Annotated in this window: 49 protein-coding genes and 1 pseudogene (1 of these 50 cut by a window edge); 26 read left to right on the top strand and 24 right to left on the bottom strand. The window is 55.6% G+C overall.

Going from position 1 to position 53,178, the window contains the following annotated elements; all coding sequences use genetic code 11:
- Positions 1-598, top strand: the 3' portion of a protein-coding gene (locus tag G6L28_RS16210) for a cation diffusion facilitator family transporter (protein ID WP_174064863.1). Its footprint begins 326 nt before the window's first position; 598 of the gene's 924 nt are visible here — the last part of the coding sequence; its start codon lies off the left edge, out of view; the stop codon is at positions 596-598.
- A 5-nt stretch (positions 599-603) separates the two neighbouring features.
- Here G6L28_RS16210 and G6L28_RS16215 read toward each other — a convergent pair whose 3' ends face one another.
- From G6L28_RS16215 to G6L28_RS16225, 3 genes are read right to left on the bottom strand one after another with little or no spacing between them, the layout of a single operon-like run.
- The gene (locus G6L28_RS16215; RefSeq protein WP_210265777.1) at positions 604-1,686 is read right to left on the bottom strand and encodes a flavin-containing monooxygenase; all 1,083 of its coding nucleotides are present in this window, start codon (positions 1,684-1,686) and stop codon (positions 604-606) included.
- Positions 1,687-1,698: 12 nt separating this feature from the next.
- On the bottom strand, positions 1,699-1,863 hold the full coding sequence (locus G6L28_RS16220; RefSeq protein ID WP_174064865.1) for a hypothetical protein: 165 nt from the start codon (positions 1,861-1,863) through the stop codon (positions 1,699-1,701).
- A 2-nt stretch (positions 1,864-1,865) separates the two neighbouring features.
- Positions 1,866-2,957: a L,D-transpeptidase family protein gene (locus G6L28_RS16225; RefSeq protein WP_202033680.1), complete on the bottom strand. Its 1,092-nt coding sequence runs from the start codon at positions 2,955-2,957 to the stop codon at positions 1,866-1,868.
- Positions 2,958-3,227: 270 nt separating this feature from the next.
- Here G6L28_RS16225 and G6L28_RS16230 point away from each other — a divergent pair, with 270 nt between their 5' ends.
- Positions 3,228-3,512 (top strand): hypothetical protein, encoded by a 285-nt coding sequence (locus G6L28_RS16230; RefSeq protein ID WP_174064866.1) that lies wholly within the window; start codon positions 3,228-3,230, stop codon positions 3,510-3,512.
- 67 nt (positions 3,513-3,579) lie between these two features.
- The gene (locus G6L28_RS16235) at positions 3,580-3,996 is read left to right on the top strand and encodes a MerR family transcriptional regulator (protein ID WP_113493521.1); all 417 of its coding nucleotides are present in this window, start codon (positions 3,580-3,582) and stop codon (positions 3,994-3,996) included.
- Between the two features lie 61 nt (positions 3,997-4,057).
- On the opposite strand, the gene G6L28_RS16240 is transcribed toward G6L28_RS16235, so the two are convergent.
- Positions 4,058-5,383: an Nramp family divalent metal transporter gene (locus tag G6L28_RS16240; protein WP_174064867.1), complete on the bottom strand. Its 1,326-nt coding sequence runs from the start codon at positions 5,381-5,383 to the stop codon at positions 4,058-4,060.
- A 428-nt stretch (positions 5,384-5,811) separates the two neighbouring features.
- Here G6L28_RS16240 and G6L28_RS16245 point away from each other — a divergent pair, with 428 nt between their 5' ends.
- On the top strand, positions 5,812-7,566 hold the full coding sequence (locus tag G6L28_RS16245; protein WP_174064868.1) for a peptidoglycan D,D-transpeptidase FtsI family protein: 1,755 nt from the start codon (positions 5,812-5,814) through the stop codon (positions 7,564-7,566).
- 256 nt (positions 7,567-7,822) lie between these two features.
- Here the strand turns inward: G6L28_RS16245 and G6L28_RS16250 are convergent, their stop codons facing one another.
- Together G6L28_RS16250 and G6L28_RS16255 are read right to left on the bottom strand one after the other, a co-directional pair.
- Positions 7,823-8,443, bottom strand: a complete 621-nt coding sequence (locus tag G6L28_RS16250) for a copper chaperone PCu(A)C (protein ID WP_234902608.1) — start codon at positions 8,441-8,443, stop codon at positions 7,823-7,825.
- 21 nt (positions 8,444-8,464) lie between these two features.
- Entirely contained in the window at positions 8,465-11,038 is a 2,574-nt protein-coding gene (locus tag G6L28_RS16255; protein WP_174064869.1) for a heavy metal translocating P-type ATPase, read from the bottom strand.
- A gap of 543 nt (positions 11,039-11,581) precedes the next feature.
- Here G6L28_RS16255 and G6L28_RS16260 point away from each other — a divergent pair.
- From G6L28_RS16260 to G6L28_RS16275, 4 genes are all read left to right on the top strand, one after another.
- The gene (locus tag G6L28_RS16260; RefSeq protein WP_174064870.1) at positions 11,582-13,195 is read left to right on the top strand and encodes a phosphoethanolamine transferase; all 1,614 of its coding nucleotides are present in this window, start codon (positions 11,582-11,584) and stop codon (positions 13,193-13,195) included.
- A gap of 1,467 nt (positions 13,196-14,662) precedes the next feature.
- Positions 14,663-16,075, top strand: coding sequence for a cytochrome ubiquinol oxidase subunit I (locus G6L28_RS16265; RefSeq protein WP_174064871.1), 1,413 nt, complete (start codon positions 14,663-14,665; stop codon positions 16,073-16,075).
- Positions 16,065-17,069, top strand: coding sequence for a cytochrome d ubiquinol oxidase subunit II (gene cydB, locus G6L28_RS16270; RefSeq protein WP_174064872.1), 1,005 nt, complete (start codon positions 16,065-16,067; stop codon positions 17,067-17,069). The genes G6L28_RS16265 and cydB overlap by 11 nt, the downstream gene beginning before the upstream one ends.
- A complete protein-coding gene (locus G6L28_RS16275) occupies positions 17,069-17,191 on the top strand; it encodes a DUF2474 family protein (protein WP_174064873.1) in 123 nt (40 codons plus the stop codon). Before cydB ends, G6L28_RS16275 begins: the two co-directional genes overlap by 1 nt.
- A gap of 1,040 nt (positions 17,192-18,231) precedes the next feature.
- Here the strand turns inward: G6L28_RS16275 and lspA are convergent.
- The 9 genes and pseudogenes from lspA to G6L28_RS16320 form a co-directional block, all read right to left on the bottom strand.
- Positions 18,232-18,726, bottom strand: a complete 495-nt coding sequence (lspA, locus tag G6L28_RS16280) for a signal peptidase II (RefSeq protein ID WP_174064874.1) — start codon at positions 18,724-18,726, stop codon at positions 18,232-18,234.
- Between the two features lie 3 nt (positions 18,727-18,729).
- Positions 18,730-19,446 carry a L,D-transpeptidase gene (locus G6L28_RS16285; protein WP_174064875.1) on the bottom strand — a complete coding sequence of 239 codons (717 nt, stop codon included), beginning with the start codon at positions 19,444-19,446 and terminating at the stop codon, positions 18,730-18,732.
- 362 nt (positions 19,447-19,808) lie between these two features.
- Positions 19,809-20,091 (bottom strand): annotated as a pseudogene (locus tag G6L28_RS22900) (RHE_PE00001 family protein); the annotation flags it as partial.
- Between the two features lie 430 nt (positions 20,092-20,521).
- Positions 20,522-20,659 carry a hypothetical protein gene (locus G6L28_RS16295; RefSeq protein WP_174064877.1) on the bottom strand — a complete coding sequence of 46 codons (138 nt, stop codon included), beginning with the start codon at positions 20,657-20,659 and terminating at the stop codon, positions 20,522-20,524.
- A gap of 10 nt (positions 20,660-20,669) precedes the next feature.
- Entirely contained in the window at positions 20,670-21,248 is a 579-nt protein-coding gene (locus G6L28_RS16300) for a hypothetical protein (RefSeq protein ID WP_174064878.1), read from the bottom strand.
- A gap of 22 nt (positions 21,249-21,270) precedes the next feature.
- On the bottom strand, positions 21,271-21,651 hold the full coding sequence (locus tag G6L28_RS16305; protein WP_174064879.1) for a hypothetical protein: 381 nt from the start codon (positions 21,649-21,651) through the stop codon (positions 21,271-21,273).
- A complete protein-coding gene (locus tag G6L28_RS16310) occupies positions 21,652-22,356 on the bottom strand; it encodes a thermonuclease family protein (protein ID WP_174064880.1) in 705 nt (234 codons plus the stop codon).
- Positions 22,353-22,892 carry a thermonuclease family protein gene (locus G6L28_RS16315; RefSeq protein WP_174064881.1) on the bottom strand — a complete coding sequence of 180 codons (540 nt, stop codon included), beginning with the start codon at positions 22,890-22,892 and terminating at the stop codon, positions 22,353-22,355. Before G6L28_RS16315 ends, G6L28_RS16310 begins: the two co-directional genes overlap by 4 nt.
- Positions 22,889-23,497 carry a hypothetical protein gene (locus tag G6L28_RS16320; protein WP_174064882.1) on the bottom strand — a complete coding sequence of 203 codons (609 nt, stop codon included), beginning with the start codon at positions 23,495-23,497 and terminating at the stop codon, positions 22,889-22,891. Before G6L28_RS16320 ends, G6L28_RS16315 begins: the two co-directional genes overlap by 4 nt.
- A gap of 157 nt (positions 23,498-23,654) precedes the next feature.
- Between G6L28_RS16320 and G6L28_RS16325 the strand changes: the two genes are divergently transcribed.
- From G6L28_RS16325 to G6L28_RS16380, 13 genes are read left to right on the top strand one after another with little or no spacing between them, the layout of a single operon-like run.
- Positions 23,655-24,623: a lytic transglycosylase domain-containing protein gene (locus G6L28_RS16325; protein WP_174064883.1), complete on the top strand. Its 969-nt coding sequence runs from the start codon at positions 23,655-23,657 to the stop codon at positions 24,621-24,623.
- Between the two features lie 12 nt (positions 24,624-24,635).
- Positions 24,636-24,986, top strand: a complete 351-nt coding sequence (locus G6L28_RS16330; protein WP_174064884.1) for a TrbC/VirB2 family protein — start codon at positions 24,636-24,638, stop codon at positions 24,984-24,986.
- 1 nt (position 24,987) lies between these two features.
- The gene (locus G6L28_RS16335) at positions 24,988-25,287 is read left to right on the top strand and encodes a type IV secretion system protein VirB3 (RefSeq protein ID WP_080517092.1); all 300 of its coding nucleotides are present in this window, start codon (positions 24,988-24,990) and stop codon (positions 25,285-25,287) included.
- 2 nt (positions 25,288-25,289) lie between these two features.
- Positions 25,290-27,749, top strand: a complete 2,460-nt coding sequence (locus tag G6L28_RS16340) for a VirB4 family type IV secretion/conjugal transfer ATPase (RefSeq protein ID WP_174064885.1) — start codon at positions 25,290-25,292, stop codon at positions 27,747-27,749.
- Entirely contained in the window at positions 27,746-28,834 is a 1,089-nt protein-coding gene (locus G6L28_RS16345) for a lytic transglycosylase domain-containing protein (RefSeq protein ID WP_174064886.1), read from the top strand. The genes G6L28_RS16340 and G6L28_RS16345 overlap by 4 nt, the downstream gene beginning before the upstream one ends.
- 12 nt (positions 28,835-28,846) lie before the next feature.
- Positions 28,847-29,545 (top strand): type IV secretion system protein, encoded by a 699-nt coding sequence (locus G6L28_RS16350; RefSeq protein ID WP_132665710.1) that lies wholly within the window; start codon positions 28,847-28,849, stop codon positions 29,543-29,545.
- Positions 29,538-29,765, top strand: a complete 228-nt coding sequence (locus tag G6L28_RS23145) for a hypothetical protein (protein ID WP_229002349.1) — start codon at positions 29,538-29,540, stop codon at positions 29,763-29,765. Before G6L28_RS16350 ends, G6L28_RS23145 begins: the two co-directional genes overlap by 8 nt.
- Positions 29,766-29,777: 12 nt before the next feature.
- Positions 29,778-30,806, top strand: a complete 1,029-nt coding sequence (locus tag G6L28_RS16355; protein WP_174010459.1) for a type IV secretion system protein — start codon at positions 29,778-29,780, stop codon at positions 30,804-30,806.
- 35 nt (positions 30,807-30,841) lie between these two features.
- Positions 30,842-31,534 (top strand): virB8 family protein, encoded by a 693-nt coding sequence (locus G6L28_RS16360; RefSeq protein WP_132665713.1) that lies wholly within the window; start codon positions 30,842-30,844, stop codon positions 31,532-31,534.
- The gene (locus G6L28_RS16365; RefSeq protein WP_174064887.1) at positions 31,531-32,340 is read left to right on the top strand and encodes a TrbG/VirB9 family P-type conjugative transfer protein; all 810 of its coding nucleotides are present in this window, start codon (positions 31,531-31,533) and stop codon (positions 32,338-32,340) included. Before G6L28_RS16360 ends, G6L28_RS16365 begins: the two co-directional genes overlap by 4 nt.
- Complete coding sequence (gene virB10 / locus G6L28_RS16370) at positions 32,340-33,557, top strand: type IV secretion system protein VirB10 (RefSeq protein ID WP_174064888.1); 1,218 nt, start codon at positions 32,340-32,342, stop codon at positions 33,555-33,557. Before G6L28_RS16365 ends, virB10 begins: the two co-directional genes overlap by 1 nt.
- Positions 33,538-34,560, top strand: coding sequence for a P-type DNA transfer ATPase VirB11 (gene virB11, locus G6L28_RS16375; RefSeq protein WP_174064889.1), 1,023 nt, complete (start codon positions 33,538-33,540; stop codon positions 34,558-34,560). Before virB10 ends, virB11 begins: the two co-directional genes overlap by 20 nt.
- The gene (locus G6L28_RS16380) at positions 34,557-36,659 is read left to right on the top strand and encodes a type IV secretory system conjugative DNA transfer family protein (protein ID WP_174064890.1); all 2,103 of its coding nucleotides are present in this window, start codon (positions 34,557-34,559) and stop codon (positions 36,657-36,659) included. Before virB11 ends, G6L28_RS16380 begins: the two co-directional genes overlap by 4 nt.
- Positions 36,660-36,719: 60 nt before the next feature.
- On the opposite strand, the gene G6L28_RS16385 is transcribed toward G6L28_RS16380, so the two are convergent.
- The 3 genes from G6L28_RS16385 to G6L28_RS16395 are packed head-to-tail and all read right to left on the bottom strand — an operon-like array spanning position 36,720 to position 39,850.
- The gene (locus tag G6L28_RS16385; protein WP_174064891.1) at positions 36,720-36,920 is read right to left on the bottom strand and encodes a hypothetical protein; all 201 of its coding nucleotides are present in this window, start codon (positions 36,918-36,920) and stop codon (positions 36,720-36,722) included.
- 6 nt (positions 36,921-36,926) lie between these two features.
- Positions 36,927-39,446 carry a relaxase/mobilization nuclease domain-containing protein gene (locus G6L28_RS16390; RefSeq protein ID WP_174064892.1) on the bottom strand — a complete coding sequence of 840 codons (2,520 nt, stop codon included), beginning with the start codon at positions 39,444-39,446 and terminating at the stop codon, positions 36,927-36,929.
- Between the two features lie 2 nt (positions 39,447-39,448).
- Complete coding sequence (locus G6L28_RS16395; protein ID WP_174064893.1) at positions 39,449-39,850, bottom strand: plasmid mobilization protein; 402 nt, start codon at positions 39,848-39,850, stop codon at positions 39,449-39,451.
- Positions 39,851-40,575: 725 nt separating this feature from the next.
- Here G6L28_RS16395 and G6L28_RS16400 point away from each other — a divergent pair.
- The 5 genes from G6L28_RS16400 (at position 40,576) to G6L28_RS16420 (ending at position 43,916) form a co-directional block, all read left to right on the top strand.
- Positions 40,576-41,277: a ParA family protein gene (locus tag G6L28_RS16400; RefSeq protein WP_174064894.1), complete on the top strand. Its 702-nt coding sequence runs from the start codon at positions 40,576-40,578 to the stop codon at positions 41,275-41,277.
- Positions 41,278-41,281: 4 nt separating this feature from the next.
- Positions 41,282-41,752: a hypothetical protein gene (locus G6L28_RS22905; protein WP_234902610.1), complete on the top strand. Its 471-nt coding sequence runs from the start codon at positions 41,282-41,284 to the stop codon at positions 41,750-41,752.
- Positions 41,749-42,132: a hypothetical protein gene (locus tag G6L28_RS16410; RefSeq protein WP_174064895.1), complete on the top strand. Its 384-nt coding sequence runs from the start codon at positions 41,749-41,751 to the stop codon at positions 42,130-42,132. Before G6L28_RS22905 ends, G6L28_RS16410 begins: the two co-directional genes overlap by 4 nt.
- 236 nt (positions 42,133-42,368) lie before the next feature.
- Positions 42,369-42,836 (top strand): helix-turn-helix transcriptional regulator, encoded by a 468-nt coding sequence (locus tag G6L28_RS16415; protein WP_174064908.1) that lies wholly within the window; start codon positions 42,369-42,371, stop codon positions 42,834-42,836.
- Between the two features lie 45 nt (positions 42,837-42,881).
- On the top strand, positions 42,882-43,916 hold the full coding sequence (locus tag G6L28_RS16420) for a hypothetical protein (protein ID WP_174064896.1): 1,035 nt from the start codon (positions 42,882-42,884) through the stop codon (positions 43,914-43,916).
- A gap of 275 nt (positions 43,917-44,191) precedes the next feature.
- Here G6L28_RS16420 and G6L28_RS16425 read toward each other — a convergent pair whose 3' ends face one another.
- The 6 genes from G6L28_RS16425 to G6L28_RS16450 all read right to left on the bottom strand — a co-directional run bounded on the left by G6L28_RS16425 (position 44,192) and on the right by G6L28_RS16450 (position 52,939).
- Positions 44,192-44,869, bottom strand: coding sequence for a hypothetical protein (locus G6L28_RS16425; protein ID WP_174064897.1), 678 nt, complete (start codon positions 44,867-44,869; stop codon positions 44,192-44,194).
- Between the two features lie 608 nt (positions 44,870-45,477).
- Positions 45,478-47,910 carry an AAA family ATPase gene (locus G6L28_RS16430; RefSeq protein WP_174064898.1) on the bottom strand — a complete coding sequence of 811 codons (2,433 nt, stop codon included), beginning with the start codon at positions 47,908-47,910 and terminating at the stop codon, positions 45,478-45,480.
- Positions 47,907-48,530: a hypothetical protein gene (locus tag G6L28_RS16435; RefSeq protein WP_071207542.1), complete on the bottom strand. Its 624-nt coding sequence runs from the start codon at positions 48,528-48,530 to the stop codon at positions 47,907-47,909. The genes G6L28_RS16430 and G6L28_RS16435 overlap by 4 nt, the downstream gene beginning before the upstream one ends.
- Positions 48,527-50,263, bottom strand: a complete 1,737-nt coding sequence (locus G6L28_RS16440) for a hypothetical protein (RefSeq protein ID WP_174064899.1) — start codon at positions 50,261-50,263, stop codon at positions 48,527-48,529. The genes G6L28_RS16435 and G6L28_RS16440 overlap by 4 nt, the downstream gene beginning before the upstream one ends.
- A gap of 197 nt (positions 50,264-50,460) precedes the next feature.
- On the bottom strand, positions 50,461-51,681 hold the full coding sequence (locus tag G6L28_RS16445) for a hypothetical protein (protein WP_174064900.1): 1,221 nt from the start codon (positions 51,679-51,681) through the stop codon (positions 50,461-50,463).
- Between the two features lie 154 nt (positions 51,682-51,835).
- The gene (locus G6L28_RS16450) at positions 51,836-52,939 is read right to left on the bottom strand and encodes an RHE_PE00001 family protein (protein ID WP_174064901.1); all 1,104 of its coding nucleotides are present in this window, start codon (positions 52,937-52,939) and stop codon (positions 51,836-51,838) included.
- Positions 52,940-53,178 lie beyond the last annotated feature (239 nt).

The following is a 53,178-nucleotide window of genomic DNA, read 5'->3' on the forward strand; positions in this document are numbered from 1 at the left end:
CATTACACCGGAACCGATCGAGGGATGGACTGTCGTCATCATCGCAAGCATCGCACTCGTGATTGACGTCGTCACGGCCATGCTTACCTACGCCCTTTCGAAGACCAGCATGAACATCCGCGCAGCGTTCCTGCACAATGTCTCGGACGCGCTCGGATCGGTGGGTGTCATCATCGCTGGCACGCTTGTTCTCATCTATGGGTGGACATGGATCGACCCTGCAATCACCCTCATGATCGCAGGCTACATTCTATGGCAGGCCTTCACCGAAATCGGCACATCGATACGCGTCCTGATGTTGGCCACACCGGAGGGGGTCGATGTGAAGAAGGTCGTCGCGGACATGCGCTCCGTCGACGGGGTGAAGGACGTGCACCACGTCCACATCTGGCCTGTCGACGAAGGACACAACTCTCTCGAAGCCCATCTCGTAATCAACGATCTGTCTCTCGCAGAAATCGGCGGGGTCAAGCGCGCCGTGCGCAAGATGCTGTTGGACAAGCACGGGATCGGTCACTGCACCCTGGAGATAGAGACCGTCGAGGATCATCGTGAAGCGGCGGTGACTGTCATCGGACACGTGGTCGACGAAACCTAGCCCTTTTACGTCCTGCCAGCACGCAATCGGCAAAGATGATCGACGACGAATGCTGCATCGTCTGCAACGCCAGCGATAAGGCCGGACGCACGGTTTCGCTGCCACGGTCGTCCGACGTAGTAGAGGCCTGCGACGGGGGAAATACCTTCGCGATGAATCGCTTCATGTCGGCTACCGACCGCCCCTTCGATATCGATCCAACGAAAATCCTCGTCGTATCCTGTCGCCCATATGATCGAACCGATGTACTCGCTCGTCCCGTCTTCGAATCTAGCCCGCCTACCTTCGAGTGCGACCAACCTGGACTTGAGGCTAACGCCGCTCCGGACGAGAGAAGCATCATCGTTGCTGCGCGTGGGAAATGGATCTGCCTTTCGCATGCGTCTTCCGATCAGCCCGTGCGCGGATGCCCGCAGAAGACCGAGCCGCTCAAACCACCACCATATACTGCGTCCGAGAATATTCTCTGGTAGCAGCTTGCGCTTTCTTCCGCGTGCCAACAGTGCCCGATGCGAAGCCGCCAGTCCGATCGCCGCATCCCTCCCGCTTGCGCCGTCTCCAACGACCAGAACAGGCCCATTCGTGATCGAGCCCGCATTTCGAAAATTCGCGACGTGCATCTGTTGAATGTCGGATGGCATCGAATAGGATATTTCGGGTGTTCGGGGCGTGGAAAACGCACCTGTGGCGACGATCACCGCCTGACTGATCAAGCGGCCGCCGCCTTCCAGATGAGCGAGGAATAACCCGTCCACCTTTTCGAGCCTGACGACCTTCGTCGACCTGATAATCGGGTAGCTGTTGCTCGCGGCATACCGCTCAAGATAATCCGAAAATTCATCCTTGGTGGCGTAGCCGTCGGGATCACCGATCAGCGGGATACCAGGGAGACTGCTGATGCGTCGCGGCGTAAAAAGCGTGAGGGTGTCGTATCGGTTCCTCCAGCTATCGCCGATCACTTGTCCAGCATCGACCATCAGGAAGCTCAGCCCTGCCATCCTCAGAGCATTGGCGGCGGCAAGCCCGGCTTGCCCCGCGCCGATGATCAAAATATCGGCTCGCAGCCCCTTGCTGCTATCCATGGACATCGCAACGCCCGGTCATGGTCGGGCGGAGGTTGCGGTGCCTGCGCCCTCCGGCCTCGCCTCCCGACCTATGTGGAGGAAGCTGTAGGAGAAAACCGCAACGACGAACGTCGCCAGGATCGCAAGCATGATCCAGTTGTTGCGTTTCACCCTGAGCGTCCGATCATCGGGCTTGGCCATGTTCAATCTCCACCCTTCTCCACCACGGCCTCGGAGCGCTTCCGCATTTCCTTGAAGGGATCGGCAAGCGCTGCGTCTGGCCTGCTGACCGGGTACTTTATCGCCGAGATACGGGCCGCAAGCTTTTCAGCACCGTCCTTCTTGAGAAGCGCGCGGAAGCTTGGATGCATGCCGCCGTCGACATACGCGGATACCGCGGATCCTCGCTCCGCCATTGCGGCATCAACCTTCCTCTTCTCAGCAGCCATTTGCGCTACGAGCTGAGGGTCCAGCGGACTCGAGACAGCGGGGCATGCGGCCAGAGGGTCACGAGGCTCTCCCTCGGCGAACTCGGTGTTGAACATGTAGCGGCGGCCGCACACGGAAACCTTGGGCTGCTGCTTCGTCAGCTCGAAGGCATCATAGCCCTCCTTGAGCGTCCGCCAGAACGGCAGGTTCTCGTCGTCCCTGTGCAGCGCCATGTTTTCAGCAGTCATGCGATACGGATAGGCCTGGACCTGGAAGCGATCCTGTCCGGACGAGAGGGCCTTGGAGACGACTGCGTAGATTTCGCCGACGCCCTGATCGGTCAAGGCGTAGCAACCGGACGAAGAGCATGCTCCATGGACCATGAGTGCCTCCCCGGTATAGCCGAGTGCGGACTCGAGCCGATTAGGATAGCCGAGATTGAAGGACACATAGTACTGTGACTTGGGGTTCAGCATACCTCTGGACACGTGGTAGAAGCCTTCCGGTGCCTGACGGTCGCCGTTGGCCGTCTTAGGCCCCAGCTTTCCAGACCATCTGCACATGGGATAGGTCTTGAGCAGAGCATAGCGACCGGTCCCGTTGATCTTCCAGACCTCGAGTTCGCTTTCTTGCTTGAATATCCTGACGAGCACGGGGCTTTCGGGCTTCATACCCTTCTTCGACATCTCCGTCAGGAGCTTCCCGGAAATCTGAGGCGCCGCCTGAGAGAGGTCGTCGAGAGCCATGTCGGAGACGACGCAACCCGACAGGGCCGCGCCGACAACGGCTATCACAGCCACTCGGCGGAGAACGGAACGGATGAGACATGTTCCAGGTGCCCGGATCGTCTTGGATATCGAAGTCATGCGGCGTTTCTAATGCTCTGGCTCATGGGACTGCGTCCGACAGATCTGTAAAGAACGACATCTACGTGAAATCTGCCCAGATGATCGAGTGAAAATTCTCGATCACCATCCATCTTGACGATTCGGCGTGATTATAGGACCTCTAGCTGCTTGAGGTTCAATAGGGGTGGCTCTCGAAAATTCATCGTTTTGACGGCCACGACCTGCACGACAACTTGATTTTCCATCCAGTGCGCCGGGTTCTATTTTTGCCCGATGAGATACCGGATCATGAAATTCGCCAGCGCCGCATCCTGGATTGCGGTCTTCTCGGTGGCAGGCTACACGGTTGTGAAGCTCACGCTTGCAGTTGTCTGCTGGGTGACGGGCCACGACCTCTTGGAAGCGATCGTTGGTTCGGTCGCGTCGATCGCACTTGGTGCGGCGATCGGGGTCGAATCGTTCCTCTGGCTGAGAGACTGGCTGCGGGGAAGGTCGGTTCTCAATCGACATCATGATTGTAGCCACCTACCGACGGTAACGGTGGACCATGCTGTGCAGGACACGAAGGTCTAACTTGAATTACCGTGGGGAAACCTCATTTTGCAATATCGCGGCCCTGTTCGTGCCGCACGGAGGATCGATGCTCACTATTGGAGACCTGTCAAAGACGACTGGTGTAAAAGTGCCAACTATCAGATATTACGAGCAGATGGGGCTTCTGTCCCCGCCGGAGCGCTCGGAAGGCAATCAACGCCGCTATTCCAGAACCGAGCAGGAACGCCTCTCGTTCATTCGGCACGCGCGCGATCTCGGTCTGACCATAGAAGCGATCCGTGAACTGATCGATCTCAGCCAGCATCCGGAGAAACCATGCGAAGAGGCTGACAGGATCGCGGCAAAACAGCTCATCGCCGTCCGACAGAAGATCGAACGGCTGAGGAAGCTAGAGGCAGAACTCGAGCGAATCTCGACACACTGCCACTCCAACCAGGTGCGCGACTGCTACGTGATCCGGGCGCTGGCCAATCATGACATGTGCACCACGGATCACGATTGAGAACCGTAACGATGATGGATAGGGGCTACTTGCTCACGGTGAGGTCATCGCGCAGCAGCCACTACGCGACGAAGTCGTAGAGCAGCTTGATGTTCAGCAAGGCGATCGCGACGGCGATAAGCCAGGCGAACGACGAGAGCCAAAGCGGTGCCTTGAGTTCTCCCATCTTGGCGCGATCGGAAGTGAACATCACAAGCGGAAACACTGCAAAGGAAAGCTGGAGACTGAGAACAACCTGGGTGAGGATCAGTAGCTGTGCGGTACCGCTGTCTCCGAATGCGATGGTGACACCCGCGGCGGGAATGATCGCTATTCCCCGTGTGATCAGGCGGCGAAGCCACGGCGCAAGCTGTATCTTGAGGAAACCCTCCATCACGATCTGGCCAGCGAGGGTGGCGGTCACGGTCGAATTGATGCCGCAGCACAGAAGCGCGATGCCGAACAGCGTCGGCGCGATGGCAAGGCCCAGCAGCGGAGCCAGCAGATTATGGGCTTCGCCCAGTTCCGCAACGGACGTCTGTCCGGTCTTGTGGAAAGTCGCCGCGGCAAGGATGAGGATGGAGGCGTTGACGAGCAGAGCGAACATCAATGCGACGGTGGAGTCGATCGTCGCGAATTTCAGAGCTTCGCGCTTCTCGGGCAGCGTGTGGCCGTAGTTGCGGGTCTGCACGATCCCGGAATGGAGATAGAGGTTGTGCGGCATGACCGTCGCGCCGAGGATGCCAAGCGCAAGATAAAGCATGTCGGGGTTGGTGACGATCTCGGTGGTGGGCGCAAAGCCGAGAATGACCTGGCCCCAGTCCGGATCGGCAAGCACGATCTGGATCGTGAAGCAGACAGCGATCACGCCGAGCAGCGTTATGACGAGCGCCTCGACCCAACGGAAGCCGAGCTTCTGTAGGTACAGGATCAGGAAAACGTCTAGTGCGGTAATGATGACCCCGAGTTCCAGCGGGATGCCGAAGATGAGGTTGAGGCCGATCGCGGTGCCGATCACCTCGGCGATGTCTGTCGCGATGATGGCGATCTCGGCCAGCAGCCATAGAACCATGGCCACCGGCTTGGGGAAAGCGTCCCGGCACGCCTGCGCCAGATCCCGCCCGGAGGCAATGGCAAGCCGCGCGCAAAGCGACTGCAGAACGATCGCCATGATGTTCGAGACGAGCGCCACAGTGAGCAGCGCGTATCCGAACCTCGATCCGCCAGCCAGCGAGGTCGCCCAGTTGCCGGGGTCCATGTATCCGACTGCAACAAGATAGCCGGGGCCGAAAAAAGCCATCGCCCTGCGGAAGGTGCCTGATCCCGCAGCAACTCCGATGGAACGGTGAACGTCAGACAGAGATGCCTCACCCACGGTTCGCCGCCAGCCTTTGATCGGTTTGTCCATAGCCCCGCCTCGCCTTCGTAGCCTTTGCTATATTGCAATTGCAAATCATTCGCATTAATCGAAGGCGTTGGCAAGGTGGGATCCTACGGTGCCTTGAGCCTTTGTATTTTGCTTTAATTCGCCGAAACTGACCCTTTCCCCTAGTCGAAAAGAAGGCCAGGATTTGGGAGTTCCTCAGACAACATATTGTTGCGATCATCAGTCTCTCGCGCGTCGCGACAGGCTGCTTATCTACATCCAGGATGAGTGAGGATAACGAAGCGTTAATCAGTCGTATGCAATTTTAAGTGTATATTAATGCAAACTTCATTGCGGTTGGTTCGTGACAATTCCTCGGTTGGCTTTGGTCCCGCCAGGTGCAAACGTCACATCGGCTGACGTTCTGGGCTTCTCACGGTCAGAAGTGCTTTCGGAGATTACGGTTAGATATGATCGGCTTTATCGTCCGGCTTAATCGCCGCGCCCACTTCAGTTTGGGATCCAAGACAAAGACCAACACCTTTGTCGGCACATCGGAACGCCGCAAGCGTGATAGTCGTCAGCGCCTGACCTTCCTGATTGCGGGGTTTGCAGTCATGTACGTCGTTATCGGCGCACGGCTCGTCCAATATGGCATGACCGATCCTGTGGTGACGGCATCCATTCACCCTAGCGCCAATGCAGTGGCAACACGTCCCGACATTCTCGATCGTAACGGCGAGCTCCTCGCGACTGACATCAATACGGTATCTCTCTACGCGGAACCGCGGCGGATCGTCGACGCTGATGAGGTTGTGGAGAAACTTGCAACCGTTTTGCCGAACCTCGATTGGAGCGACACGCACAGGAAGCTCCGATCCGGCTCCGGCTTTCAGTGGTTGCGTCGCCAGCTCACGCCACGGCAGCAATCTGATATTCTTGCGCTTGGCATTCCCGGCATAGGTTTCCGTCCAGAGAAGCGGCGTTTCTATCCGGGCGCAGCCACCGCCTCCCATATTGTCGGACATGTCAATGTCGACAACCTCGGCCTTGCGGGTATGGAGCGGTACATCGATCAGCAGGGGTATGCCGACCTTCGAGCGACGGGTCTGACGAACGATACGCGACTCGAGCCCGTGAGGCTTTCGATCGACGTCCGCGTCCAGCATATCGTTCGCGAAATCGCGGCTCGGGCGATGACGAACTATCAAGCAGAAGCGGCAGGTGCCGTCATCCTCGACGTGGAAACTGGAGAGGTCATCGCTATGGCCTCGGTCCCCGACTACGATCCGAACCAGCCTTCGCGCACCCTCCCCGATGGCTCGGTCGACAAGGAATACGAGAAAGGCTGGTTCAATCGGATCAGCAACGCTACATTCGAGATGGGCTCAACATTTAAAAGCTTCACGCTCGCCATGGGACTGGACGCGGAGAAGATCACCTTGAATTCCGTCGTTGATGCGTCCCGCCCCATCCGTATGGGCGGATTCACGATCAAGGACTTCAAGGGAAAGAACCGACCGCTATCGATCCCGGAGGTGTTTCAGTATTCATCAAACATCGGAACGGCGGCTGTTGCCGACAGGGTCGGGATAGAGGGGCATCAGGAGTTCCTGACGAGACTGGGGCTGCTTTCCAAGATGGAAACGGAGATGCCTGGCGTAGCGACACCTACCCAGCCGCGGACGTGGAAGAAGATCAACTCCGTCACGATCTCGTTCGGCCACGGCGTAGCCACCACCCCGCTCCAGACCGCCGTTGCTGCCGCAGCTCTGATCAACGGCGGCAACCTCATGAACCCCACCTTCCTTCCACGTTCGAAAGACGACGCAGCGCTGGTTTCCCGCGCCGTCATCAAAGAGAAGACGAGTGCGGACATGCGGTTCCTCTACAACTGGAACGGCCTCAAGGGTTCTGGCCGAGGCGCCCAGGTCGAAGGTTTCCATGTGGGTGGCAAGACCGGGACTGCTGACAAGGTCATAAATGGCAGATATGCCAACGACATCAACTTCAACGCATTTGTCGCGGGCTTTCCGATGGACAAGCCGCGATACGTCGTGCTGACAATCATCGATGCGCCGAAAACAGGTGTGAACGGAGGAAGGACTGCGGCTTCCACCGCAGCGCCGATGACCAAAGAGATTATCGAGAGAACAGCGGCCTTGCTTGATGTGAAGCCCCGGTTCGGAGGTGAAACCAGCCCTCAGATGCTGGTCAACTACTGATTGATAATGGGACCATCGTCCATGAATGGTTCGGTGACAAGCGGGAGCTATATCATCACCGCCATCGGACAAACGCTAGTTTGCTCAGACGCGCCGTGAAGTGAAAAATCAGGCTATGGCTCCGGACTTGAGTGTGCCGCTGCCACCTGTCCGCGGATCGGTTACACGATGAACGCCATCTTGAAAATGACGAAGGCGCCCGTCCTGTTCCGAGCAGACACTTTCAGACACGGTCGACCTCCGCTGTCGCGCGAATTCAAGGCTTGGTGTGGGCACCATGGTCTTGGGAAGCCGACGGGGCCTGCGCCTTTGACTGAACCACGAACTCGACCTCGACGGGACCGGCCTTCTCGAACTGCAGAGTAGCCTTGAACTTCTCCCCTTCGCCTGGGCGCTGCCTGGGGTTCACAAGCATGATGTGTGCCCCGCCCGGTTCCAGTTTCACGGTCTCCCCGACCGGGATCTCGATGCCCTGCTTCGCGGGTCGCATGCGCGCGACCCCATCGACCAGTGTCGACTCGTGCAGCTCCAGACGTTCGGCGGCGGGCGTGCTACCGCCAACAAGCCGATCGGCTTCCGTTCCGGTATTCACGATCACAAGATATGCGCCAAGTACGGGAGCCACCGGAGGGGCCTTGGCCGACCAAGGGTGTTTCAGTTCGAGGCCGCCCGCCTTGAAGTCATGTGCGCCGGATGAGACGGGAATACCTGTCGTGGCGACGATGGCCGCGATCGCCGCAGAAGTGATGATCCTGAGCTTCATAAGTCGTCTCCATTCCTCGCGGACTGCCCGCGTCCTTGAACCAGTTCGTGTGGATTGCTCCTCACGCCGATCATGGCCGAGGGTTCGGCTATGATCGAGATATCCCGGCAACATATAGTCTTAGAACCCGCTTCCTCAACGAATTGGGCGAAACAGGCGCAGCGCGTTCATGGTAACAAGCACAGTCGCTCCAGTGTCGGCAAGGATTGCTGGCCACAGCCCGGTCACACCAATGATGGTCGTGACCAAAAAGACTGCCTTGAGACCGAGCGCCAGGGTGATGTTCTGGAAGATGTTACGCATGGTGCGCTTCGAGAGATCGACCATGAGGGCGACATCTCCGACCCTGCCATGCAGGACGGCAGCATCCGCGGTCTCCAAGGCAACATCGGTACCGCCGCCCATGGCAATCCCGACATCCGCCGCAGCCAGCGCAGGAGCATCATTGATGCCGTCGCCGACTTTTCCAACCACGAACCCTTCCGTCTTCAACTCGCCAACGATCCGCTGCTTGTCCTCGGGCATCAACTCGGCACGGACCTCAATTCCGAGCTGAGCGCCGATGGCCGTCGCAGTCCGCTTGTTGTCGCCAGTCAGCATCACGGTCTTGATGCCGGCGTCGGTCAGGGCCTTGAGGCCTGCCACGGCGTCGGCCCTCGGCTCGTCGCGCATGGCGATGGCGCCAGCGAGAACTGTACCGATCACGAGCACGGAGACGGTCTTCCCTTCGTCGTTGAGAGAGGTAATCGTCTTCGAGTGCGCCATCGGGATCGTCGCCCGTTCCGCAGCGGCCTTGGGCGAGCCCAGGAACACCTCCACCCCGTCGATCATCGCGGTCACACCCTTGCCGCCGAGCGCTTTTGCGTCTGTCGCAGCCGAAGCATCGATACCGTCCTCGTTTGCCTTTTCCAGAATTGCCAGGGCGAGCGGATGGCTCGATCCCATTTCGAGCGCGGCTGCATACCGTAGGATTTCATCGACCTTGCGACCAAACGGCACGATATCCGTCACCTTTGGCTTGCCTTCGGTGAGTGTACCCGTCTTGTCGAATGCTATTACTGTAAGTTTGCCAAGCCCTTCCAGAACTGCACCGCCCTTGAGAAGCAGACCGCGGCGCGCACCTGACGACAGCGACGCCGCGATGGCGGCTGGTGTCGAGATGACGAGCGCGCAGGGGCACCCGATGAGAAGCACGGCAAGACCCTTGTAGATCCATTCGCTCCAGTCACCGCCGCCAAGCAGTGGAGGAATGACCGCGACCAGAGCAGCTACGACAACCACACCTGGCGTGTAATAGCGGGAGAAACGATCGATGAAGCGTTCTGTCGGCGCCTTGGACTCCTGAGCCTCTTCGACGAGTCGCACAACACGCGCAATTGTGTTGTCTGCAGCCGCGGCTGTCACTCTGACGCGTAGTGCTGCATCACCATTGACGGTACCTGCAAAGACGTTGTCGTCGATGACCTTGCGAACCGGAACGCTTTCACCTGTAACAGGAGCCTCGTCGATCGAGCTCTCGCCAGCAACGATCACACCGTCGGCCGAGATGCGGTCGCCCGGCCGGACGAGGATGATCGAGCCTACTGCAAGCGTCTCGGCAGGAACCTCGCGGGTCTTCCCACCTTCCTCCAGGAGAGCGGTCTTGGGGACCAGCGCCGTCAGCGACTTGATGCTGTCGCGTGCCTTGCCTGCGGCCACGCCTTCGAGGAGTTCGCCGATCAGGAACAGGAAGACGACCGCAGCAGCCTCCTCGGTGGCGTCGATGATCAGTGCTCCTACGGCGGCGATCGTCATCAGCATCTCGATGGAGAACGGTGTTCCCGCCCGTGCCGCCATGAAAGCGCGGCGGGCGATAGGAACGAGACCAACCATCATAGCTACAATGAACGCGTATCTTTCTATGGAAGGAAACAGATGGCCTACACCGTATGCAAGCACGAGCGCGGCACCCGCCATTATGGTGAGACGACCCTTCTTGCTCTTCCACCACGGCCCTTCTGACGGACCATGGTCGTGGCCGTGAAGGCCTTCCACGTCGACCTCCCCGGTCTTTGAGCCATGATCGTGGCCCTCATGCAAGCTGCTCTGGCTCAACGACGTCGCCTTCTTGACGATGGGAACAATCGAATAGCCAAGACCCGAGACCTGTTTCTCGATAGCCTTCAAATCTGCGGACTGACCATGCTTGACTGTCATCGTCCCGGAAGTGACGGAGACGGACACGTCCTCGACGTCATCTATCCTCCTGACTGCAGTGTCGATCTTTGCGGCGCACGAGGCACAGTCCATACCGCCGACGCGGAAGCGCGCCTGAAGTGGTCCGGGCGTGCCGACCTCTGGCTGCGGGACCGGATCGGATTGTTGGACGTGTTTATGTCCAGCTTGATCATGGGAGTGGCCGGAATGGTCGTGACCTGAATGATCGTGGTCGTGCGAGCAGTTTGGGCCGTGGATATGGACGGGTTCGGCAGCACCTTCCTTCGCCTTTGCCTGAATGGCTGTCGCATCGTATCCGAGCCCGGACAGTTGCTTCGCAATCGCGTCAAGATCGCTCGTCTCGTCGTGCTTGACCGTCATCGTTCCGGCAGTGACCGAGACGGACACATCTGTTACACCCGGCATGCGCCTGACGGCAGTATCTATCTTCGATGCGCAGGACGCGCAGTCCATGCCCCCAACGCGAAATCTCGTCTGCAGCGAATCGCTCATCTAGGAATCCTCACTATCACTGGGAGTGAGTTCTACGACCTCTAGCTACTAGAGGTGCAAGAGGAAAGTTTATGATGAGTTGCTTGAAAATTGGAAATAGCTCTTAGCTGTGTCCGCAGGGCCCGTGAACTGGGCGTTCTGATCCAATAGATTTCTACAAGGGATACAGAACTAAACTAAAATATTGATTTATAAGGTTTATTACAGTTTTTGAAATTTGCCTTTATAGGTTGCACGAGTGCCTACGGTCCTCTCCAAACGGAAAGATTTCATGGAATATTTGGACACGTATCATTCGTATTGGTCAGGCAAAACTCGCCGCCGAATACGACAATCGCGCCGGCAAGATCGTGCGCTGTTGGTTTCAGAGAACTCGACGTAAAAATCGCGACAGTCGAAACCACGTGGCATCTGCTACATAACCCAAAAAAAAGCTTGTATCTCTAGTCACTATACATAGTATCAGGATCGCCGGTTCCAATGAAACGGCATGATCATATGAGAAAAACATCCACTAACCGCTCCGGGAGACATCGAAGGATAATGCACAGCCTTCGGCCCGCGATCGGCAGCATCACGATCAGTATGTTGACGGCTACCTATCTGCTAACGTGCCTCAACGTCACTTTTTGGACTAAGGCGAGTATCTACTTCGAGAGTGATGTCTGGGCCTTAGTCTCGCTGTACATCGCGCTGTTTGCCTTGTTCACCATTGGCACGGTCTTGATATCGGTCAAATATCTCATCAAACCAATTATAATCTTTTACATCGGCGTAGCAACTGGCGCGGCTTGGTTCACCGACAAATACGGTGTGTTCGTGGATACGGACATGGTAAGGAACGTTTTTGAGACGACCGTCGCAGAATCGAAAGATCTGGTAACCTTCGGGCTCCTCACACATTTTGCGATATATTTCGTACTGCCGTCCGCCCTGTTAATGTGGGTTCGTATAGTTCACCGTCCAATCGGTTCTAAGCTGCTCCGTAATGGCCTGACGATCTTTGCCTGCTTTGTGGTTTTCGCAGGGGTCGGGGCGACGTTCTACAAGCCCTATTCTACGATCGTCAGAACCAAGAGGGATTTGGTCAAGACACTAAATCCAATAACTCCGCTCGTCGGTGCCGTAAAATACGTCTTCAACGCGAGCCAGGAAGTTGCGATCGTAGCTAAGCCTCTAGGAGAAGACGCAGAAATCGGTTTACGAGCGGATGGCTCCATGAAGCCACGAATTGTCATCCTTGTCGTCGGTGAAACGGCGCGAGGGGCGAGCTTTTCGCTTGGCTCGTACAACCGCCAAACGAACCCGGAACTCGCTCTGCAGAACGTTATCTACTGGCCTAATGTCTCCAGCTGCGGTACTGCAACAGACGTTTCCCTTCCCTGCATGTTCTCGAACCTCAAGCGGTCAGGCTATAGTCATAGGCTAGGACTAGAGAATGAAAACGTACTCGACGTGCTCTCCCGCGCCGGTGTCGATGTAACATGGATGGAAAACAACACGGGAAGCAAAGGGGTCTCCGATCGCATTCGCAACATACGGCTCACTGGATCCGTAGATCCGCGTTTCTGCAAGGACGGCGACTGCAAAGACGAGATATTTCTGGACAAGATCGATGACTGGCTGGACAGCGTGACGAAGGACAGCGTGCTGGTACTACATCAACTTGGCAACCATGGCCCGGCTTACTATGAGCGGTATCCAGAGGCCTTTCGACGTTTTGTCCCAGATTGTCAGACGGCGGAACTTACAAAATGCGCCGATTCCGAAGTTGTGAATGCGTATGACAACGCAATTCTCTACACCGATTTCGTTCTGGCTAAAATCTTGGAACGCCTTAAGGCGCGAAGCGCGAAGCTTTCAACTGCCTTTCTGTATGTTTCGGACCATGGCGAGTCACTGGGTGAAAACCGGCTTTTCCTTCATGGAACGCCATATTTTATGGCACCGGATGAGCAGACGCGCATACCGATGGTCACTTGGTTCGACAAGCAATTCGCGTCCTCCATGGGACTTAGCCTCGATTGCTTGAAGAGCTCGGCGTTAAAACCGCTTTCGCACGATAATTTGTTTTCTAGCCTCCTTGCAATGATGAACGTTACGACGAGGGTCTACGAGCCTGAACTGGACATGTTTCTAAGCTGCCGAACCCCGTGAACATGCTTCCTGCGAGAAATGCTTTCATCGTGCCAGAAAGTGACAGGGCAAGTCATTGACCCTCCAGTTGCTAGAGAAGTTACATCGAAACAGGGCGATAAAATTGCAAGGGCGATAAAATTGCATATGTATCTAAAAGTAAGCAACCTTCTGCAATATGACCACATCCAGCGAATTCGCGGCGTAGGGTATCCCCTCGTCGCGATGTCAGACACTGCAGCTCCGTCTGGTCTGGTGGTGTCGAATGCATTGCGGGAGATCAGCACTTGCGTCAGTTCCCGCTCGGCCTCGATCGCCCGGTGATGTTTCACGAAAGCCGATTCCGAAACGATGTGGATCAAAGACCAGATAACTGTCAGCGCAGCGTGGCTGACAGAATAATGACAAAGCCAAGTACGCTCCGCAGATTTGAATTCTGTGGTAAACTTCCAGCCAGATACAACGCTATTGTCGGAACTCTGCTGACTCCCGCGGTGATCATTAGGGACATGTCTATGCCTTTGATCGACAAGCCCTGTAAGACTGCTGACCTGAGATTATAAATGCGCTTCTTTCCAACAGGCGCCCGGTGAACAAAGCGAATCTTGGCAGAACCTTCCCCTATCCACGCCGTGAAATATGTCGTTGTCATAGAGGCTCTCGATTCAAGTGGAGATGGGAATGCTTAGGGGTGGATGGCTAAACTATCCGGAACTTGAGCAGCGTTTGTTACATCATTACAATAGAAACAAACTACGCAAAATTTCGGGGTCTGAGGTCAATTCTGCTTCTTAAGCAATCGCCAACCGCGCAAGGCCCAGTTCTGCGAAAAATCCAACGTAACGGAAACGTAGCGTTTGTTTGCTGTCCAAATTTTCAGCGGCCGTTGGTCATTGCGCTCTGAAAGGTAGTGCGCTCAGAACGCCATGAATGCTGTAGGTCGCAACTAGGTTCTGATGAGAGCAGATTCCCACGCGAACGGCTCTGAGCCTTTGTCTCGCGGATCGTCGAAGTTGCGCCCGCACAACAATTTTCACTCTTCACGAAAGCTGCGGCTCCCTGGAAAGCCGCCCGAAAAACCTATTGGATCAATTTTCCCAGAGCTGCGAAACAGCGTTCTGATTTCGCCAAACTATTCAATCTTTCATTTTCGCCCTAGAGACAAGCCTAGAGTGCATATCAAAAATCTGGGACACCTATCGAACCAAGAACATGCCAACGTGCCTGTTTTCCCCGCAACTTTTCGAAAGCAACTAAATCTAAGATATGCCGATTGGAGCAACGGCTTCCGTGGAATTTGATGCCGCCGACCATCGCTGAAGCAACCAGACCTGTGGCCATCACCGTACACTAACTTTGAACTACAGGACGTGATATAGCGTCACAATGCCGCGTGTGATGTTTTGGCACGCGGTAATTTGGCACGCAGCCGTCCAGCACAAACAGGAATAGAACGACAAGCAATCTCGTGCCTTGATGGAGGTCAAATTGTTTGATGGTTTCAGTGCGGAGCTTCTGGCGCGCATACAGTTTGCGTTTACAGTATCCTTCCACTTTATCTTCCCGGCCTTCTCAATCGGCACCGCCAGCTATCTTGCTGTGCTGAATGCGCTGTGGCTGTGGAAACGTGATCCGGTCTATCTGAAACTTTTCGAATACTGGAAACCCATCTTTGCCATCACTTTCGGCATGGGTGTCGTGTCCGGTATCGTCATGAGCTACCAGTTCGGAACCAACTGGGCGGTGTTTTCCGATAAGGTCGGGCCGGTTATTGGCCCGCTTATGGGTTATGAGGTGCTGACGGCCTTTTTCCTGGAGGCAGGCTTTCTCGGAATTGCTTTATTCGGGCGCAAGCGCGTGGGTGATGGCTTGCACATGTTTGCCGTCGCCATGGTCGCCGTCGGCACCCTGATTTCCGCCACTTGGATATTGTCGGCCAACAGCTGGATGCAGACGCCACAGGGTTTCACCATTGGTGAGAACGGACAGTTTCTGCCCGCAGACTGGTGGAAGATCATCTTCAACCCGTCATTTCCTTATCGCCTCGTTCATACCGTGCTTGCCGCATTCCTCACCACGGCCTTCGGTGTCGGTGCCGTCGGCGCCTATCACCTGTTGAGAGACCGCAGCAATCGGCAGGCGCGGGTAATGTTTTCCATGGCGATGTGGATGGCGGCGCTCGTCACCCCGATCCAGATCTTCGTTGGCGATCTGCACGGCATCAACACGCTGGAGCATCAGCCCGCGAAGATTGCGGCGATGGAGGGGCACTACGAAACGCATCGCGGCGCACCGCTCATTCTGTTTGGTATCCCGGACGATGAGGCGGAGGAAACGAAATATGCGGTCGAAATTCCCAAACTCGGTTCCTTGATCCTTACCCACTCGCTGGATGGAGAAATCAAGGGCCTGAAGGAATGGAACAGGAGTGATCGTCCGAAAGCGTTGATCCCGTTCATCACCTTCCGGGTCATGGTGGGCCTTGGTGTTCTCATGCTGCTGGTTGGTATGTGGTCGCTGTGGGCGCGGTGGAGAGGCTGTCTCTATGATAACCGACTGCTGCACCGGGCAGCCCTTCTCATGGGGCCATCGGGGTTCGTTGCGGTTCTGGCCGGTTGGTACACGACTGAGGTGGGGCGTCAGCCCTATACGGTTTATGGCCTGTTGCGCACATCCGACAGCCTCTCGCCCATCGCAGCACCTGCCGTTGGCGCGTCACTTCTCGCCTTCATCATCGTATATTTCGTCGTGTTCGGGGCTGGTGTCTTTTATTTGCTGCGGCTGATGCGCCGCACGCCTGTTCTCGATGAGGATCACGAGCTGGATCATGCCCCAACGCGAACGGCCGGCATTACGCCCGGCCTCACGCAAGACCTTTCCGGAGTTCGTCATGATGTTTGATCTTGCATTTATCTGGGCGGCCCTGATCGCGTTTGCCGTGCTTGCCTATGTCATCCTCGATGGTTTCGATCTCGGTATTGGCATCCTTTTCCCGTTCTTTCCAAAGAGACATGACCGTGATGTCATGACGAATTCCATCGCTCCGGTTTGGGATGGTAACGAGACCTGGCTGGTGTTGGGCGGCGGAGGGCTGATGGCCGTCTTTCCCGTCGCCTATGCCACGGTGCTGCCCGCACTCTATATGCCGATCATCCTGATGCTGCTGGGATTGATCTTTCGCGGCGTTGCATTCGAGTTTCGCTGGAGAACGACACGCGGCAGCATCTGGTGGGACTGGGGCTTTTGCATCGGCTCCACAATTGCGGCCATGATGCAGGGCATTGCACTTGGCGCATTGGTGCAGGGGATCAGGATTTCCAACCGCGCTTATGCCGGTGGATGGTGGGATTGGCTGACGCCGTTCAGTATCACAACGGGTGTCGCCGTCGTCGTGGGCTATGCGCTGCTGGGTGCGACGTGGCTCAACCTGAAGACAACAGGTCCGTTGCAGGCACATGCACGAAAGATTGCCATGGTTTCCGCTGCTGCGACGCTGGCCCTCATCGGCGTCGTCAGCCTATGGACGCCCTTTATCAACCGGGTTTATTTCGAGCGCTGGTTCGGCTGGCCAACAGCCTTTTTCTCTGCCTTCGTGCCGTTGCTTTTGGTTCTTTGCGCGGCGGCTCTTTGGCAGGGATTGACTCGAGACAAGCATCTTCAGCCATTTCTGGCCGCGCTTGGTATTTTCGTGATCTGCTTTGCCGGTCTCGGCGTCAGCTTCTATCCCTATATCGTGCCGGGGGCGCTGACGATCTGGGAGGCTGCGGCGCCGGATAGTTCGCTGGCATTCCTGCTGGTCGGCGCAAGCGTGCTCATTCCCATCATCCTTGCCTATACCGGCTACGCCTACTGGGTGTTTCGCGGCAAGATTGATCCAGAAGAGGGATATCACTGATGCCGACATCTCTTTCCAGACGGCTGTTGTGGTTCATTGGCATCTGGCTTGCCAGCGTGCTTGGCCTCACTGTGGTAGCCTATGCAATCCGCTTGATGATCATGGGTGGAGTCCTTCCTTAAAGCCTCGTCAGGATCAGGTATCGGTTACACATTTCCATCAACATTCTAAACTGAAGGTGGTTCTCTGCGGGAGTTCATCAGTGCTAAATCATACTAACCTACACGTCCGGTGAAATGGCCTAAATTCCAGAAGAATAAATTTGTAGGTTAAAGCAAGGCTTGCTGCCAGATCATTACGGAAGGCTTTCTAAACAGGTCGACGCGCCGCTCTTCATTTCCACTCAGGTCGTAATGCTTTGCAACGTTCGCCTTGCCATGTTCACATCGGAAAAAACCAAATGGGAAGGTTGACAGCACCGCTAGGTTTGGTGGCATTCGCATGGCTTATCGCCATTATCATCACGCTTTGAGTATCAAGCTTTTCATTGATTTCGTAATCTGAGCCCGCAAAGTGGCTTTGTTACGCTCATTCAGGCATCACGCATCACGGAAGAATGAACATCGCAATGACAAAATGGAGCTATAAGCGGTTGTCGGAACCGAGGAATTCGAAATAGACCTTTATGCGCCAAGTCAGTTTAATAAGGCCGGTTATCGTTTCGGCGGTATCGTTGATCGCTGTGACAAGTGCTGCGGCAGCTCAGACAGATCATCTCGCGACATACGACAACGTTGTCATAGAACACGCAGAGTTGGTGCGGTCTGCGGAAGGGTCAGACAGAGTTTACCTTACGATATATAACGGATCGCAATCGGCGGTCGCTCTAACGAACGTAGAGATATCAGGGTATGGAACACCGATCTTGGTCAGCTCATTGAGAAATGACCAAACTCAACGCGATAAGATTACGTTGAGGGAGGCATTCATCACTATTCCGCATCAAGCTGAACTCGACATGTCGTCGCGGACTCTGTTCCTTACTTTCTCCAAGTCTGCTCAACCCCTTACCAACGCCGAGATAACCGTAACTTTTTTTGATGGTCTCTCGCAAGTTGTCCCACTTCGCATTCTTTCTTCTGATGAGCAGATCAGAAACCATCATCACGGTGCGCCCGAACGGGAATAGATGTGTGAAATAGCCATCCCGAAAAAGTCCTTCTCAGGCCGCGCTGCTGTCCCGCGACCTGTGACTATCCAAGACTACGATGGCAGCTCCGCAGACTATCGCAACATCTGCCATGTTGAACGCAGGCCAAGACCAGCCATAAGCGTGGAAATCGAGATAGTCCGTGACCGCGCGGTTCTTCATACGGTCAATGACATTGCCGACCGCACCACCTGCTATCATTGCTAATCCAAACCGCTCAACCGCTTTTGACGCTTTTAAGGCCCAGACAATAAGCCCGATAACAATCAGGAACTGCAACGCTGCGAGAATGTAAGGCCCAGCGTCGGTATTCTGCGCAAATATCCCGAAACTTACACCTGGATTGTATCCAAGCACGAGGTTAAAGAATGGCGTCACCTCAATCACCTTCGGCGGGTTCATCACACAAGCGACAATGATATATTTTACTACCAGATCGAATATACAGAAAACGGCGACGACTGTAGAAACGGTGAGGAGCCTAGAGCGGAAAGTGGTCGCATCCATCGCTTAACTCTGCTGGACGACGATACGGGCCTTATAAGGCGCTCTGGCGTAGAGATCGATTACATCCTGGTTGATCAACCTAATACAGCCGGAAGAAGCGGCCTTGCCGATGGAGCGCCAGTCTTTAGAGCCGTGCAGCCGGTAAAGCGTATCCTTGCCATTTTGAAAAATATAGAGTGCGCGGGCGCCCAAAGCATTATTGGGACCCGGCTCCTGTCCGCCATTCTCTACAGAATATTTTGCTAGCTCCGGCTGACGTTCGATCATCTCCGCAGGCGGCTTCCAGCGAGGCCACTTCTGCCGCCACTGAATAATGCCCTCACCTTCCCACGCAAAACCTGCTCGACCGATCCCGACACCGTATCGCATCGCCGTTCCACCCGGTTCCGTAACATATAGAAAGCGCTTTGGCACGTTGACGACGACAACCCCAGGAGCCTGTCCAGTCGTATTCTCAACTCTCTGCCGGTAAAAGACCGGGTCAATCTCTTTGAAGGGAATGGATGGAAGCTGGTGGCCCTCATCAACGACAGGCGCGTAACGCAGCATCATTTCCTCCTCTGACGGAGGACCAACAGGGCGGCGTGGTGGCGGTGCAGGGGTGCCAATCGGGGATGCTTCACTGCTGGTTGTCGTCTTGCATCCAGATAACGTCAAAACCGCAGAAACAGCACCTAAACACAGCATACCTCGCCGCGTCGTCACCAAAGAACCTGTCATGTCATTCCTCTCGAACTCAATTGCTTTTGTCTGTCTTGCTGCAGCGAAACGGTGACGCTGCGGCCCTGCAGCGGTGATACAAGCTAAAGCTACTTGAGGTTCAAGTCTCCAGATCAAAAAAAACGCTGGTGACGAACCTGTGATGACTTGTATGTCGATTACCGGGTAAGATTGCCACAGTAGATCATTTCGCCATGACTGGGTTTAAATCAAAAAATCTGTCTAAATACAGCTCGTTACATGGGCTTAGACCGAGCGGCCCGAATTGGAAGAATGGATCAATCCTGCTGAAATTCGACAACCCTCCTCGGAGAAGAGTTGCGGACCTGCGTGAGCAAGCGTGAAACGGGGGGGTGACGATTGGACAGCGCCCAGCCAGGCGGCTGCGCGAAAAGTCTCCGGCTGGTGCGCAACACATCGCGGGCGATGTTGAGCTCGTGGCTCTGGGTGCGGATATCTTTGGTGGCGTCGTGGAGGACGAGGTCTTCGAGATGGACTAGCTCGCCATCGATCCACAGCGAGGCGCAGGCGTCGGTGAATTGGGAGCGTTTGACAAAGCCTTCTCCGACCGGCGATCGGGCGATGCGCTCGTCGACGCGTTAGTGCGACGCCGGCGTCGAAAGCTGGCCGCATCAGGGCTGTCATTCTTAGTTTCGCGAGATTGTTTTGAAATCGTGGTAAATTATTTCTTACAGCAACTCTATATTAAAGTTGAGATTCCTCACATGGTATGATTGACCGTTGACGTTATAGCCATCGATAAGATCATGGTATTGGCTGTAATGCGGTCATAAATCCGCTTCAGGCAACAGCAAAAATTACTCTACCCTGAATGGAATGGAACGCCTAGGGATGCGCGTCGCGATGGTCGGGTCAATTTCAAAAATCAAAATTGCGATCTCTGCCGACGCCCCGTCGCTTGGGGTCATTGGTCCAGCTACCTATGCCGCAAGCTATGGTTATCTATGGGATGATCCACTTGCTCGTTTATGCGCCGTGAAAACACACGGGTATGCGGCCAAGGCCTCTCCAGGGTCGGAGCTACAAGATCGCGCGGGAGAAGAGACGGATCAGCTTATATGGCTGCAACAATCTCTTCCTGCGTGGGTGCGCGAACTTGCGGGTTTGGCTGCGGCATCAAAACGTAAGTCGCTCCGGAGCCGGCAGCAATGCCGACGCCGGTAGCGATTACGAGTAGGATATTCTGATTCAAGGAGTCGTCCTCATAGATTGAGGTTGAACCAATGGCGTTCCTTCACGCCTTTGTCGTTCGGGATATCGAAGAAATAGGGGGCAGCTCTCATTGGCCTTGGCTGCGTGATGACAACCTGGCAGCTGTTGCCAAAGCCGTTGTCATTGTTTGAATTGAGTTCGCGGATTGTGATGCCAGCCTGCTGGTTTGCGCGTTCGTTCCCATAGAGCGTCCGGAACGCGCCACGGTTGCTGCACTGGTTGACCGTCTTTGTGCATACATTCGCCTCGCCACCGCCAAAGAGGGAGTCGTTGTCGCGGCCAGACGAGGCCCGTCCGGCCTGGAAACCGGCAGGGCAATCCTCAAAAGGTTCATGGCCGGGTTTCCCGGCTTTAGCTTCTTCGCAGATCGGCCACGAAAAGCCGGGCTTTTTCATCGCCGAAATCAATTTCTGCATGGGCGGCACGCAGTACCCAACCCCCTGCCATGAAGGGTTTTTGGACGCTGCGCAAAGGAGGATCTGGCACCCCCAGGACGCATCTTGCGCCCTTGCGGCAGGTGTCATGGCAAAAGCCGCAACACCTGCGGCGACAAAATACAGAGCTTTCATTAGCTTTCCCTCTCTCATTCGTTCACTGCGGAATTGGCCGGTGTGAGATCTTGGCTTCTATCGCGTGGGGGTCTGTTCGGTCGGAGGCCGCATGTATGACGGCGGCGATCAACGAGAATGCTGCAAACCAGAGGATACCGACGCGGTAGAGGAGGGCGCGGTTTGGGATATCCCGGCAAACCGCCGCAAATGCAAAAAAGCCGACAAGATAGCTGTCGAAAGCGAGATGACGCTCGGCCTGGAATAAGGCTGAGACCACGAGGAGGACTAGAGCGCAGGGGGCGTGGATCCACCACAAACGTTCGCAGGGCACGATCAGGGCGAGCGAAAGTGGAATGGCAACCAAAAGCGCCGCCATCGGGTCGACCGCGAACGATGTCGCGATATGTGCGATATCCGGCAACTATCGATCTGTCCTCTTAGGTTTGTTGCGTGCGTCATCAAACGGCGGCGAGATTTCGCTTTTTCGTTCTGCCAAAAGGTTGAAATCCGCCAGAGGCCGCCGCTCAAGGGTCTTATCAACCGCTTTGCGCCGCCATTCGTTCATGTCGAGCACGTAGGTGCCCCACATTCCATAACGGGCGGCCATGGCATCGTGCTGATAGGAAAGGTACTGTTGGTTGGCGTAGGGGGAATCCAATCGCGCCCAACCTACGCGCAGCATTTCCGTCGCCACGTCTCGACCCTTGACCGTGCATTGAGCCAGAGAAATGCCATCATTCCCATAGCCAAGCGTCGTGCAGACCGTCACCTTGTTGCCAATGGTTCGCTTAAGCCACGCTTTCGCAAGCGGGCCACAAGGAACCGGCATAGGCGCTTGGTTCTTCGTTCGATCCACCCACTTGGGGTTAAGAGCCCATTGCGGGAGCTCGCATGCATCGATATTTGCGAGGCGGACCTTATAGCCACGTCCGAGAGAGCCATACCAAAGAGTTCGACCGTCCAGAACGGTTACAACGCCTTTGAAGATCGGCAACCTGACTGGCGCGGAATCGACGGGTGGTGCAACGCGCCCCGAGTAGCGCGGGGGATAATATTGTAGATCGGCCGCCAATGTAGGCGTGGCAATCGCAGCGATGATGACGCTAAATAACGGAATATGTTTCATTGCTCCGCCTTCCTGGCGCGCTGATTGGCTTCTCGGCTCAGGGTGATCGACGGGTGCTGGACGTCTTTGAACTGCCAGAGCCCAGCCTTTTTCTGTTGTGCCATCTGTTCGGCCACAGAGTAGGGGACATGATATGGGAGCCCGTCGCTCTTCAGGGCAGCGAAAGCGTACCCACTGCTGACGAGAACCTGCCCAAGATCGAGCCGCTGGCTCCCTACCGTCGCGTAACAAATGACATACGAAATGTCGTTTGCCTTAGCGACTGGTGCGCAAATCGGCTGCGTGTCCTTGATATACGCGGCAAGAACAGCGAGGGACGCCTCGCCGCAATCGCGAGTATTACCGTGCGCATCGGTATAATTGGTACCGCGCAAACATGACTGTATGCCATAGAGACGGAACCGCTCACCATTGGATACCCATGTGTCCCCGGTCTCGAGCGTTATTCCGTCTGGCCTTAAATCGAAATAGCCCTTCGGGGCTGCGAGAGCCCAGGTAGGCATCAGTGCCGCCATGAGAAGGGCTATCCGCTTCATTGCGACTTTACCCGCGGATCGGCCCACATGCCGAAGTCGCCCTTTTTGCCGAGATTCTCGGCTTCCTGAAGATCAGGCCGCTCCACTGATCCATCAGGCTTTTTGGCGAGACGAAGAGCGCCTAGAGAAAGAAGCTGCTCCTCGAAATTATCGACCGAGTCCATGGCACCAGGGTAATTGTAGTACCCGTAGCACGTCGCATTCTGCATCGGCGCCCCCTGCTCGCTCACGAAAGCGCGGCAGAAAACGACTTTTGGGCTCTGCAACATGACCTGAAGCTGTTTAAGCGCATAGTCATCGCAGGTTCCGGCATAGTCTTCCGTCCGGTTGACCAGATCCCCCTTACACGCCTGGAGACCGTACAGATGTACGGTTGTCTTATCATCAATTTTGAAGTCGGTTCCGGAGACAGCCTTGAATCCTGAGGCCGTTGCGTAGCCCTTCCGGTCAACAACCTTTCCGTTGCCGTCATAGTACTCGATCACCAAAGCCGTTTTACCGGGGGCGGCGAGCGACTTGACGTAATCCTTGTTAATTGCCGACACGGCGAAAGCTTGTGTTGCCATTGCGCAACTTGCGAGTGTGGTAATGATGGTCCGTATCATTTTCTAGCCCTAACCATCTTGGTACAACGGATTCCCTTGAGAAAGGGGGTTTAACACTGGCACAAAAACTTGTAAGTCTGAGCCAAATCGGTATCATACAAGCATCAACTTAATCGGTTTTCTTCCTAATCACAACACCGTTTGGCAGGCGGAGACGATGGAAAAAAGGGCTCGCATGGCAGGCTTTTTAGGCACCACCGTCCTGTTGGGGACAGCTCTCGTCGCGCTGTGGTCGGCCAACTGTGCATATGCCCAAGATGCTGTAAAAAATACTAGAATAGCTGGCACATACAATGGAAGCGAAGCGTCTGGACCACCGTCACTTGCGACCAATTTCGCTGAAAGATGGGCTGGCGAGGCTGTTCCAGCGAAAGAATTTGTCTTGGGCGCTGATGGCGTAGTGAAAGACGCGAACAAGCAAAACAGCGCGACCGAAACTGCGACTTCACCGGATACTAAGATTGGCGCAATAAACACCCCCTATGTGGACGTGACACGATCAATTGGCGACTCTCAGACTGCTCAACGGGCGACAGGTTCACTTAGCCAAATTGGCGCAGAAAACGCGGTAGTATTGCCTGTAGTGAATGGCAAAGAGTGCGGCGCATCTCCGATGACCCCTGACGAGATCAGAGCCTTGGTTGTAGAAACTGCACGCCGCCATCAGGTTGATGAAGGGTTTGCTGTGGCCATCACATGGGCCGAAAGCCGGTTTGACGTGGTACGCAACTCTCCCAGAGGTGCACGCGGCCCTATGCAGCTAATTCCTGACACCGCTACGAGGTTCGGTGTCGTTGATATCTGCGATCCGGCGCAGAACATCGAAGGCGGTATCAAGTACCTCCGCTTCCTGCTCGATGAGTTTCAAAATCCTCTGCTCGTAGCCGCCGCATACAACAGCGGCGAGAACCGGATCTATGAATATGGCGGCGTACCGCCCTTTCAGGAGACGGTCGGGTACGTAGCAAAGGTCCTCAATTTTCAGCTTGGCCTTCCGATGCCTACGGGCAAGCGGAAGGCCGGATACGTCGTCCGCGAGGCAGCGGCGACGAATACGGCCAACGGTAGCGGGGTAATTGCCGTTGAGAAGACCGGCAAGTTTGTTGGCGGCGTGATGCACTTCTAAGGAGAGAGTCAGATGAAAAGTGTGAAGTTGGGTCAATCCCAGGCGATTAAGGTGATCGCGCTTCTTGGCGTGGTCGCGGCGGTACAGATCGTCGGCGCAGAGTTGGCGTTTGCGCAAGGGGCAGGCGGAGGCGGTAGCGGTGCTTTCGGCCCTATCCAGACCGCCGTGCAGATGATCGTGGATTTCATCACTGGCCCATTTGGCCGGTTGTTGGCGATCATCGCCGTTATCGCCCTGGGCTTCATGGCATTTGCCGGTCGTTTGTCTTGGTTTACTGCCGGCGCGGTCGTTATTGGCATCGGGCTCGTCTTCGGCGCCCCGGCCATTGTTGATCAGATGATTTCTTCGGTGGGCGGGCAGTAAGTTGAGCGAGTTCTCGGATGAGAAGCCGGCGCTTACGCCTTTGGTGATCGGTCTGACCCGATCACCTACCCTATGGGGCGTGCCATACATGGCGGTGGTGCTGATCATCGGCCTCACCATCATCGGCTGGCTTGCGTCAAACCATCTCGCGGCACTTCTGCTCGCGCCTGTTGGCTACCTCGTCCTTTTCTCGCTTTGCACATGGGACGCGAAAATTCTCGACGTGCTTCAGGTTTCGTCACGCAAGACCCCACGCACTCCCAATAAGCGCTTTTGGGGCACCAACTCGTACGGACCATAATCATGCTGAAAGTCGTCAAAGAAGAGCTTAGATTTGGGAAGGTCGCCGGAAACGACCGGCCTATGTCCGTTCATATTCCCTACATGCGGCATGTCTCGGACACGGTGATAGGTCTCGAGAATGGATCGCTCGCAAGCGTCATCAAGCTCGACGGCTTGTTTTTCCAGACCGAAGACCAGGCCGAATTGAATATGCGATCAGTCGTCCAGAACACGATGATCCGCGCGCTCGGCTCAAGCCGGTTTTCCCTATGGTCAACCGTGATCCGTCGCGAGGTCGAGACCGAGATCGGCGGAACGTTTGATCAATCATTCTGCGACATCCTGAATACGCGATACATGGGTCAGCTTCGCCAGAAGCGCATGTTCACAAACGAGATCTACTTGACGATCGTCCGTTCGGGCATGCGCGGGGCGCTTGGTGTTGGCGACACGCTCAAGCGGATTTTTACGCAGTCTAACAAGGACGCAAAAACACAGGCCACTCGCGAAGAGGTAACGGACCTGGAGGAACTGATCGGCAATATCGTCCGTGAACTGAGTAAATACGGAGCCCGCTCGCTCGGCATAACCTATCGGAAGAAGTCCGACGATACTGCAAAGATTGAGGGGCAGGAGGAAGAGACCAAGGGCGAACCGTATTCCGAGCCCTGCGAATTCTTCAATTCTATCCTCACGGGTAGCGTGTATCGGAAGATGCGGCTGCCGCGTATGGGCATTCGCAACTTCATTGGAACATCTCGTCTCCACTTCGCCAAACGCGCTTTGCACGCGCATGCCGCCGTGGACGAAGATTCGCGGTATGGCGCACTGCTGTCCATCAAGGAGTACCCTCCTTTCACTGGACCCGGCATGTTGGACGGACTGTTACAGGTGAACCACGAGTTTATCCTGACGCAGTCGTTTACCCTTGCCGACAAGCCGATTGCGCAGGAGCGCATAACGCGCCTTCAGAGACAAATCCGTGCCTCGGACGAAGCTGGGACGTCTGTAGAATCTGACATCAATTTTGCTCTCGACAGCATGCTGAATCAGGAAGCCGTGTTTGGCTTCCACCATTTTTCGCTACTTTGCATTTCCCGGGACCTCGAAGGCTTGAGCCGCTGCGTTTCGGAACTTGGTGCGTGCCTCACGGACATGAACATCAACTGGCTGCGTGAAGATCTGAATCTTGAGGCAGCGTTTTGGGCGCAGTTGCCCGGCAACCACTCCTATATTGCTAGAAAGGCGATGCTCTCCAGCTCGAACTTCTCGGGCCTGTCATCGATGCACAATTTCGCCAGTGGTCAGGCGGAACGTACGCATTGGGGCCTTCCCATCACTATCCTTGAGACGACATCGCAGACGCCCTATTGGTTCAATTTCCACCGCCGCGATATCGGGCATTTTACCGTCACAGGACCGACAGGCTCGGGTAAAACTGTCGGTTTGAGCTTCCTGCTCGCGCAGGCCATGCGAGTTTCGCCAACGCCGCGCGCCGTCTTCTTTGATAAGGACCGCGGAGCCGAAATCTTCGTTCGAGCCATCGGCGGATCTTACGAGATCCTTTCCCCGGGGACACCAACTGGATTCAATCCGCTCCAGTTGGAGAACACCGGACCAAACAGAGAATTTCTTCAGCGCCTTCTCAAGGCAATGCTCGGTGGACGTGATCGCCGCGACTTCACCCAGGAAGATGAAGATATCATCGAGCGCGCTGTCGTCCGCCTCATGGAAGAGCCGGCACAACAGCGAAACCTCACTAACCTCGGCAATCTGCTTATGGGACGTGCACGGGCGGACGCAAACGATCTCTATTCCCGCCTTCGTCCTTGGATCGAAGGTGAGAAAGCGTGGCTCTTTAACGCTCCGCACGATGTGCTGTCCTTCTCCGGCAGGACCGTATTCGGCTTCGACATGACCAACATTCTTGGCAACGAGGAACTGCGAACCCCCGCACTTATGTATCTCTACCATCGGCTTGATGAACTGCTGGATGGCAACCCCGTCATGTTCTTCATGGACGAGGGCTGGCAGTTGCTTCTGGACGACACCTTCAGCGCGTTCATTGTCGACAAAATGAAGACCATTCGCAAGCTCAATGGCATCGTAGGCTTTGGCACTCAATCGGCCGCCGACATTGCAAAATCGAAGGTGTCCCACACGCTAATTGAGCAATCATCCACGAACATTCACTTCCCAAATCCGCGTGCAGACGAAGAGAGCTACATCAAGCGCTTTGGTCTCACGGTGAAGGAATACAACTTCATCAAGAATACCCCGCCCGAGAAGCGAACCTTCCTGATCAAGCACGGCAATGACTCCGTCATAGCCAGGCTCGACCTGTCGAGCATGCCCGATCTGGTGAAAGTCCTGTCCGGGCGAAAGGAAACGATCGAGGAGTGCGCAGCACTCCGCGAGCAATACGGAGACGAGCCGGAAAACTGGTTGGCTAAATTTTGCGGATGGGAGAATGCTGAATGAGGAAAAGTCCCACTCTGGTGCTGCTTGCTACAGCCATGTCGATTGGCGCTCCAAGCGCGGCCTTTACGCAGGTTCCAATCACCGACGCCGCTCTTACGGCGGACGACACGGTGAGGGAGAAAACGACCGACGACATCAAGGAAACAGACAAGAAACGTCATTCTGTCAGCACGAGCGTCACTTGCTCGATGTACAAAAAAGGGAAGGGAGGCGACGCGCCGTCTGCTGCGCAAGCTAATCCGGAGATCGTCGGCCTCGTAAAGCGCGTTGCCCAGGAAGAGGGCGTAGACGAAACGCTGTTCATGTCTCTTGTCTATCAAGAGAGCCGCTTCAACCCGTGCGCAAAATCACCGGTAGGCGCGACGGGTCTATCGCAGCTTATGCCAGGAACCGCGAAGGACCTCGGCGTTGACCCAAACAACATGGAAGACAACCTTCGGGGCGGCGCGCGGTATCTCAAGCAACAGTTGAAGCGTTTCAACGGGAATACGAACCTCGCTCTGGCCGCTTACAATGCTGGCCCTGGCAACGTGCAGAAGTATGGCGGCATCCCACCATTCAAAGAAACCCAAGGCTATGTCGCGAGCATCACGAAACAATGGATGCCGCAGTTTGGCGGGTCGGATACCTCCAACATTCCGATGAACTATGGAGGAGGCAGTACAGCCTTCTCGGGTGCTCGTGACAGCTCGATGAACGCTATGGCGACGAGCCAGTCCATCACGGAAAGCAGTGGCAATGTCAGTTCGTGGTTGCAGCAGCTCGGGCAGATGCAGATGGGCACGATCCAAGACAGCTGGGACCAGAACTCAGGGGCGCGAAACGCGAATCTCGAAATGATGAATCAGGTCATTCGTCTTGGAGCGACAATGGCTGAACTCATGAACTCGAAGAACGCGCTGGATCTCGGTGAAAGGTCCGGCTCGTCTCGCACGAGCTCGGTGAAGAAAAAAGACGATAAAGACCCCGAAACGGTGAAGCTCTGTGACCCGGCGCTGAACGTAGAATGGAATGAAACGGAACAAGCTTGCGTCCAGAAGAGGGAACGGGCGTCCGAAATGAAACTGATGTTGAGTACACAATAAAGGAGAACTGCCATGAAAAAGACGATCGCAACGGCGTTTTCGCTGGCTCTAGCTTCGACAGCGTACGCTCAGGTCCCCACAATCGACAATGCTAACCTGAAGGTTGCTCAGGAAACATCGAAAACAACGACCGACATCCTCGATACCAACAAAGAGGTTCTTAAGACGGTCGAAGAAACACTTAAAGCCGTAACGGGTGACCGTGGAAGCGTGCAAAGCCCTATGCAGAACCTTGCTATCGGCAATGGCTTCAGTGTTTCCCAGATGCCGTCCTTCGACAGCTTGATGAGCGGTGGCGTACCGAATTTCGGAAGCATGGGCGGCGATATCGGCAAAGTAGCCTCCACATTCATCAACGGGCTGCAGCTGGTGAAAAACCTTTCGGGAAAGGCCGATAGCACGTTCTCAGGCGATAAGTCGTATGAGGAAGTGATGAATACGGTCCTTGGCGTAGCTGCTCTGGTGACTGGATCAAATCAGGCTGTGCAGCAGCGTACGCAATCCTTCCAGCAAGCGGGTCAGCAGATCGGCAAGGCTGAGGATATCAAGGGCTCGATCGATCAGAACACGCAGCTCCAAGTTCAGTCGGGGCTGGTGCTGAACGAAATGATTGGCGTCATGAATGGCACCGTTCAGTCGCTTAATGCCCAAAATCAGCAGCGTCTTGTCGATATGTCGAACTCGAAAAAGGCGATGACCTACGGTGATTAAGGCATTCGAAACAGCTGGAAAAGTGCTTCTAATTGCGACGTTCACGGCCGGGCTTGCCGGCTGTGGAACGGCTGCGAAAGAGAAAACAGCACCCTGCAAAAGACCGGCCAACATGACGTCTTTCGTTGAGGATCCGCGTCACGACTGTGGCCCGATGACGAACGTCAACGGTGATCCATCAGCCGCTCTCGCGGCCATCGACACATTAGCAACTGAATAGGGGCGTTGGGCGATGGAGGATTTCCTCGGTGGGCTTTTGGATCGGATTGAACAGACAGGCGCTAGCTTCACGCAAAGCGCCTATGGGGTAGTTGGCAGCGAAGTCGCGCCGCTTCTAACCGTGCTACTGATCGCCTACGTCGCCTACTACGGTCTTCAACTGATCATGGGGACGGCTCGGGTCAGTGTCGGCGAGGTCATCAGCCGCGTGGTCAGGATGACGCTAATCGTTGCTTTCATAAACTCATGGGGTAACTTCAACACATTCTTCTACACCTGGCTGAGCGATACGCCGGAAGATGTTGGCCGCGCCATTCTAGCTGTGAGCAACACAGGCATCACGGAGCCGACGAACGGCCTGTCAATGATCTGGGAAACGGCCAACAAAGCGGCGGGGGCCTTTGCCGAGCAGGCCGGATATTTTTCCGTTCTCCCGGCAATGGTCGGTTTCCTCATCATGTTTTTCGTCGGCGTGTTTATTGCCGTCGCTCTCGCGATCCTTCTGCTCGCTAAAGTCATGATGTGGGTGCTGCTAGGAACCGCGCCGATTTTCATTGCATGTTTGTTGTTTCAATCCACCCGAAGCTACGGAATGGCATGGTTCCAAAGTGTGCTGATGTACGCGCTCATTCCGTTATTCGTTTACGTGGTTGCTGCGTTCCTGATCTCCGCGATGGATCCAGAGTTGACGAAGGTCACTGCGGCGGCCGACCAGCGCAGGCTTCAACTTGATGATGTCGCCGCTTTCCTTCTTTTGTGTGCTGCCGGTGCCTTTGTCCTCTTCAACATTCAGACGCTTGCTCAGGGGATCACGGGCGGCGTCGCGGCCGGAATCGGTCAAGTGGCGCGAACTGTCGGGGGCCTGACAGGCTTCAGTGCTCCAGCTGCAATGCTAACCGGCGCGCGTAGTGCCTCCGGCACAGCTGGCCGACTCGGCATGGAGGCACGCGAGCGGACACAAGCCGGCATGCGGGAAAATATTCGAAATGCAAGTGCGAGTGCGATGCAAAATCGCATCAGTAGCAACAGCGTGCCGCGCTAAACGCAGGCTGTTCAGAGGGGTTTAAGGGCTAGACCATGGCAGATTCAAACGAAGCTCTCAGGAGCTATTTTCAAGATGGCGATAAATGGGAACAGGAGATCGTAAAGAAGGCAAATCGCTCAAGGACATTTGCTTGGTTCGTTGCCATGATAATGAGCGCCATCACCCTTATGTCGCTCGGGACATTGGTGATGTTGGTGCCGCTCAAGAGTTTCGAACCTTACATCGTCGAGGTCGACAAAAACACCGGCTACATTGAGGTTAAGACCGGGCTCACGCGCTCTGCAAACCTCACTGACCAGCAGGCCGTTACTCAGGCCAATGTGGTCCGTTACATCCGCTCGCGCGAGGGTTATGACCCGTTTGCGATACAGCAAAACTTCGGAATTGCCGCCCTCCTTTCAACGGCAGACGCCGCTAAGGAGCTCCAAGACGAATGGAGCGCGGCCAATCCGAACAACCCAGGCAGGCGCTTGGGCAGGAACAAGAAAATTACCGTGGACGTTAAGTCGGTCACGTTCTCGAACGCTAGCACCGCGCTGGTCCGCTTCTCGACCACCGAAAGCTCTGAGAGCGATAATATCACACGGCACTACATCTCTGTGGTCCGCTTCCGATACACGGATACGCCGGAGCGCAACGATTGGCGTTTTGAAAACCCGCTTGGCTTCCAAGTCTACAACTACCGACGCGATCAGGAAACGGTTACGCCGGGAGCAGCAGGATGAAAGTCAGACTATTTGTCACTGCGGTCTTCATGGCCGTGACGATGAGTCACGCCTTCGGCGCACAGCAGCCTAGACCCGGCACGTTGGATTCACGCGTTACGAGTGTTGTCTACCAGCCGAATAACGTGGTGAAGGTCTCTGCGACCTACGGCATCTCAACGATGATCATTTTTGATGAAGATGAAAAGTTCGAGACGATCTCGCTTGGCGACACCGATAGCTGGCAGGTCGCACCGTCTGAGAAAGGCAACATCCTATTCGTAAAACCAATTGCGAAAGGTGTTTCTACGAACATGAATGTCGTGACATCCAAGCGGATCTACTTCTTGGAGCTGAATGACTACGCGCCGACAGACGAACGGAAGGTCTTCGGTATCCGTTTCGTATATCCGGAGAAGGATTTGAACGCATCTCTGCGGAAAGAGGCAGAGTTTCGAGCAGCAAATCCAAACATCAGCAATATCGACAAGGCAAACGTCAACATCGACTACTCATTCTCGGGTGACTCCGCTTTGAAGCCGTCGATGGTCTTCGATGATGGGAAGAAGACGTTCTTCAAGTTCAAAGGACGCGTACCTGCTATTTTTGCGGTCCAGTCTGACTTCTCTGAGACCCTTCGGAATTTCAGAAAGGAAGGCGAATATATCGTCGTTGATGGCACGGCGACACAATACACGCTGAGAGACGGCAACCAATGGACCTGCATTTTCAATCTTCGCAAGCCCGATTTTGCGGCCCCTGACCCCGACATCATGGCCCCGAAACCTGATCCGGACGCGAGTAAGCGCAGAAGGAGCGGCAACTAATGAAGCGCAGCCCCGAACTTGAAGCTATGGCGCAAGCTGACGAAACGGATGTCAGCAACAAGAACGCGAAACGAAACCAGACGGCAGGCATGGCTGCTCTGGTGATTTTCGGTGTTATCGCTGCATACATGGTCCTTGCGACCTCGAAAGATGAGCCGCGGGATAATTCTCAGTCGGATGAGGAGTTTCGGACCACAACGTTCCGGCCGCCCGGCTTCGTACGCGATGGGGAGCCGCAACCCGCTCCGGAGCAGCCAGTCGTCGTCCTACCGCCACCTCCGCCTCCCCCGCCGCCACCCGAACCGCCAGCTGATACGACAACGTTCAACGTGCCACCGCCACCAGTGGCCCCGCCTCCCACTGTTGAGGTGCCTAAAGTCGAGGAGTTTCCCGAGCGCTTCCGGTCAAAGCTGGTTACTATGGACCAGAATCTGGGGGGCAATGCGAGCGGATCGCTGGACGGATCGGCAGGCGGCCCGCCATTGACGGTTGCCGGCGAGGACAAGAATAGCCAGTATCTCTCGTCCGCGAGCGCGATCGGCGATCGTAGCGCCAAGGCCCGACAGTTGAAGCGCCTCGACGCTTTAGTACCAGAGGGCACGCTCATTCCAGGAATTCTGGAAACAGCGATCGTCAGCGATCTTCCCGGGCAGATCCGCGCTATCACCTCCCAGGATGTCTACTCGTTCGACGGTCGGCGCGTGATCATTCCTACAGGCACCCGCCTGATCGGCGAATACCAGTCGGAGGTTACGCGTGGACAGAAGCGTATTTTCGTCGTGTGGACACGCCTGATCCGTGACGATGGTGCCAGCGTGAGGCTGAACTCCATCGGAGCCGATAGCCTCGGTAGATCTGGATTGACAGGTCACGTTGATAACAAGTTCCGGGAACGCTTCGGCGCGTCTATCCTTCTCTCGATCGTTGGTGGCGGCGCAAGCTATCTGACGGGATATGGAAGCGAACAGAGTTCAGGTTCCAACAACGACGATGCGCAGCGTGGGGCGGATCTCGCTCGCGAGACGATCGCACAGACGTTTAGCGACATGGCAAACACCGTGCTTTCGGAAAATCTTCGTATCCCTCCAACGATCAGCGTCCCACAGGGCGAACGCATCTTCATCTTCGTGCGCCAAGACCTCGATTTCAGCGACATGTACGACGATCCGGTTACAGAAGCGATGAAGGAGATCAAACGTGAACGCACCGGCAGGTAATCCACTGGTTCATGATCCCCACTATTTTCTGACCCGTTCGTTGGAGCCCATCAGGCCGTTTCTTGATGACCCAAAGGTTGTCGAAATCGCGATAAACAAGCCGGGCCACGTATACGTGGAACGGTTTGGCGCAGATCATATGGAGCATCATCGTATCGATGCTCTTACCGCGCAAGAGATTGAGAACATCGGGGAGCGCGTCGCCGCCTCAACAAAGCAGTTCTTGAATCAGGCCAATCCAATCCTGAGCGCGGCGTTGCCGACTGGTGAGCGCATTCAGGTCGTTTTACCCCCCGCAGCTCCTGACGGAGGATCCATTACGATCCGAAAGCAGGTCGTCCAAAACTTCTCCCTCGAAGACTACAGGGATAACGGATCGCTGGATAAGGTGTCGGTTGCCGTCGGGGGATTGAGCGACGTCGATCGCGAGCTCATCCGATATTTGCGTGAAGAGAAGATCTACGACTTCATCCATACCGCGATCACAAAGCGGGTATCGATCCTCATCAGCGGCGGTACGTCTTCGGGCAAAACGACCTTCCTCAATGCTTTACTCAACTCGGTTGACTTGAATGAGCGCATCCTGACACTCGAAGACACGCGGGAGCTGTTTCCACCCCAGAAGAACGCGGTTCACCTGATTGCGTCAAAGGGGGCACAGGGCACTGCCAATGTGACCATTCAAAACTTGCTCGAGTCGGCACTGCGCATGCGTCCTGACCGCCTTTTCGTGGGGGAGATCAGAGGCGCTGAAGCTTTCTCTTTCCTGCGTGCCATCAACACCGGTCATCCGGGCAGCATGTCCACAGTTCATGCGGACACCCCCATGGGGGCATATGAGCAGCTTGCCATGATGATGCAGCAATCCGGCATGTCGGCTGGCTACTCGAAGCAGGACTTGATGTCCTACATTCAAATGGTGATCCCGATCGTCGTCCAGCTCCGCCGTGAAGGGGGAAAGCGCGGCGTTTCGGAGATTTTCTTTGCAAGAGATGAAGCATGACGAAAGGCTTCAAAGTCGTCTACCTTGGATTCTGCCTCGCGATTGGGTTCGCGGTCTGGATGCTCGGCTATGGCGCTGGCCTGCATCTCTTTTACGGCGACGGCCGAATCCTTGACACGACGATACGAAGCAATCCCTTTGCTCCAATCCAACAGTTCTGGGCGTACAGCGACAGCCCTTCCCTGCAGAAGGTTGCTCTGGGATCACTTGTGCCGGCCTTCGTGATTGCCGCGATCACCGCATATCTTGGTTTGAAACCCGTCACGAGCCCGTTGGGTGATGCCGCCTTTCAGGATGTCGCGGGTTTGCGGACAGGCAAATGGTTCGGCAAAAAGGGGCACATTTTCGGTCGTTTTGGAGGCAAGGTCCTCCGGGCGCAGGACGATCGCCATCACCTGATCATCGGGCCGACAAGGTCCGGTAAAGGTGCCGGTTACGTCATTCCGAATGCTCTCATGCATGAAGGCTCGATGATCGTTACCGACCTAAAGGGAGAGGTCTTCAAGGCGACGGCCGGCTATCGGAAGAAGAATGGCAGCCAGGTTTTCATTTTTGCACCGGGCTCCGAGCGCACGAACAGCTATAATCCTCTCGATTTTGTGCGACCGGAACGGGGCAATCGAACCACCGACATTCAGAACATTGCCAGCATTCTTGTTCCGGAGAACACGGAGTCTGAGAATTCGGTATGGCAAGCCACCGCGCAGCAGGTTCTCGCCGGCGCTATAAGCTACATTCTCGAAAGCCCCTTCTACAGGGACCGTCGCAATCTCGGCGAAATCAACTCCTTCTTCAACAGCGGCGTGGATCTCCAGGCCTTGATGAAGCACATCAAGGAGAAAGAGCCCTACCTCTCGAAATTTACCGTCGAGAGTTTCAACTCATATCTTTCCCTGTCTGATCGAGCCGCTGCATCAGCCCTTCTCGATATCCAGAAGGCTATGCGACCTTTCAAGAACGAACGTGTTGTCGCCGCAACGAACTTCACGGACATGGACCTTCGATCCATGAAGCGGCGGCCTATAACAATCTATCTCGCTCCGAACATCACTGACATCACGCTTCTCAGGCCCTTGCTGACCCTGTTTGTCCAGCAGGTCATGGATATTCTCACACTCGAACATGATCCAAACTCCGTCCCCGTCTATTTCCTTCTCGATGAGTTTCGCCAGCTGAAACGCATGGACGAGATCATGACGAAGCTGCCTTACGTGGCCGGTTACAAAATCAAGCTCGCTTTCATTATCCAGGACCTGAAAAACCTCGATGAGATATATGGAGAAACCTCGCGGCACTCACTCTTGGGGAATTGCGGCTACCAGTTGATCCTTGGTGCAAATGATCAGGCGACGGCCGACTATGCGTCACGAGCTCTCGGCAAGAGGACCATTCGCTACTCGTCGGAGTCTCGCACAATCGAAATCATGGGACTTCCACGGCGGACGAAGGTCGAGCAAATTCGCGAGCGGGACCTCATGATGTCCCAGGAAGTCCGGCAAATGCCGGAAAACAGAATGATCCTGTTGGTAGAGGGCCAGCGTCCAATCTTTGCCGAAAAGCTCCGGTTCTTCAACACCCAGCCATTCAAGGCAGCTGAAGCCTATGCCCAGGCTCACATCCCGAGTGTCCCGGATATCGAGTACCTTCCATCGAAGCCGGTCCCGGCGACGACTGCAGAATATAAGAATGCCGGAAACGCAGCGCCGGCAGCTGAGCCTTCTGCTGCAGCCCAAACGAACACCCCGGAAGCCGTTCCCGCTCAAAAAGAGCCGGAAAAGCACGTTCCTGCAGCGGAGGCACCGGAGCCAGCGGAAGTAACATCGCCGGCCGCCACTCCGACCAAGCGTACCGTCAACCCGGCAGCATTGACCTCGAAAGCCAAAACCACGCCCGCAGCCCGCCCCAAAGCCGCGCGGAAGCGCAGTAGCGCAGCGTCGGATGAGGTTGCACGGCGAGAAGAGATTGAAGCACTGCATTCCCTTGCAGCACAAAGGCTTCGCGAACAGGTCGATAAAAACAGCGTCGGAAAGAACCCGACTAAGCGAAAGAATATCATGGACGTTTTCGCTGCAACTGTTCCAGACCCAGAGACAGCCTGAATATGAAACGGCCCTAAGAGTTTCGCTCTCAGGGCCGGTAGAACCTACTTACTAGAAGGCCTAGAACGGCCAGAAGCCTGCAAGGTATTGGCCCGCCTCTGCGAGCCAGATCGCAGCCGCCTCGTACCATCCTACAGCCGTCTGATACGCGAAACTGACAGCAGCAAGAACAGCAATAAGCGCAAAAATCGCAACGAGGCCTTTTCCTACGGCTTCGTCTGACTTTCTGTTCTCAGTCTGAATCACGTATCGCTCTGTCATGGCCTATTACCGCTCACGATCGTCTCGATCGCGGTCCCTCTGTTCGTTTTGCTCGCGCTCAAGTTCTTCAAGACGAGGCACGTGCTGCTGCGCAGGGTCCGTTCGCGTGGTTTCCCCTGCTTTCTGTCCCTCACGCTCTTCTTTTACACGATCTTGCTGCTTGTTTGTAGCCTCGATCGTATCGGCCAGCTCGTGCGCCTCGCGCTCGTTTGGAAGTTGGCCCTGCTCCTCTTCCGCATCAAGCTGAAGGTCGCGCTGACGATCGTCAGGAACATCAGACGTGGAAACGGTTTTGTTGGTCGTGCTTTCGTCTGACCGACCGTCTTCGCGGTCGATTTTTTCGACTTCGCTGCGAAGCTCTGGATCCTCGATAGCGACATCGCGAAGGTAGGCGTTTCCGTCGGCCGCGAGCTCGGCGGTACGCCGAAGCGCTGACCTAAGCCCGGTCTCGTACATTTCGAGGTCTTCTTCAGAAAACTCGCCCGATTGTACCAGCGCGATACCTTCTCTGAAATGCTCGACATCGATCATCGCGTCATTGCCAGCCTCAACAACGGCTTCGCCATGCTTGGCGACAGCCTCATCCCACTTCTTGCTGACCTCGTCAGCCTCGTTGGCGAGGCGTTGGGCGTCATCGCGGACAGCGTCCGTGGCGATGGCTTCACCTCGTTCCTCTGCTCCCCCACGCTGGTCCGTGGCGTCAGCAGGCGGTTCCCGATCGGCGTCGTTGCCAATCTGTCTGTCACCAGCGCGCTCGGTGAGCTCGAGCATTTCACGGCGGAGATTCACAATTTCGCGGGCCGTAGTTGCAACCTCATCGAAACCGGCCCTGTCATCGGGTCCAGCGCTTCGCTCAAGTCTGAACAGAGCCGTTTCGACAGTCTTTTCGTATGATTCAAACTCCTGGCGTGTCTGCTCGCGCATGTCCTCTACCTCCAAAAGCATCTTCTGCAATGATATCATATTTGTACGGAAATCGCCGCCGAAATCCGAGTGAACGACTGTTGAGTTGTTTGCAGATTCGAGCTCTCTGAGCCCGGTCTCAATGACATCACGATGTTCAGCTGCAAATGCTACAGTCCGCCTATCACCGGAAACAGCAGCTATCTTTTGCCACGTCTCCTGAGCCTTGACCGTGTACTGCCGGCTGCGATCACTTGACGCGACAGTGCGTCGCCCTGATCGCTTGGCATCGTAACGAGCCTGAGCGGGCTCACTTGTTCCAACGTGCTCGGTCCTACCGTCGCGGTTTACGGCCCTGACCTGGTTACGCGTATACGCAGGCGCTGAGGCAAACTCCCGTCGATCTGTCATTTCCATATTGATGCCGTGATCGCGCGCCTTCTCGGCCATCACTTCACGCCATTGGCGGAAGGTTGCCGGCGTTGTCTCGATGCGGTCCCCGGCTTCTGATCGCATCGTGACGATAGCATGAGCATGGACATGCGGACGCTTGCCCCCCTCCCCTGCTTCCTTGGTGTCAGTTTCTGGGTCGTGCATCGCAAAGACGTACCGATGTCCAGCAAACTGGTCAGCGAGGAAATCTCGAACAGCGCCTTCAAAGGCTCCCGCATCGGTTCCGGCACGGGCCGACATGATGACATGCATCAAATCACGGCTTTTGCGGCTATGAAGCTCTTCGCGCCATTCTTTTTGAACGAGATCCCCGGCCGCCTTACCGTCTGCTATTAAGCGACCGCGATCGTCCCGAACCTCTGCACTGTCCTCGATAAGCTCCCGAACCTTAGTGGTGCCGTATTCGACACCGTTTCCATAGCCGCCGAAAGAAAACCTTGCAGCGCCCTGACCTGCGACGGCGCTAGCGTCAAAACGTTGCTGTACGATCCCGGCGGCCTTGGCGTCGGCTGTAAGCCTCTCACCCTGCCCGCTGCGTAAAACGACAAGGCCATCAATCGTCAATGAGCCATCACCGCGCTCTGCGATGGCATAAGCATACCGGCGGTCGCCAAAACCGCTCGAAAGGATATCTCGCACCCGCCGGTGCAAATCCCCTCCATCCGCACTCGCCGCGACCTCAACCGAGAAGCTTCCGATATCACGGCTCTCGGTCCGGTTCTGAAAGAGATGGTTCCAGTCGCCCCGAACACGAGCAAGATCTTCACGGCCTTCCAGTTTCTCGCCGTTTTCATTCTCTACCTTCAACTCACCGCCACGCGAGACGTAGTTGAGCATAGATCCAACGCGTGCACCGCCGCCATAGGAGGCCATTTTCACAACAGCTGGCTGACCTCCCTTCGCGACGCTAGTAAGACGCGCCTCCATCGGACGGCTGGAAGCCGCCGCAGTACCAGAAGGCATGGAGATCCGGGGAAACTGCATGCGCGGCATCCGCATAGGCTTAGCCTTGGGTCCGCCTCCCCCGCGCTTAATTTCCTTTATCTGATGAACGTACTTGAAGAGGTTTTCTTCGGATTGCTGAGCCTTTCCCCCAAGTGACATTTCGTGCAGAAGCGCCGCGCGCTTCTGCTCCCATTCGCTTGTGAACGCTCCGAAGAAGAACTCCAATGCTATTCCTCCCCACGCCGCTGATAGCCAGCACGCCTTGAAAGCGATCGAAGCTCAAGCATTACAGCAGCCTGAATGGACTGAACGTTGGCGAGATTTATATCCAGTTCGCTCGGATGAACGGCCTTACCGCTGTTCAAGGCTCGCGCGACCTGGTTCAAGTTCACGCCGATCTTGCGCATATCTTCCAGCAAAGCCGCCATGATAAGCCGGTCATCACGCGTCAATATCGGCCGAACGCCTGCGCCCTCAAGCAGAAGCGAACGGAAAAATGCCGACACGCTCATATCAGCTGCTATGGCTGCCTCCTCGATTTTTTCATGTTCGGTATCCGTAACGCGCACGTTTACGAGCCGGTCTTTGCGGGCTTTAGTCGCAGACGTCACCAAACTGTTTTCACTCATCAGCCGCAGGCCTTTCCAGAGCAAAGCGAAGGCATCGAGGGCCAGTCACTCGATAGTAGCGCTCAAAATGTAAAACATTTTTGCGTATCCTGCCACCCTTAAGCACTGAAAAATATTGACCCATTTCACCCATCTCTTCTCCCACTGATTCCGACGCTTACGCATCGGCTTCAAAGCATTAAAACGCTCACCAGGGTTCACCGCCAACACCGCTAAGAAGCCCTTGGTATGGCAGCCGTACTCACCCGCAAGGAACGCTTCGCTCTACGCCCTTGCAGCTTCCGTGCGCCTACCAAAGTCGGCCATCACGCGGCTCCGGGGTTCACCACTCGGATTGAACACGCGACGCCGCCACACGAACGAGCCGTAAGGTCTTGCAATGTGTCTTATCCAATCGCTGATCTACGACGGTGGGCAAACACCGCGCCAGCCACTAGGTAAATACGTGTCGTGTGTTCGTGTCGTGTTGTCATAACGTTGTTTCGATCTTAACCAATGTATTGACGAACCGTGTTGCAGCACCTTATTTTCACACGATGCGTTCGTGGATCACCTTCCCTCGTGGGATGGCACCGTTGTTTCGCTGCCGTTGTTTAGGTCTCAACATCCCTGCGTCCCGATGTAGGCTCACCGGATGAGAGGAGCGTAAGCAAGATTTCGACGCAGGGGTGCGCTCCAAGTTTTTAGAGGCTGGGAAATATCTTTGGGACGACAAAGGAATAGCGATGACCATTTGTATGTCCGCAGTGAGCGGTAAAGGCGGCGCAGGAAAAACGACTGCTGTCATCCTGCTGGCCGGGGAATTTGCTCTCGAAGGCAAAACCGTCCTGCTCATTGATGCGGATAGTCGGCAAAATCTCTCGACGTGGTTCCAGCGGTCGACCGATAAGAACTATCAACCGGACGGCATAACGCTTGTTACGGCGGCTCAGGACGCTGGCATTCGGCAAATCCTCGAACAGGAGGCCGCAAACTATGACGTAGTGATCATGGACTCTCCCGGCCAGGACACCGTTACGAGAGATACGATTATTGCGGGTTCTCACGTGGTAGTTACGCCAATTCAACCAGCGCAGGATGAGATCGTGGCCGCAGGACAAGCCGCCAACGACGTTGCCGAAATGAGCGATCAGGTAGGGCGACAGATTCCACACCTCATATACAGGACGCGGATTAGCATGCCGAACCGGGCCCTTGAAGAGTATCGTCTGATTCGTCCGTTTGTCGCCAACCTGCAAGAGGGCGGCTACAATTCGCACCTGCTCGAAACCGAACTTGTTGAACGGAATCCTTATCGAGAGATTCGAACTGGCTATGGAACACTGCAGATGCTCGAACTAACGGAACCCGTGAAAAAGGCCCGCGTAGAAGCTCTAGCATTCAAGCACGAAGTCGAAGGCTATCTCCACACGAACGCAAGGGGTTAATGCGATGGTTAAGCGCGATACTAGCGTAACAGATTTCGCGGTTGCGCCTCGCAAGCCGCGCCAGGAGCCACAAGTCGGCCAGCCTGCGTCTCCGCAGGCCGATCCGGCTGCTCCTGAGATCGTGGTTCACGAGAACGCCGCGCACATAGAGCCGACGGACACGAACGCGAGCGCTCCCGCCCCTAAAGCCGACGGCAAAGCAAGTCCGAACCAACAAGGCGGGACGCTGATTTCCGCCGATGAGGACGTTCGCCGGGTGCGGACCACAACACGAGCTCTGCGCCAAGAGGCGTCGAGACTGCGCTTACAGGACCTAAAACAGTCCAAAGCGAGGGAAAGCAAGCACTTCGTAAATTGCCCTCTAGACTTCGATACCAAACAACGGCTCGCCCGAGCGGCAGTCGAGAATGAAATCAAAATGACGGTTATCATCAAGACGGCTATAGACCAATACTTGCGGGACAACGGGTATTGATCCTCGATCCCAAATTCCTTTGTGGCTTTGCATTGGGCGGAGCGCAGGGAGTTGTTTTTGCCCCGCGAGCGGAGTCAGTCGGTATTGACCTTCCCCGATTGAAAATCTCCATTTTGGTGCAAATGCTGAATGAGAAGAATGTAACCGATAAGGGTGACCGACCCCCGGATCAAGCGGCCAAGGAGCAGGTGTTTCCCGTATCCAAATGGGATATAAAAAACTTTGTCGCTCAGTCGTCAGTTCTCGTTACAAACTGTATTAGCATACCTGGAAACTCTATCGCCTGCGAGATGACTGCAAAATTTGGATGGATCGAAGATGATACCGCATTGGAAGGTGTTTTCGAGGCAAAGATGACAAATGACCTCCAGTTTCGATGAAAGCTAAATAGCTGGATATTCTCGAAATGACGCTATATTGCGTCGGTTGGCACTGTAAATATTCGACTGTCATCTCCGCCAAATTGGCTAACTTTGCAACTTGTCGCCCATTGTTATCTTTACCCCCAAATTGATACAAAAAGCGATCTGTTGATTCTTGGAAGTGAGCGATACCCAACTCGTTCACTTGGTTCATTATACCGCTCAGAAAGCAGAGTTGTGGGAGGTTGAGGGTGATGTCGGAAACGCGGGACCTAGTCAAATATAAGAGTTCAAAGGGCCTCGTTGAGACCGCTGATGAAGAGGTGGACCGCCCATTATATCGCCGACCAGGGTTCGAAGGTATCGTGAGTTTCAACGAGATGGACGAGAGACTTGCTGCGTTCCTGCGCAAAGCTCGCGAAGACGAAAAGCTCACCAGAGAAGAATTTGCTTCTATGGTCGGTCTCTCGACAGCCGTGTACGGTCGATACGAGCGCGCGTTTTCGCGGATGACGGTTACGCGGATGATCCACCTCTGCGAACTTCTTGGTTTCCAACCAATCGACATGCTGTTTGCAGTTGCACCTCATCTATATGGACGAACGCCAGAAGAAGCGAATGATCACCTTGAGCTCTCTCACCTGACGCGAAGGCTCCCGCAAGAAGCTGTGCGAAACCTTATCGGGATTATCGCACGGATGACCCCAGAGGACCGGTCGTAACCTCAGGGGTGCGTCACCGGTAATGCAGACACGGCGGGAGGCCGAATGCCACACATTCCTTTTGATTTTGATCCGCCAGCCTCTCCCGAAGACGATCCCAGATTTACCTACAGCACGGACGGGAAAAACACCCGTATTCGGTGGCCGCTCGTAAGCGTCGACATCCTGTACCCCGAACATCGACTATTCCCTTCCATCGCCGACACCGTTGCACTTAACGCTGGCGTTATGGTCGCCCATAATCAGATTGGCTATTCGGTCGGCCAATTTCACGAATTTTTCGTTTCTGTCCGAAACGAGATCGCTGCTGCCTTCGTGACGGGTCGCATTGAGGCTACATTTGGCCGGGCAACGCCACTTGCAGCAACTCTATTTGAATCTCACAGATCTAAATACCACGGCGACTGGTCCGAGATATGGACATTAAGATTATTTGGAGCAAAGCAGGAGGATTTTGAAGCGGCCGTGCTCAATGCATTGCTTTTGTATGCGCATGAGTATGGTGAGGTGCTGAACCCTTACCCCTTCGACGACTGGGATGAGTCCGACGATCAGCCTGTTCTCAATGAAGCTATCCACGTTGTCGCGCCCATTGTCCGGGATCTTGAGCCGCTTCGGTTCTATTTCTCCGGCCTTGCTCAGGCGGACCGCACGGCTGCATGTATCTACTTCTACCGCGTTATAGAATACTACTCGTTTTTAACCCACGAAAACGAACTAAGCCGTCTCCGGCACGATCGCAGTATCAACGACCAGGACTTCTCAAAGAGAGTACTTGAAGTAGTGGTCAAGGATGAAAAAGGAGCCGTGTTCAAGCTGATAGCTAGTCTTGCAGACGACGAGCTGTTGTCAAAGGCCAAAGCATCCGGACTAATTCAAAACACGACGTCCGGCCACCTTGCAGACGCTGTCTATTCATTCAGAAACTCCATAGTCCACGGCAAATTTAGCTACGGTTTCACCCTATCGTCGGCCTCGTTTTTCAACAGCGACAAAGCTATGCCTAACTGGAATGGACTGATGGCGGAACTCGCCAAAAGAGCGATAGAGCGATTAGGAACGCGCAGCTCAGTCCTCTAACACGGGAGCCAAACAGCTGTCGGGAATGGTCGCGGATGTGGCGGAGCCACCCCAATCGAGAAACAAGGTCTACCTCTTCATAGAGAGGTTGCTTTCACCGTTGTCAACGGCCACAAGCAGAGCCGAATTGAGGAGCTTCTACCGTGGACTTTTTGAGGACGAACAAGCGGCTGACGTCTGCTGTTGGCTGTTGGCGCCCTTTGCGGACGTAGCCCGGTAAAGCATCGAGATGGTGCCATCTCGCCTTCACCACCAACGGGGCTGTCGTCCTTCGGTTAGCACGCTGTCGGCGCGGCGATGGTTCTCCCTGTGCGGGCCTTGTCGTTGCGGTAGGTCGTGAGCAAATCGACGATAGTCTTATCCAGGCCCATGTACACCTTTTCGCCGCGCTCGTTGGTACCAGTCGCCGGGTCGGAGACGAGGCCGTCTACGCTTCCCCAGTAAACGTAGTACTCAGACATCTCCTTGGTGGTGCTTCCCTCCAAGAAGTGGCAACTGTAGCCAGTGCCGACGTAGCCAGCCTTTTGCGGCGTATCCAAGTGATAGAGCCCGACGCTCCTCGTCTTCGAATTCATCGACACCGCTGTCAGGATTGATGCCATCTCGCCGATGTGGACTTCCACAACGTCTCGGTCACCGTCCGCAAATTCCCAAATGTTAATCGGGACGTCAGGCTGCATCTTCATTCGCTGGAGAAGGCAATAGGAGGACGACCACCCGCAGAACGACCTGTAGATCGAAACCTTCGAGCCGTTGTTCACATCGTCTGGATTGTCGACCGTTCTAGGGTCCACGAACAGGACAAATTGCTCACCGAACACGTTGAGCTTGTAGTTCTCATAGAGCGAGTGATCGAGCCTAGCCCACCAGGCAGGGAAAACAAACTGGCTGCAATAAGCTCCGACGACTGCACTTAGAACCATCAGAAAGAGTTCTATGGCCACGCGCTTCAAATCAGCTCTCCCCTGACGTTGGACATCGAAATAGAAACGCCGCCACTTTGGGTGGCGGCGTCCTGTCATCATGCGATGACGATAATGAGGTCCTTCTTACGTACCATCTCTTAGTCCTCCTCGGCGACCCAGCGCGCTTAATGTTATTAAATTGGTACGGGTAACCCCGCGTGCAATACTCTCCGTGAACACAGCCTATGGAATGATTTGATGGGAGCGGTGGAAAGTTCACATTTCTTGATACGACATTCCCATCGAATTTTTGGCAGCATGCGACTGATTAGTTCGGCACACGGCTTGCAAGTGCCTCGTGGATCGATCGACCTGTTGCCCAGTTGGCGGCTTTGGCTAACGATTTCGCACTAATCTTGTTCTTCCCCCTTCTTAGCCCGGCGCTACCCAACACTTTTCAAAGCCAACTGTGCTGGCTTGCCACGCCGACAGCTATCCCCCCAACAGGGGAAAAATGAGGAAAAGTCCCACCCAGATTGGCCACATAGCAAATTAGCGGGAGGTGGCAGTGAGGACGTTATAAACAACCGGCAGCGTTGCTGAGCGAGATTAGCCCTTTAAACCCACGCGTTCCGCGTGGCCTGTGCCAGATCAGCTTAAGCCGCCGCGAAAAGCACATCTTCGTCCCTGAACGAGAAGCGCTCGGGGTGGCAATTTGTATCGCGACGATTTCCACGTGTTAATTCGAGGGTGAGAAGACTATCTCCCGGATAGGCCGGACTAAGCTCAAGCTTGAGATAATCAAAGAGTTGCCGATCATGAACCGCGATCATCACCTGTCGTCCGTGCTCCTTCGACAAAGTTCGCAGCAGCGATGCAAAATGAGCGATGTGCACATCATCCATCGATTGGACCGGATCATCGAGGATCAGGCAGGGAAACTGAGCGGGGACAGAAAGATGAAGGGCGATGAAGAGCGTTAAAGCAGCTGTGTTGAGATTCCCAGCACTGAGCATCGCTCCTGGAGTGCCGCCCGCATCACCACCGTCCCGGTGCTCAGTAATCAGTTTGGGCTGCAGCCGCTGAGTTGATGATGGTGGGATACGGAATGCGGGTACAAACGGCTCACTTGGCGCTAGCCGGACGAACAGGTCTCGCCAGAGCTTGTTCAAACGATCGTTAAACTCTCGTCGGATAATTCCCGATCTTACCGTATCTACAAGGCTTCGAATTGTCTGACCTTGTTCGCGCAGCCGCTGCCCACGTTGCAAAGCTGCCTCGACTGCATCGGACTGCTGCTGATAGTTGTTAATAGCCACATCCACCTCGGTCAACGCCAACCGATGTAGTTGAGCGTCCTCCAAAGCTCTCCGGGCTTGTTGCCGCAGGTCCTCAAGTCCATTCGCTTTGGCCTGCGCATTGACAAGCACCTGCTGTAGTCGGGTTGCGGCAGCTTCAATCGTCTCGTCTTCGGTCGGAACAGGCTGTCCAATAGAAGTGGCAAAGTCAGCGAGTGTTTGTCTTAGGGCAAACCGGCTACGGTTGCGGACCTGTTCGGCAGAAAACTCGCGCCTGGCTGCGATATCGGCCGCCGCTAGACTGGCCCCGTCTATCAGGATCGGCGACAGAGTTTGTAGCTCACCAAGCACATCCTGAACCCTGGCGACTTGCTTTTCCAAGCCAGCAAGCTCTTCAGCATCAATAACGCGAAGAGTGAGAGAAGAGACCTCATCAGCCAAATCATCGACCAGTCGCTGGGCTTCGGATCTTGCGCGACCGAGCGTCAGCAGCCGCTCCGCCGAATCGGACAAGCTGCGAACTCTGCTATGCACGTGATTTGAAAGACTTCCCTGGGCGAGCTCGCTGAAATCGCGTTCGCAAACGGGGCAGATTTCGGTATCCGCAACAAATGAACTTATTTCGGCCAAAGCCTTTGAGAGCTCTCCGGAGTCACGTGCGAACTGCGCCATTTCCGTCTCGATTGCTTCAAGCCTTTCAGACGCGCCCGCAAGTTCGTCTTCGGCGTCACTCAGACGCCGAACGTCGCGCCTGCTTTCAAGAACTTGCTGAGAAGCGGTTAAGAGCATGCTTGAGAGAATAGTCTGCACCCTGGTGGCGTATTCGTCCATCGCCGACGGAAGCGACACATCAGGAATCAGGGTTGCCAAGGAATTCTGAATTGACTGGAAGCGAGCGGCGTATGTCGCTTGCCAAGCCTTATATTCTTCGATGGCCCTGTTTTGTTTTGCAGCAAGACTTGCCTCGGTTGTGCTCAAACCGCTTTCCGAAGCGGTTTGCGGCTCCGACAGGATCGCAGCAAGTTCTCGACGCCGATCCGCGTAAGTGCCAAGTCCTTCTTCGACACTACCGGCCAGGATGTCTTCAACCGCATCGAGGGTTTCCGCCGTGGGGACGATCGCAATGTTGAGACCCTCGAGAGCAGATGTCAGTGATGCTATCGATTTGTTGAACGAAGCTTGAACTTGCGTTTGGGTCTGTTTCTGCGTCTTGATCAAGCCATCCAGTTGCTTTTTTTCAAGCTCCACATCTGACCAGCCCTCGATATATTTGCGGACGTTACGCAGGTCCGTTAATGGTGTGAGGCCGGCTTCAAGGGCGTCCAGCTGGTCCAATCCCAGGAGGCTGCCGACGAATTTCGCCAACGGCGAATTCGCATCGGACGCCGACTCCTGGTAGATTTGCAGCAACTGGCCGAGGTAGGACTGCGGCAAGTATGCGCGTTCAGCGAAGAAACCGGCCGTAGCATGATCAAGCGTCCGACCGATTGAAATCCCAGCTGAACTGAATTGTTGTTTGAAGTCGCCTACGTGTGGCAGAGAAGTTTTGACCTCCACGCTCCCGGCCTTTGAGCCCCGGTGAAGCAACTGTGCATCGTACACAGGATCCGCCCTGCGTAGAAACTGCACGCCACCCGTCAGGGCCAACTCGATCGCCGAAAGCAAGCTGGTTTTTCCGGCGCCATTCTCGCCGTGAATCAGAACGACCTGTGCATCAAGGGGCGCGAAAATACGACCGCGGATACTCCTGAAATTGACGACGTCAATGCTGCTGAGTATCGGTTCGCTCATTTGTCGTTCCTCTCGATAATCATCGCCTGACCGATCACTTCGGACAGCGCTGCTATCACAGTCTCCTCCCCTCTTGCTGACGCTTCGACGACGCGGTCAATAAGATTGGTGTCGGTGGTAGGCGGCAACGACTTCATCAATACTTCAATGGCTCCTCTTTCCGAGCCGTCACCGTCTGCTCGAGGAGGTATTTCCAGTGGAAGCAGAACGCGGATACGATCCTCCAGCTGCCGCATGGCCGCCGGCTCTAGCGCACCGCTACTGGCTTGTGGAAGCGTTTCGACGACCAAAACCCTGCATGTTTCTGCTATCGCCTCGACATCGCCGACCAGCGCAGCTCCGGCCAGAATAACTGTAACAACAAATCGCGAACCCGTCACGTCGAGTGCTCGGCTTAGCGCCTCCAGCCGATTTCGCACTCGACCCGCGCTATTATCCCCGAAGTCACCGGTGGTGGTGTCGACAAGAAGTACAAGATCAAGCGATCGGCCGTCACGCCCGCGAAACGCTGCGGTAAAATCAAAGCTGACCGCGGCAACTTTCAACGGCGTGAGCACCTCACTATATCCAGCTAGCGCGAGCCGACCTGCAATGGCACTGATGAGCGGCGATCGTGTCACAGGGCAACCTCGCTGCTGAAGCGGTGGATCAAATCATCTGCATCTACACTCGTCTCGACGAGGTGGGATATGCTCACGTGTCGAGTACTGGAGCGACCCGTCCGCCCCGGGGCGCCGCGAGGCCGACGTGCGGTCGTTCCGCCAGCGAACACCCGTTGGTAGGTGTCGTCGCCATGAAGGACGATCGCCTTGTCGCCAGCGAAGGCCCCATTCTTTTCCAAGTTGATGGCCTCGGTTACGCTCTTAACGAGAAAGAGGGGTCGGGGCTCCGCTCCCGCCCATACCGAGGTTTTGGTCATTGACCCGTCCACGAGATTTAGACTCCGGGGAGCGCTGATACTCCATCGTCCATCTTCGTGGCCGGACTGCAGAAGGCCGATGGCCGCACCAAGTCGGCCAAGACCAGCCGCTTTGGCGTTCTGATCCGTAGAAAGCTGGAGGGGAGTGGAGGCGCTCAGCTCTTGATAGGTGTCTGGCCCATCCTGCAGCGCCCCGTTTCTATAGAGCGACAGCGCTCTCGACCATAAAGAAATCGCCCGGTAAACGAAGTCGGTCCTGTTATCTACGGCGTGGGAGGCGCCTAGGTTGCGCGCGTTTCTCAAGACGCTCCCGAGCCGAGACGCGAAGCCTGTTTTGCCGATCTCCGCCAGCCACAGCTCCATGAGCAAGCAAAGCTTCTTTTCAATGACATTGAAGACCAAAGCGATGAGGACCTGTTCACCCCAGGCGCGCAAATGAGCACTCTGTTCGATCGCCGCGATGTTTGGATTATAATTGGCGCCATAAACGATACGCAGCACCGACCGCTGACCTGGCTTGATGTGGTCTTCGCAAAAGACATGGGCCTGGGCCGCCGGACTACAAGGCCAAGGCCAGGGATGCACGTGTGATGCGGCAGAAAAAACACCTTGAAGATTGGCATCCTGAATTGAAAGTCCAAGTACCAGCGACTTCGAATTGCTCGCCAGCTCGGTGACCGCGCTGCGGATCGCAGCGAAGTCAGGGTTGTGGGGCCAATTGACGATCTGAGTGTGACTGCCGGTCAAAAACTTTCGGTAAAGGGCTGGTTGCTGATCTGCATGGACGATACAGCCATGAAATTTGAGCAGTCTTGCTCTGGCCGCAGGGTCCCTGAGGTGATCAGGATCTACGACAACTTGCAAGATTCCTGGGGCGCCACCAGTTAGACGATCGACCGCAGCCTCGATGAACCCGTCCCAGTTGCCCGAGGCGATGGATCTCACGGCGCCCTCCATAATCAGGACTCCGATGCAGACATGTGGAGCATCTGGAAGGGGCGGAGCTGTAAAAGCCTCCCTGATGCCGACCGCATCCCACAGGACGTAGTCGGCCTCTTCATCCTGAACGCGTATATCGAGAAGCTCAGAATATTTCGTCCACAACTCATCGCGAATGGCGTCGCTTAGGGGCCAGTCCACGAAGGGGACGCCGAGGTTGGCAGCAACCGCTGATTTCTCCACGCGAGCAAGTACCAGAACTTCTTCAAGGACCGGCATGAAGACGCTTTCGGTGGCTGCGTTCATTGCTCTGATACGAATAAACTCGATCGCACGGTCGATCAGGCCGCCTAAACTTGGGGCATTGCGCGAAATGCCAGACCCCACCCAAAACGAGAATTCACCGTTCGCCACCGCATTCGCGACGACTTGAAACGGAGCAGTATCGAACTTCTCAACGACTTCCAGTACGCTAATATCTGTCGCAGTTGGCATTAATTTCACGCGTCCTTCAGGGTCCAAGGCAGACCATATTTAACACGCGGAAGATGTATCACGGAACCTAGTCCCGGCCACCATCTATTTGATCGCGATCCGAAGAATGGAGAGACACAACGTGCCGTGAAAATGGACGGATGCTTAAGCCTTCCCTACCACGATCGAAAAAGCCGTGACGACAGGTCAGGCCGACCTCAAGAACGCAGATTGATTTCTGAGACGAAGGCTCCGCCAACGTGCATCCGAGCACCTTTGCCTGCTGCATCTGTGATAGTGCGTTCTTTCGCGGCCGCGAGATCACCGTCGACCTCCTGAATAGGATCCTCAACCAACGGATGGTTGGACAGTTCCCCCAGAAAGTCGAGTGAAACGCCATATCGGACCCGAACGGAACGGAAGGTGCTTTTTCCGACCGTAATCGGCGCCGGAAGATCAAAGTCCATTTGTCGACCAAGGTAACGCCGCTTGTCAGCGGTGAAAGCAGCCCGGTCCCGCCTGTTCTTCAACTCGTCCTCAGCGCGTGCCTTTTTATCGTCAACAGTTTCGCGGCGCATGCGCTCGTAGCGTCCTGAGGTCGGACGCGACCGAGGAGTCGCACCTGATGGCGCCGACATCGCTGCCGAACTGGCACCGAACCCAGCAAGTCGCAAAGACTTGGCACTTGCGGCTCTGATGATGGCGTCGTTCGCGTAGATCATTTCGTCCTCGTCAACCGCGAATTTCTCCTCTCCTGGCGGATCTATAATCCTTAGGCTGCTGCCATGCGCGCCGCCTTGCACACCGATCTGGAGACCGCAGGCCAGGCGTTGGCCGGAATAGCCGGGTGGGAAAGTGATCGTCCGCTTCTGTGCTATCGCGCCGGTCGGTGGCGGACCTAGCGCGCCCAATTGCTGCTCGCGGTAGCCATTGCCTGTCTGAGTTCCTTTGCACTCGATAATGTGCCAGATACCACTCGTGTCCTGCGCGACGAAATCAGGGGATTTCCCTGGTCCTCGCTTTTTCGGCTTTGTAGCGGTCGCGCCAACCGAGGCAGCGACACGATCTATAAAATATCGCCCGTCGGCGATCGGCCCCAGCTGTAGTCGATCCATAAGCCAGTATATCGGTGCGCCCATTCCGAAATCATCGCTCAGGATTGTTTTCTGATGCGCGTCGAGTTCGAAAAACGCGGGCGTCAAGCGAAGATCGGGTGCGTCAGCAACGGCGTGAAGATAACGCACCCAGGCCCAAAACTCACTGAGCGACACACCGGAAGCATGAGAAGGAGTTGTCAGGTAGCCAATTGTAAGCAAGAGCGCTGGAATGTTCACGTCGAACGTTTGGGCACCGGTGCCAAAAGAAGCCGGAATGGCAGGCAAGCCAGGTGCTGCGGGCCACGTCGTTTCATCAACAAATACCAACAGCTCGCGGTCCATTTTCTCCGTTTCCCCTACTTGCATGGCATCAGACAGTTCCACATCCACCGCGTGCAAGCTTACATCGCTGCGTCCTAACGATCTATCCCACCCTTATCTCCTTCTTTATGAGCGGGCCAGCGAACCAAGTCAGCCTCGATAGCAAAAACTGCCCTTACAGCATTCCCCATGCCCGAAACCTCCCCCTCCCCGTCATCTCCCGAAGCGAAAGCTGCGCCGCCAGATGCCGCGCGCCCTGCGCGGTGACCCCGAGTTCACGCGCGATCAGGTTGGCGGAGACGACAGGCCTCCCCACCACCAAATCGACCAGCCGCGACAGCTTCGAATTCACACTCCTGCCGGATGTTTGTCGCTCCAGCTGCTGGCGGGCAAGGAGGATGCGGTCATGCTCCTTCATCCCCAGTTCGGCGGCTGCAGTAAATGCCTCGAGCATCGCCATCATCCGTGTCATATGGCTTCCCGCATGACGCTGTTCCCGCCTTACGCTGCGCAGCCCGATATTCAGCGCTGGCACGTGGGCCGACGTCGTTCCGTCGCGACGCAGAAGCGAGGCAACCAGCTGGCGGCCGAGTTCAGCGCGATGCTGAAGCACCTCGATCGCGTTCCACGCATCGAGCAGGATTGCAGCGCGCATCACCGGTGCGAGACCTTCGGTCTCGCTGAGGACCCCGCGCCATTGATCGAGCCGCTCGTCTTCGTCCCAGTCGGCCTCATAAACCAGCGGATCGCGCTCGTCGCGCTCGACAGTCGGACGGACGGTGGCCGATCCGTCGAGGACCGCTGTGCTACGTGCCAGCACCGCGTCGATCTCGGCAAAGTCATCTTGATGACCCCAGTGGTCGGGCGCAAGATCGTCGTCATCTGCGTCGGCTGAGTGCGCCAAACCAGGCCGCGCCGGAGCGGGCCCGACCCCTCCCCTGCCCCTTAGCCGGGCAATGCCGGCGGCACTCAGCGCCCAGTCGACCGGATGCGCAAAAATCTGACGGCGGGCGCGCAGGATGGAATGTGCGATGGTCAGTTCGTGGGTTGGGGTACGGATGTCCAGGCGGGCGTCGTGCAGGACGAGGTCCTCGAGGTGGACGAGTTCGCCGTCAATCCATAGGGACGCGATGGCGTCGGCAAAGTTCTGCCGTTCGAGAAAGCCGTCGCGGATCGGCGAGCGGGCGATGCGCTCGTCAAGGCGTGCCAAAGCCTCGCCAGCCCGGGCGGCAGGCAGAATCAACGCACGCAGATCGATCTTGCCGATATCATAAGCCATTGAATTCAATATAACCGACCTCTGTTACGAAAGCAATTTCTTTATTTACTAGCGTCATAGGATGTGAGTTGCGGGAAGGACTATCACTAACGATAGTACTCAAGTATCGATAGTGATAGATTTTGACTCCCCGACGCTGTATGTCGGCCGTCCGAATTCGGCGGATTCCCCACATTTCCGGCGATTTTCAGGGGTTTTTCGCCCCAATTCGGTGGACAGAGCGCTGCGACGTAGCGATC

Origin of the sequence: Agrobacterium larrymoorei, from assembly GCF_013322225.1 — a bacterium.
In the GTDB taxonomy this organism is placed as follows: domain Bacteria; phylum Pseudomonadota; class Alphaproteobacteria; order Rhizobiales; family Rhizobiaceae; genus Agrobacterium; species Agrobacterium larrymoorei_A.

What these genes read in the sequence shown, in the direction of transcription:
- G6L28_RS16420 (WP_174064896.1), top strand. Translation starts at nt 42,882, where the DNA reads ATGCCACACATTCCTTTTGATTTTGATCCGCCAGCCTCTCCCGAAGAC.
- G6L28_RS22905 (WP_234902610.1), top strand. Translation starts at nt 41,282, where the DNA reads ATGGTTAAGCGCGATACTAGCGTAACAGATTTCGCGGTTGCGCCTCGC.
- G6L28_RS16325 (WP_174064883.1), top strand. Translation starts at nt 23,655, where the DNA reads ATGGAAAAAAGGGCTCGCATGGCAGGCTTTTTAGGCACCACCGTCCTG.
- G6L28_RS16430 (WP_174064898.1), bottom strand. Translation starts at nt 47,910, where the DNA reads ATGAGCGAACCGATACTCAGCAGCATTGACGTCGTCAATTTCAGGAGT.
- G6L28_RS16330 (WP_174064884.1), top strand. Translation starts at nt 24,636, where the DNA reads ATGAAAAGTGTGAAGTTGGGTCAATCCCAGGCGATTAAGGTGATCGCG.
- G6L28_RS16450 (WP_174064901.1), bottom strand. Translation starts at nt 52,939, where the DNA reads ATGGCTTATGATATCGGCAAGATCGATCTGCGTGCGTTGATTCTGCCT.
- G6L28_RS16240 (WP_174064867.1), bottom strand. Translation starts at nt 5,383, where the DNA reads ATGGACAAACCGATCAAAGGCTGGCGGCGAACCGTGGGTGAGGCATCT.
- G6L28_RS16340 (WP_174064885.1), top strand. Translation starts at nt 25,290, where the DNA reads ATGCTGAAAGTCGTCAAAGAAGAGCTTAGATTTGGGAAGGTCGCCGGA.
- G6L28_RS16395 (WP_174064893.1), bottom strand. Translation starts at nt 39,850, where the DNA reads ATGAGTGAAAACAGTTTGGTGACGTCTGCGACTAAAGCCCGCAAAGAC.
- G6L28_RS16345 (WP_174064886.1), top strand. Translation starts at nt 27,746, where the DNA reads ATGAGGAAAAGTCCCACTCTGGTGCTGCTTGCTACAGCCATGTCGATT.
- lspA (WP_174064874.1), bottom strand. Translation starts at nt 18,726, where the DNA reads ATGGATGCGACCACTTTCCGCTCTAGGCTCCTCACCGTTTCTACAGTC.
- G6L28_RS16315 (WP_174064881.1), bottom strand. Translation starts at nt 22,892, where the DNA reads ATGAAGCGGATAGCCCTTCTCATGGCGGCACTGATGCCTACCTGGGCT.
- G6L28_RS16255 (WP_174064869.1), bottom strand. Translation starts at nt 11,038, where the DNA reads ATGAGCGATTCGCTGCAGACGAGATTTCGCGTTGGGGGCATGGACTGC.
- cydB (WP_174064872.1), top strand. Translation starts at nt 16,065, where the DNA reads ATGATGTTTGATCTTGCATTTATCTGGGCGGCCCTGATCGCGTTTGCC.
- G6L28_RS16275 (WP_174064873.1), top strand. Translation starts at nt 17,069, where the DNA reads ATGCCGACATCTCTTTCCAGACGGCTGTTGTGGTTCATTGGCATCTGG.
- G6L28_RS16415 (WP_174064908.1), top strand. Translation starts at nt 42,369, where the DNA reads ATGTCGGAAACGCGGGACCTAGTCAAATATAAGAGTTCAAAGGGCCTC.
- G6L28_RS16235 (WP_113493521.1), top strand. Translation starts at nt 3,580, where the DNA reads ATGCTCACTATTGGAGACCTGTCAAAGACGACTGGTGTAAAAGTGCCA.
- G6L28_RS16310 (WP_174064880.1), bottom strand. Translation starts at nt 22,356, where the DNA reads ATGAAACATATTCCGTTATTTAGCGTCATCATCGCTGCGATTGCCACG.
- G6L28_RS16215 (WP_210265777.1), bottom strand. Translation starts at nt 1,686, where the DNA reads ATGTCCATGGATAGCAGCAAGGGGCTGCGAGCCGATATTTTGATCATC.
- G6L28_RS16220 (WP_174064865.1), bottom strand. Translation starts at nt 1,863, where the DNA reads ATGGCCAAGCCCGATGATCGGACGCTCAGGGTGAAACGCAACAACTGG.
- virB10 (WP_174064888.1), top strand. Translation starts at nt 32,340, where the DNA reads ATGAAGCGCAGCCCCGAACTTGAAGCTATGGCGCAAGCTGACGAAACG.
- G6L28_RS16230 (WP_174064866.1), top strand. Translation starts at nt 3,228, where the DNA reads ATGAAATTCGCCAGCGCCGCATCCTGGATTGCGGTCTTCTCGGTGGCA.
- G6L28_RS16380 (WP_174064890.1), top strand. Translation starts at nt 34,557, where the DNA reads ATGACGAAAGGCTTCAAAGTCGTCTACCTTGGATTCTGCCTCGCGATT.
- G6L28_RS16225 (WP_202033680.1), bottom strand. Translation starts at nt 2,957, where the DNA reads ATGACTTCGATATCCAAGACGATCCGGGCACCTGGAACATGTCTCATC.
- G6L28_RS16400 (WP_174064894.1), top strand. Translation starts at nt 40,576, where the DNA reads ATGACCATTTGTATGTCCGCAGTGAGCGGTAAAGGCGGCGCAGGAAAA.
- G6L28_RS16260 (WP_174064870.1), top strand. Translation starts at nt 11,582, where the DNA reads ATGCACAGCCTTCGGCCCGCGATCGGCAGCATCACGATCAGTATGTTG.
- G6L28_RS16250 (WP_234902608.1), bottom strand. Translation starts at nt 8,443, where the DNA reads ATGTTGCCGGGATATCTCGATCATAGCCGAACCCTCGGCCATGATCGG.
- G6L28_RS16365 (WP_174064887.1), top strand. Translation starts at nt 31,531, where the DNA reads ATGAAAGTCAGACTATTTGTCACTGCGGTCTTCATGGCCGTGACGATG.
- G6L28_RS16440 (WP_174064899.1), bottom strand. Translation starts at nt 50,263, where the DNA reads ATGCCAACTGCGACAGATATTAGCGTACTGGAAGTCGTTGAGAAGTTC.
- G6L28_RS16300 (WP_174064878.1), bottom strand. Translation starts at nt 21,248, where the DNA reads ATGAAAGCTCTGTATTTTGTCGCCGCAGGTGTTGCGGCTTTTGCCATG.
- G6L28_RS16355 (WP_174010459.1), top strand. Translation starts at nt 29,778, where the DNA reads ATGGAGGATTTCCTCGGTGGGCTTTTGGATCGGATTGAACAGACAGGC.
- G6L28_RS16320 (WP_174064882.1), bottom strand. Translation starts at nt 23,497, where the DNA reads ATGATACGGACCATCATTACCACACTCGCAAGTTGCGCAATGGCAACA.
- G6L28_RS16385 (WP_174064891.1), bottom strand. Translation starts at nt 36,920, where the DNA reads ATGACAGAGCGATACGTGATTCAGACTGAGAACAGAAAGTCAGACGAA.
- G6L28_RS16245 (WP_174064868.1), top strand. Translation starts at nt 5,812, where the DNA reads ATGATCGGCTTTATCGTCCGGCTTAATCGCCGCGCCCACTTCAGTTTG.
- G6L28_RS16360 (WP_132665713.1), top strand. Translation starts at nt 30,842, where the DNA reads ATGGCAGATTCAAACGAAGCTCTCAGGAGCTATTTTCAAGATGGCGAT.
- G6L28_RS16285 (WP_174064875.1), bottom strand. Translation starts at nt 19,446, where the DNA reads ATGACAGGTTCTTTGGTGACGACGCGGCGAGGTATGCTGTGTTTAGGT.
- G6L28_RS16350 (WP_132665710.1), top strand. Translation starts at nt 28,847, where the DNA reads ATGAAAAAGACGATCGCAACGGCGTTTTCGCTGGCTCTAGCTTCGACA.
- G6L28_RS16445 (WP_174064900.1), bottom strand. Translation starts at nt 51,681, where the DNA reads ATGGACCGCGAGCTGTTGGTATTTGTTGATGAAACGACGTGGCCCGCA.